We start from the raw sequence: 57671 nt of genomic DNA on the forward strand, positions 1-57671 counted from the left end.
CTACGGATCAAGAGGTTAGGGGTTCGACTCCTCTCGGGCGCGCTTTTATTAACGGGAAGTGGCTCAGCTTGGTAGAGCACCTGGTTTGGGACCAGGGGGTCGCAGGTTCAAATCCTGTCTTCCCGATTTTCCAAAAACACGGGGCCTTAGCTCAGCTGGGAGAGCGCCTGCCTTGCACGCAGGAGGTCAGCGGTTCGATCCCGCTAGGCTCCACTTATTTTAATATATTTTATGGCGGTGTAGCTCAGCTGGCTAGAGCGTACGGTTCATACCCGTGAGGTCGGGGGTTCGATCCCCTCCGCCGCTACCATAAAGGACCTTTAGCTCAGCTGGTTAGAGCAGACGGCTCATAACCGTCCGGTCGTAGGTTCGAGTCCTACAAGGTCCACCACTAAAGCTTTATATCTCGGAGGTATACCCAAGTTCGGCTGAAGGGATCGGTCTTGAAAACCGACAGGCGGCGAGAGTCGCGCGGGGGTTCGAATCCCTCTACCTCCTCCATTTTTTCTAAATTAAATATTTTATCATCGCGGGGTGGAGCAGCACGGTAGCTCGTCGGGCTCATAACCCGAAGGTCGCAGGTTCAAATCCTGTCCCCGCAACCAAATGGTCCCGTGGTGTAGTGGTTAACATGCCTGCCTGTCACGCAGGAGATCGCCGGTTCGACCCCGGTCGGGACCGCCATTTTTTTACATAAAGGCTCGGTAGCTCAGTCGGTAGAGCAGAGGACTGAAAATCCTCGTGTCGGCGGTTCGATTCCGTCCCGAGCCACCATTTTGAAGTCGCAAGCCGACTTAGCTCAACTGGTAGAGCAACTGACTTGTAATCAGTAGGTTGGGGGTTCAAGTCCTCTAGTCGGCACCACTTTCAAAATGAGCCATTAGCTCAGTTGGTAGAGCATCTGACTTTTAATCAGAGGGTCGAAGGTTCGAATCCTTCATGGCTCACCATTTACAATTTAATGCGGGTGTAGTTTAGTGGTAAAACAAGAGCCTTCCAAGCTCTGGTCGAGAGTTCGATTCTCTTCACCCGCTTTTCAATTATGGGCCTATAGCTCAGCTGGTTAGAGCGCACGCCTGATAAGCGTGAGGTCGATGGTTCGAGTCCATTTAGGCCCACCATAATTATTCCGCAGTAGCTCAGTGGTAGAGCTATCGGCTGTTAACCGATCGGTCGTAGGTTCGAGTCCTACCTGCGGAGCCATATTATAGAGAAGTACCCAAGTGGCTCAAGGGGCTCCCCTGCTAAGGGAGTAGATCGCGAACGCGGTGCGAGGGTTCGAATCCCTTCTTCTCTGCCAGATTTGGCCCGTTGGTCAAGTGGTTAAGACACCGCCCTTTCACGGCGGTAACACGGGTTCGAATCCCGTACGGGTCATACTAAAAGAGATAGCATAATCTGCTATCTCTTTTTTGTTGTGTAAAAGTGGACTTTAGATAGTCTGCTTTTTTTATGGGTTTTTTGTGTCTTTAATGCTTGATAGTAATTATTGCAATAAGTTGTAGGAGATTTATATATATGCATTTATTTTTGCAACCTTTTTATTCTCTCATTCGACTATATTAGTAAAGGGAGGAAGAAATAAAAATGGACATAGCCTATCTAGTAAACCAAGCAACAAGAGGAAATGATCAAGCATTTGAACAACTTATTACTTTTGTTCGCCCAAAGCTATATCGAACAGCCTATTCTTATGTAAGAAATGAACAAGATGCACTGGATATATACCAAGAAACAATTTATGAAGCATATCTTTCATTGAGAAAATTAAAAAAGCCGGAGAAATTTCAAAGTTGGATTACTAAAATTCTTGTTTTTAAATCCATTGATTTTGTAAGAAAGTCCTCTAGACAATTTGTTGCGAATGATGAAATGTTATCTAATTTATGTACAGAAGAGAGCATGAATAAATTAGAGCAATCGCTGGATTTAACCGAGGCATTTAATTTCTTAGATCCTACTTACAAAACCATTATTTTATTAAGGTATTATCACGATTTATCTATTAAGGAAATTGCTGAGGTTCTTAATTCTCCAGAAGGAACGGTAAAATCTCAATTACATCGAGCAAAGCAAGCCTTACGCCCCATTTTAAAGGAGGGATATAGTTATGAATAAAGAAGAAATTAATCACCATATCAATGATATTGCTATACCAGAAGATCGGTTAATTCAAAGAGAAAAAACAGCCATGCTTCAAGCTAAGAAAAATCAGTACCGTAGAAAAAAAACAATTAAGTATTCTAGTCTTATTGCTTGTGGAATATGTGTTTCTCTCTTAGGTTTTGGATTCATTTCTCCTACTATGGCAAAGACATTATCGGGTGTTCCAGTTATAGGCTCCATTTATGAACAATTTAATGATATTGCTTCTGATAAAATTGAAAAGGATGAGCTTGCCACATCAATTGAGAGACGAGATAGTCATAGTGGTTTAACGATGAATGTGAAAGAAGCTGTTTACGATGGTGGACGTTTAGTGGTCACGGTGGAATACAAAGGAGAGAATCCTATTTCCAAAAGTAATGAAGAGAAAGCTGGATTTAGTTATATAACCATTAATGGGAAAGAAGTCAGAGCTGCAATTGGTTCTACTTCACAGAAGTCAAAAGGACAAAACACCATTATTGAGCAGCATGAATTTACTCTGGCTAATTACGGTGAATTTGGTGATAAAATTGATATTTCCGTCCATGGGAAAGATTTATTTGAACAAACAGGAATATGGAACGTAGCATTTCCTCTTACAAAAGTTGAAGGTGAGATTCATAAATTCACTCCTAATATAAAAACATTAACGAAAGATAATTTATATGCATTAACAGTAAATCAAGTAACCTTTTCTTCACTTTCAACGAGGATTGATTTGACCTTTGATTATCCAAAAGAAATGGAAGCTAATGATAGCTGGCCAGCACTTGATTATACCGTAACTGATGATAAAGGAAAAATCTACGAAGGAGTCAGCTTGCAAGTTGGTAGCACGGGACTATACGGACACCATATTGTTTTAGCTCTTCCACCAATGGATAATCCTCCAAAATCCTTAACAATTGAACCTACGTATCTTAGTGGTCTAAATGATACATTAAAAAATGGAGGTGCTGAAGATTTAAAAACGACTGTGTTGCTACAATAATTAAAGAGCTTTGCTAGGTTCACATGTTTATTGACTGTTAATAAGTGACGGTATGTTAATTTGACGTGTATGGAAAAAACATCGCTGTCCAGCTAAGATAAATTTGTATCCATATAATCAAAAAACGCTATTCTTTTTGTAGAAATATACAGAAAGGATGGCGTTTGTTATGCTGTTATCATTGTCGGTTTTTGTCGGTAAGTCGATATATTGCAAAAATCGCTGATATATTTGGAGTTACGGTCCATATATTTAAAAAATCGCTGATATAATTTCACTTACCGACAAAAACATAAGAAAATCCCTTTCACAATCTAAAGAAAACGTCTCCATTGAGATGGATTCCACACCTATTCCATCAACTTTACACTCTATGTGAAAAAGTTCACAAATAGGTCATAATTTGTGAAGTAATTCACAATAATACGTGCTACAATATGAATGTAAAGAAGTTAAACAACATTAAATTAGTATTTTAATTAATTACTTAAACAATCATAAAAAAATATATGTGAACAATAGAGAGGGGAAATTACCATGAAAAAAGGTATCAATCGTGTAGTATTAGTAGGAACAGGAGCTGTAGGTTGTAGTTACGCTTACTCAATGATCAACCAAGGTGTAGCTGAAGAATTCGTATTAGTAGATGTTAATGAAGCAAAAGCAGAAGGGGAAGCAATGGACTTAAGCCATGCGGTACCATTCTCTCCATCACCAACAAAAGTTTGGAGCGGTAGCTATGCAGATTGTAAAGATGCAGATCTAGTTGTTATCACTGCTGGATTACCACAAAAGCCAGGTGAAACTCGTTTAGACTTAGTTGAGAAAAATACAAAGATCTTTAAACAAATCGTTCGCGGCATTATGGATAGCGGGTTCGATGGAATCTTCTTAATCGCAACTAACCCAGTTGATATTTTAACTTACGTAACTTGGAAAGAATCTGGTTTACCAAAAGAGCGCGTAATCGGTTCTGGTACTACTTTAGACTCTGCTCGTTTCCGTTACATGTTAGGTGACTACTTAGATGTAGATCCACGTAACGTTCATGCTTACATCGTTGGTGAGCACGGTGACACTGAACTTCCAGTATGGAGCCACGCTACTGTAGGTGTACAAAAGTTAGAAACAATCTTAGCTAACAACGAGCAGTACAAACAAGAAGACTTAGATAAAATCTTCGAAAATGTACGCGATGCAGCTTACCATATCATCGAGCGTAAAGGTGCAACTTACTACGGAATCGGTATGTCACTACTTCGTGTAACTAAAGCAATCTTAAGCAACGAGAACAGCGTATTAACTGTATCGGCATACCTTGAAGGTCAATATGGTGAGAAAGATGCTTTCGTAGGTGTTCCAGCTGTTATTAACCGCGAAGGTGTACGTGAAATCGTAGAACTTGAGCTAAATGAAGAAGAAAAAGCGAAATTCGCTCATTCTGTAAAAGTATTAAAAGAAACAATGGCACCAGTACTATAATAATTGCTAAATAATTCAGAGGCGGGAAACTGCTTCCTACCTCTGAGTTTTTATATAATTTAATATAAATTCCTTTTCCGGTTTCCCTTGTATATCCCCAATATACCCCTTTTGCTGGATAAGGGTCGTTTATAGAAAAGAGCACTCTACTTTATATAGAGTGCTCTTTATTATTATTTTTTAGGTGTTAATCCTAATTTCTTTAAAATATCTGCCAGTGTACCGCTTTTTGATTTTTCAACAGGTATTTGTGATTTAGATGCATCTGGTCCTTTTTTCAAGAAGTTCTTTTCAACGAAACGAATATCTTTTTCGTCGACAATGCCATCTTTGTTAAGGTCGCCGTCTTTCACAGATAGTCCTTTTTTACCATAGTTGCTAGCGATAATTTCAGCATCTTTCATATCAATTACTTTATCAGCATTTACATCGCCAGCAAGGTTTTCGTCAGGTCGTGCATAATAATATTGACCAAGTAGTTTACCATCTTTTTCAGTACCTAGTTTTGTAGTTAGTCGGCTTGTTAAATGTCCTGGAACCTCCACGTATAAGTTATAATCACGTTTATTAACAGGAAGTCCATTCAATTTGAAGTAACCGTATTTATCAAGTGAGCCTTCAAACTTATGACGGTAAGAATCTGTTGCATATACTTTTACACCAAGCTTTGTATAATCGAATTTCTCATCTAAATATCCACGTTCATTTAAGAATGCACCAGGTTTAATATTTCCTTCTACTTTTGAGTTTAAAGACATAACTGAGAATGTTTGATCTTGAAGCACACGCATTCTGTTTGGCTCTGATTCACTTTGTTTCCAGTAAACGAACACCGGTAAATCTAATTGAGCATTTGCTTCATAAAACTCATCATTTTCTACCTTGAAAGTTACATCAATGAACGGGAAGTCACCATCTAATCCGGCGAAGTTTTTATCATCGATAGCTCCGCCTACTGTAACAGAACCTTCTTCTAGTTTCGGCTCATTTACTTTTGCAGTTACCCCTTTTTCAGAAAGGAGTTTTTCAAAAGTAGGATTCAATTTCGCATTTGCAAATTTGAAGTTCTTCTCTAGGAATTTTACGTTAAATTCTCCAGATACAAATTGTTTCACATGTTTGGCGTTTAGTGTCACAGTGAATTCATCATCTTTATATAATTCTTTTTTATCATAACTAGCTTTTGCATATTGTGCACCTTGCGGAATAAACCAATAGTTATTTACACCGCTTGGATAGTCAGGACCTGCAGTTGCATAATCGAAAATATATACGCCTGTGTTCATTGGACCTTCAGTTTTAAAGGAATCAGGTGTAATACCAACTTTAAAGTCACCATTTTCAGTAATAGGTAAAAACTTGTGCAAGTAGGGAGAATAGTCATAGTACATAACGCCGTTCGCTTCTTGCGTAATGTTTAATCCTTTTCCTCTTAAGTAGTCAACGTTAGAATCATATACATTTCCTTTAATCCATAGTGCTTTTTTACCGTCTTCTACTGTATAGTTTTCTTCATTTAATTCATAAATACCAGGCTGTAATCCAGTTAATTTCACTTCTGGCGGTGTATTATCAATTACGACATAATCACCTTTCACACGTGCTTTCCCGGCTTTATCGTAGCCAACAAATTCAATTGTGTAATCTCCTTCTGGTAAGTCGATTTTTTCATCACCAATTGGTTTTGCAGGATCATTTGTAAAAGGATACACTCTGCCGTTAAAGAATGAATCTAAATAGTAATACACATCTGTTTTTAATCCACTCGTGTTTAATGTTCCGATGAAGCCAAGTGCTTTATTTGTTTTGGAATCTTTCACGATAAGATCTAACGTTTCAAGTTCGCTATTTAATTGGAACGCCCCGTGAACATATGATTCGCGGTATGGATTGAATGTAGATGTATCAGTTGAGATTGTTTTTCTTGATAATAGTGCATTTTCAATACCAGGCTCTGACACACGAATAGAGAACGGAATTTGATACGTTTCTTCTTTATTTTTTGTATTTGTAATATGAATATATCCTTCATATCGGCCTTGCTTTGCACCAGCTGGAATATTAATTTTTGCTTCAATTTCATCTGATTTACCAGCATCAATCGTAATTGTTTCAGAAGTAGAAATTTTTACACCGTTTGCGGTAGCGTCGTTAATGGCAGAAGAAGCTGGTGTATAAGAAATGTCTGTTTTAAATTCTTTCTTCTCTTGTTTATTGCGGTTTTCAATTTTAATTTTTCGTTTTTGTTCAATTGATTCCCCGTCTTTTTGATAGTATTTACCGAATGCAATGGATCCAGTTTCTTCTGGTACTTCAATCACTTCATCATTGACAATTGTTTTTGTCGTATCTAATACTTTAAAACTTGTTTCCGTGTGAACAGAGTTATAAGCATCTACTCGTCCAGCTCCAACTTCATATACGGAATACTTTTCTTTTAAATCATCAGCTGTGTTCATAAGAGATGCCTTTACATCGAATGGAGAGTATTCTGGGTGTTCTTGCAAAATAAGAGCAGCAACGCCAGCGATATGAGGAGATGCCATGGATGTTCCTTGCATACGTTCATAGGAAACATCGTAGTTTTCACCTTCTTGCGGGTCGTTAATATATTCAGGTACTGTTGAAAGTACCGCAACACCAGGCGCTGTAATATCAGGTTTAATATCATCATTTGATGTAACAGGGCCGCGTGAGCTAAAGTCTGCAAGATGATCGCCTTCTGTTTGAATGTAATTGATTTCATCGAAAGTTAAGGATGTTTTGCCTTGTTCAATTTGAGCTTTTAGTTTTTCGCCATCTTCTTTCGTTAGGCGGAATGCTGGAATGTATTTTGTACTTTCGCCAATGTAGTAAGAAATTTCTCCATCCACATTGTTATAAATAATAACTGCTTTTGCACCAGCTTGTTTCGCATTTGCGATTTTTTCATCAAACGAGATTGTACCACGTGCAACGAGAGCAATTTTTCCTTTTACATCCTTTTTACTAAACTCGTCAGGAGTACCGATCCCTACAGATTCAATAGGGAGAGATTGTCCTTTGAAATCTTCTATTTTATCAGTGAAGTTTTTGCCGAATAAAATTAGGTTAGGGAATTGTAATTGCCCAGCATGACCGGATAGTTTCGGTAATGAAATAGAGCTATCACTTGCTCCAACTGTAATAGCAAATGGAGAAGCGCCTGGTGACCCAAGTGTCGCTGGATTTGGGCCAGAGTTCCCGGCAGCAACGACTGTAACAACGCCCGAAAGCATTGCGTTATTGACAGCGATAGACGTTGGATCAAGCGGATTGTTGCTATCGTCACCTAACGATAAGTTAATGACGTTCATACCGTCAGAAATAGATTTATCGATTGCAGCAATAATACCAGAACTATCGCCGCTTCCGTAAGGACCTAGTACACGATAGTTATACAGTTCAATGTCAGGTGCAACACCTTTTACTGCGGAATCTGATTTATTTTTCTTTTGAGCAGAAACGATACCTGCTACGTGAGTACCATGCGCAGTATAGAAGGAAGAACCACGATCATCAAATTCAGGAGCTCCAGATTGTTGCCACTCTCTATAAGTTGTTTCCATCGGATCTGCATCGTTATTAATAAAGTCCCAACCTTTTGCGGAGTTTGGGTCTACCTTACTAGAATCCTCACCCGATTTTGCGCGATAGCCTTTATACACGTCTTTTAAGTCAGGGTGATTGTAATCAATACCTGTATCTAGTACACCAACTTTAATTCCTTTTCCGGTAATGCCCTCGCTATGTAACTTATCTACCCCAATTTTGGGAATGCTATCTGTTAGTTTTTGAGGTGCTTTCTGCTCTGCTTGTTTTGGTAAATTTAATTTCACTTCGTAATCTTTCCAAATACGTTTTACAACGCCAATGCGTAACAATTCTTCAACTGTATTTGCAGGTAACGTTAGCGCAACACCATTTATAGCGTGCTTATAAGAACGTTTAATTTGTACAGACTGGAAATTCCCTGATTTTACTGATGGGCTGAATTGATAAAGGCGTTTTAATCCTTTTTGGAATTCCTCATGTTCTTGATCAATACGTGCCTTTATATTTTCAGGAGCAGCTTGTAATCCTTTTTCTTTTTGTTTTAATTCATTAATCTTTACTGGAGCAGTTTGAAATTCTACAATGATATTTACTGGTTCAGAACTACTCGTATTAATATCTGGCGAAATAGTAAAACCAGGATTGGCATCTAACGTTTGTAATGCTTGGCGCTGTTCTTTAGAAAGTTTTGATAGTAAAGACTGGGCGTTTGAAGAGTCAATATGGTTAATAGGGTTTTCAGCAAGTACATTGAACGGAAGGGCAGTTGAAAATAGAACGCCAGCCGTCACAATTCCGGTAACAAAACGATTTTTCTTTTTCATATATAGGCCTCCGATAATTTATATTTTAAAAATTATTTCTCCACGCCTGGTGTTTGCTCTGCATGGAATGTCCAGTTTAGCTGCAGGGAATCACCCTGGAATTTATTTTGATCTTGGTCGTTATCTTCAAAGGAGAAGAGAACGTGTAAATAGTCTGTTTCACCAGACTTAATACCGTCTATTAAGTTATGACGTTCTAGAGAAGTAGCTACATCCTCAGGTTTCATAGTTTTTAATTCTGATAATTTTGTTTCCCACAAAATTTCATGATCATCGTTTGGATTAGATGGCTTTCCATCATTCACGAAAAATTTGACGGTGATGTGATCGCCTAAATCTTCACTATCATTATTTTTCTTTGCATCTGTAACTTCATAGGATGTTTCAAGTGCTACTTTTGCAATATTTAATGTTCCTTTATTTTCAAGCTTGAAGTTTCTTTCAATCAAATCACCTGGTTTTAAATCTTTCACATTAACAATTACACTTGGGTTAATAGAAAGATCTAGTGTACCAGCTTGAAATGAGTTACTAGATGTTTCAGAATCACTGAAATAGGCGAATACACCGCCGAATGTAAGGGATAAGCCAAGTGAAGCTGTGACAACTCCCATTCCAACCTTTTGTTTTAATGACATAAGAAAGCCTCCTAATTTAATTTTTTATCAAACTTTTTTCTGGAGCATGGACAGAGTAAACATAGTGTTTCAGTATGAATTATATTTGCGAGGGTTCGCAGTTCTTTATTGAGAACAAGTATATGCTTATGAATTTTCCATTTCAATAAAATTGTGACAAAAAATGTTGAGAAACATTTTTTTATGACAGATTATTTTGTTGTGATTTTAAGTGATAAATAGCAAGTTAAATAGAATCAATCTAATGAAATAAAGGTTGAGAAATAAATAATAGGATGAAAGACTAGTAGGAAATGAAGCGTTTGCAATGGATATTCGTCAAAATTCGATATTTTACACAGTAAATTTGAATATTTTAAGCGAAATTAAAGAAAAAAACGAATATTTTTTAAAAAATAACAAGGATATTTCAGTTTTTCGCAGAAATGATAAAGAGTAAAAAAATTCTGTCATCTTAGTGAGGTGAACATATTGGATGTAATAAATTGTGAAGAAGTGAAACGAGATGAGTTTCATACAGAAAAGTACTATGACAGTTATAACATCTTTGGGGCACATATTGTGACGGAAGATGGGATGCGAGGTGTACGATTCACAGTATGGGCTCCTCATGCGAAAGCAATGAGTGTTGTTGGAGATTTTAATGAATGGGATTATGAGCAACATAAGATGCTACAAGTGACAGAAGAGGGGATTTGGTCCTTGTTTGTACCGCATATTGAAGAGAATGATATATATAAGTATGCGATTGAAACGATGGATGGTGACGTTATTTTAAAAGCAGATCCTTACGCAGTATATGCAGAAGTAAGACCAAATACGGCATCTGTAGTTTTTGATATAGAGGGATATGAATGGAATGATAAAAACTGGATTCGTAAGAGAAAGAAAAAATCGATTTATAAAGAAGCGATGACAGTTTATGAATTACATTTCGGTTCTTGGAAAAAGAAAGAAGATGGCGCTCTGTATTCTTATAGAGAAATGGCCGAGGAGCTCATTCCGTATGTGGTGGAACATCAATTTACACATATTGAAATTATGCCGCTTGTTGAGCATCCATATGATCGTTCTTGGGGATATCAAGGGACGGGATATTATGCAGCGACAAGTAGATTCGGCACGCCACATGATTTGATGTATTTTGTCGATGAATGTCATAAATATGGAATCGGTGTCATTTTAGATTGGGTGCCGGGGCATTTTTGTAAAGATGCTCACGGTTTATATTTGTTTGATGGGACACCGACTTATGAATATAAAGATATAGATGTACAAGAAAACCTAGTATGGGGAACTGTTAATTTTGATTTAGGGAAGAGGGAAGTACGTAATTTCTTAATTTCAAATGCGTTATTTTGGATGAAGTATTTCCACATTGACGGTTTCAGGGTGGATGCAGTTGCGAATATGCTGTACTGGAATAAAGAAGGACAAGAGCAAAGTAATGAGCACGCTGTTTCATTTTTACGAGAGTTAAATGAAGCGGTGTTTGCAGAAGATGAAGATTTTCTTATGACAGCAGAAGATTCAACAGCTTGGCCACTTGTAACAGCTCCAACGTATGAAGGTGGGCTTGGGTTCAATTACAAATGGAATATGGGCTGGATGAATGATGTGCTGAAATATATGGAGTGTGCGCCTGAGTACAGGAAGTATATTCATGAGAAAATGACGTTCTCTTTAATATATGCTTACTCTGAAAATTTCATATTACCGCTTTCTCATGATGAAGTCGTTCATGGGAAAAAGTCGTTATTAAATAAAATGCCAGGAGATTACTGGGATAAGTTTGCTCAACTTCGTTTATTATATGGATATTTCTTTACTCATCCAGGTAAGAAATTGCTCTTTATGGGTGGAGAATTCGGGCAGTTTGATGAGTGGAAAGACCTTGAAGATTTAGATTGGAATTTACATGATTTTGAAATGCATCGTTATATGCATGATTACTTTAAAGAGCTCATAGCATTGTATAAGCGCTCCAAACCACTTTGGCAGCTTGATCATTCACCTGAAGGATTTCAGTGGATAGATGCTAATAATCATGAGCAAAGTATTTTCTCGTTTATCCGCCAAGGGGATAAACAAGAAGATGCGTTAGTTGTCGTATGTAATTTTACGAAAGCTACATATGAAAACTATAAAGTAGGTTTGCCAGATTTCGAGTATTATAACGAGATTTTAAACAGTGACGCTGAGCAATATGGCGGATCGGGGCAAGTGAATAAGAAACGTCTCAAGACGATTCAAGAACCGTATCATAATCAAGCGGCACATGTAGAAATTACAATTCCACCATTCGGCGTATCCATATTACGACCAGTGAAGACGAGAAAGGGGAGCAAAAAACAAGATGGCTCAAAAGCAAAAGTGCGTAGCAATGTTACTAGCAGGGGGAAAAGGTAGTCGATTAAGTGCATTAACAAAAAATTTAGCCAAGCCAGCTGTTCCATTTGGTGGTAAATATCGCATTATTGACTTTACGCTAAGTAACTGTGCGAATTCTGGTATTGAAACGGTTGGGATTTTGACGCAATATCAACCACTCGAACTTCATAATTATATCGGAATCGGCAATGCTTGGGATTTAGACCGAGTAAGCGGTGGAGTCACAGTGTTACCTCCTTATGCGGAGTCTTCAGGTGTGAAGTGGTACACAGGTACAGCAAGTGCCATTTATCAAAACTTAAACTATTTAAGTCAGTATGAACCAGAGTATGTTCTGATTTTATCAGGCGATCATATTTATAAAATGGATTACAGTAAAATGCTAGATTACCATATTGAGAAAGAAGCGGACGTTTCGATTTCTGTTATTGAAGTGCCGTGGGATGAAGCGAGTCGTTTCGGTATTATGAATACGAACGAAGAGATGGAGATTGTTGAATTTGAAGAGAAACCGCAATTTCCAAGAAGTAATCTTGCATCAATGGGAATTTATATTTTTAACTGGGCAATTTTGAAAGAGTATTTAGAGATGGATGCAAGAAATCCTGAATCTAGTAATGATTTCGGAAAAGATGTACTTCCGCTTTTATTAGATGAAGGGAAAAAGCTGATGGCGTATCCGTTTGAAGGATATTGGAAAGATGTTGGAACGGTGAAAAGCTTATGGGAAGCGAATATGGATTTACTTCGCGATGAAACATCGCTGAATTTAAACGATCGTAATTGGCGTATTTATTCTGTAAATCCAAATGAGCCACCTCAATATATTGCAGAAAAGGCAAAAGTAGAAGAATCACTTATTAACGAAGGATGCGTCATTGAAGGGGACGTGAAGCATTCTGTATTATTCCAAGGAGTGACGGTGGAAGAAGGTAGTATGGTTATTGATTCCGTCGTTATGCCAGGAGCGAAGATTGGTAAAAATGTTGTGATTGAAAGAGCGATTGTTGGATCGGAAATGGTTATTGAAGATGGAACAATTATTCGTCCAGAAAAAAATGTCGACGATGTAGTACTCATTGCTGAAGGGAAATAGAAAAGGGGGATGAAATGAATGGGAGAAAAAATGTTAGGAATTATTAATGCAACGGGAAGTTTTCCTTCCTTAAAGAAAGTAACAGGGCATCGTTCATTAGCGGCGTTACCATTTGGGGGCCGTTATCGACTCATTGATTTCATGCTTTCAAATATGGTGAATTCTAATATTCATAGTGTAGCGGTTTTTACAAGTCATAAAAACCGTTCACTAATGGACCATGTTGGTTCAGGAAAACAGTGGGATTTAGATAGAAAAAGAGACGGACTGTTTTTATTCCCGCCAAATTGCCAATGTGACCAAGATGAATTTGGGTCTTTTGCACATTTTAGAAGACATATTGATTATTTTTTAAGAGCTAGAGAAGAATACGTTGTTATTACGAATAGCCATCTCGTAACAGCATTAAATTTTCAAGCGGTGTTAGAGCGACATATACATACGGCAGCTGATATTACTGAAGTTTGCCATGAAGGGGTTTCGCTTCAAACATACGTGTTAAAGAAACAATTATTGTTAGATTTATTTGAGACATATAAAGATGTGGAGCAATACAGTTTATTTGATGTAGTGAGAGAAAAGCGCGGAAAATCACTGCATATTGCTACTTATGAGCATACAGGATATGTAGCTATTATTGATTCAATTGAAAGTTACTATAAACATAGCTTAGAAATTTTGCAACCTGCTATTTGGAAGCAATTATTTAAGAAAGAAGCACCGATCTTTACGAAAGTAAAAGATGAACCACCAACTCGTTACCTGAAGGGTGCAGCCGTGAAAAATACAATGATTGCAAACGGCAGTATTATTGAAGGAGAAGTAGAAAATAGTGTTATCTCCCGTTCTGTTAAAATTGGAAAAGGCTCAATTGTTCGTAATAGCATTATTATGCAAAAGAGCAAAATTGGAGATAATTGTATAATAGACGGTGTTATTATTGATAAAGACGTGAAAATTGGTGACGGTGTTGTACTAAAAGGAAACGCCGATGAGCCATATGTTGTAGAAAAAGGAAGCATTCAAAACAGTACGATTAATAGTTATTCTTAAAAGAATCAGTGGGGGTTTTTCCTCCACTGATTAAAGCATTCATTCAAATGAAAACTCGAAGGGAGGAAGCTGCAAGGGAAGTCGTATAAGCTTTTCGTGCAGTGGGACAACAAGTGAATATTTTATTTGCAGTATCAGAATGTGTACCATTTGTTAAATCGGGAGGATTAGCTGATGTAGCAGGTGCGCTCCCAAAAGAGCTAAAAAAATTAGGCGTGGACGTTCGCATTATACTTCCAAATTATAGTCTTATTCCGCAAAAATTAAGGGATGGATGTACGTTACATAAAGTAATTAACGTCCCGCTTGGGTGGAGAAATCAATATTGCGGAATTTTAAAAGGTGAGCAAGACGGGATTACGTATTACTTAATAGATAATGAATATTATTTTAAGAGAGATTCTCTATATGGTCATTATGATGACGGAGAGCGTTTTTCTTATTTTTCGAAAGCAGTTTTAGAGTGTATTCCGCATCTTGATTTTGAAGTGGATGTTCTTCATAGCCACGATTGGCATACAGCTATGGTGAATTTCTTACTGCGTGAAAAGTATCAAGATAATCCATTATATGAGCATATTAAAACGGTGTATACGATTCATAATTTGCAGTTCCAAGGTGTATTTCCTCCTGAAGTGATGTACGACTTGTTAGAACTTGGTGATGAATATTTTCATAGTGAGCAGCTAGAGTTTTATGGAAATGTGAACTTTATGAAGGGCGGAATTATTGCTTCAGATCAAATTACAGCGGTTAGCCCGACATACAAAGAGGAAATTCAATATGAGTTTTTCGGTGAGAAGTTAGATGGGTTGTTACGAAAAAATAATGGTAAGCTTAGCGGCATCGTAAATGGAATTGATACGAGCGTATATAATCCAGAAACAGATTCGTATATTACTGCTCAGTATGATGCAGAATCATTAGAGGAAAAGAATGAAAATAAACGCGCCTTGCAGCGTTATTTTGGTTTGCCAGAAAAAGAAGATACACCAATTATTTCGATGGTAACGAGATTAACGAAGCAAAAAGGTCTTGATTTAGTACGTACTGTATTCCGCGAAATAATGGAGGAAGATGTGCAATGTATTATTTTAGGATCAGGTGATTCTGAATATGAACAATTCTTTGAGTGGATGGCATACGAGTATCCTGAGAAGGTAAAAGTGTATATCGGATTTAATGAAGAACTAGCCCACCAAGTGTATGCGGGAAGTGATTTATTCTTAATGCCATCACTATTTGAACCGTGTGGACTTGGACAACTTATCGCATTAGCGTACGGTACAATTCCGATTGTAAGAGAGACAGGCGGATTAAATGATACTGTACAATCTTATGACGAAGAAACTGGAGAAGGAAATGGTTTCAGTTTCACGAACTTTAATGCGCATGACATGTTGCACACGGTTCTTCGTGCGATTGAATTTTATCATGATAAACCGGTATGGGAGCAGCTTGTAAAACAAGCGATGACTGAAGATTATAGCTGGGAGAAATCAGCTCTTGCCTATAAGAAATTGTATAAAAGTCTCATGGAATAACATGTAGGTGGTGAAGAAATGTTTACTCATGTTGAAAGTTTCAAATCAGCTTTTCTAGAAAAGTTAGAGACGATGTATGGTAAAAGTTTTAAAGACTCTACAACTCGTGATCAATACAATACGCTTGGGTACATGGTACGTGAGTATATGAATAGTCAATGGATTGCAACGAATGAAAGTTATCGGTCTGGAGAGCAAAAGCAAATGTATTACTTATCCATTGAGTTTTTACTTGGGCGTTTGCTTGGAAGTAACATATTAAATTTAGGCATCAGGGATGTATGTGAGCAAGGACTTTCTGAGCTTGGGATTTCTTTGCAACAGTTAGAAGAGGTGGAAGCAGATGCAGGTCTTGGAAATGGTGGACTTGGACGATTAGCAGCCTGTTTCCTTGATTCACTTGCATCTTTAAACTTACCAGGTCATGGCTGTGGAATTCGTTACAAGCACGGCTTATTTGATCAAAAAATTGTTGATGGTTATCAAGTTGAATTTCCAGAACAGTGGCTTCTGCATGAAAACGTATGGGAAGTAAGAAGGCATGATCAAGCTGTAGAAGTAAGTTATTTCGGCAATGTTGAACCGCTATACATTGACGGGCGTTTAGAGTTCAGGCATACGAATGCAGAAGTGATTATGGCAGTACCATATGACGTTCCAGTAGTAGGTTATGAGACGAGTACTGTAAATACACTCAGACTTTGGAATGCTGAACCAGTTCCTTTCCCGCAAAATTGCAAAGATATTTTGAAATATAAGCGTGAAACAGAGGCGGTATCGGAGTTTTTATATCCAGATGATACGCATGATGAGGGGAAAATACTTCGTTTGAAGCAACAGTATTTCCTCGTATCAGCAAGTTTGCAAAATATCGTTCGTATGCATAGAGAAAGATATGGTGACCTTCGTCAATTACATGAGAAAATTGCGATTCATATTAATGATACACATCCAGTTTTGGCGATTCCAGAACTAATGCGTATTTTATTAGATGAAGAAAAACTAGCATGGGAAGAAGCTTGGCACATAACAACACAAACGATTTCTTATACGAATCATACGACGTTATCAGAAGCGCTTGAGAAGTGGCCAATTCACATTTTTAAACCGTTATTACCGAGAATTTATATGATTATTGAAGAGATTAATGAACGTTTCTGTCATGAACTTTGGGAACGTTATCCATATGAATGGCATCGTATTGAAGAGATGGCGATTATTGCGCATGATCTTGTAAAAATGGCTCATTTAGCAATTGTCGGTAGCCATAGCGTAAATGGTGTAGCAAAAATTCATACGGAAATTTTAAAGCAACGTGAAATGCGATTGTTTTATGAGTTTTATCCAGATAAGTTTAATAATAAAACGAATGGAATCGCTCATAGACGTTGGTTAATGAAGGCGAATCCGCAGCTGACAAACCTTATTTCGGAGGCGATTGGAACAGAGTGGAAGAAAGAACCGATTAAGCTTCAAGAGCTACAATTAGTTCAATATGATGCGAGTTTTCAAGAGAAATTTGCAGAGGTAAAACAAGAGCGTAAAGAGATTTTAGCGGAGCGTATTCATAATAAAATGGGGATTACAATTGATCCTAATTCTATTTTTGATGTGCAAGTAAAAAGACTACATGCTTACAAACGACAACTATTAAACGTTCTTCATATTTTATATTTGTATAACCGTTTGAAAGAGGATGCTAGTTTTACATTTTATCCGCGTACTTTTATCTTTGGAGCGAAAGCATCACCTGGCTATTACTATGCGAAAAAAATTATTAAATTAATCAATGAACTCGCAAGGAAAGTGAATAATGATCCGTACGTAAGCCAATATATGAAAGTTATCTTTCTAGAAAACTATCGAGTGTCTGTAGCGGAAGATATATTCCCAGCTGCGGATGTGAGTGAGCAAATTTCAACTGCGAGTAAAGAAGCATCAGGAACAGGGAATATGAAATTTATGATGAATGGTGCGATTACACTCGGAACGTTAGACGGAGCTAATGTTGAAATAAAAGACCGGGTCGGTGATGATAACTGTTTCATTTTTGGCTTAACAGCGGAAGAGGTTCTTCATTACTATCAAAATGGTGGATATCGTGCAAGTGATTATTATCACCACAATATGCATATTAAAAAAGTAGTAGATCAGTTAACGAATGGTTTCTTTGCACATTCGGGAGCTGAATTTGAAGCGATTTATGATTCTCTCGTAATTCAAAATGATGAATACTTCGTTCTGCGAGATTTTGGTCCATATGCGGAAAGGCAAGAAGCTGTCGGTAGAGCGTATGAAAACCGAACGAAGTGGCTAGAGATGTCGATTTTAAATATTGCACAGTCTGGTCATTTTGCGAGTGATCGAACGATTTTACAGTATAGTAATGAGATTTGGAGTATTGGTAATGCCGTTACACAGTATTAAGTGAAAGTCCCTTTTGAAGGGACTTTTATTCATGGAGACAAAGTGTATTCACTTTTAAAAGAGGAATATAATTGCTAAAAACCGAGCTTAATCTCATTAAGCTCGGTTTTCTTTTTTTGCTTAAGAAAGAAATGGGATAGCGGTATATATGATACCTGTTCCACCATATTCTCCCGTCGCAAAGTATGAAAATGTAAAGAAACCTGTAAACGTAAAAATTACAATGAGAAAAAGTGCAAAGATAAATTTTAGCATGTAAGGTCCCCTCATCCAAAAATAACTTCATATATTATTATAGTATAAGGATATAGGGTTTCCAATCATTACCTGGTTAAAAATGAGAAGTCAGACATGTTTTGTATGTTGTCATGGCATGATTATTTGTAATAGATTTTGTGTTTTTTGTAAATGTCATGTTGTGATGAACGTGTGCATATTCCCAGTCTTGGTCATTAAAATGGACATTGCGCGGAGGGAGAAGAGGAACGACATCAAATAGATTAACGAAGCGAAAGCTACTAGCTACTTGTAGTTTATAATAATTACGAAATGCAATATCGCCCACTTTGGGAGAGGCAAATGTATAAAGACCGTACTGTGCGAAGGCGGTGTTGATACGCGCATCGAGTATATGTAGTGTGGCGAGCGCGCCGCCTAAGCTATGACCTGTTGCAAGGAGTTTTTTATGGGCTGGTAGTGATACGAGCATATCCATAATAGAATCTCGGCAAGATTCATAAATGGAAAGAAAGCCGTTATGGACATTTCCGCTGTTTAAAGCATATGGGTATGGTTTTTGGTTAACGAGTGAATCGATAATCCAGTCTGTATCTGTTTGTGTTCCGCGAAAAGCTACAATAATCGTATCCTCAGATTCTAGTATGAATCCGAACCATTCTGTCGTTTGAATGGTTTTTCCTTGAAAGCCTTGTACATATTGAAAACCATCCGGTATTTCGAAAATCCCATTTTGTTTATATTGTTCATACGTTAACTCACAACAAGAAGCTAACAATATGGCGGTATCTTTATCGAAGGATAAAGGAGTACGCATTAAGGAAGCCCTCCTTAAGAAAAGGTATAGTTCAATATATGCAGTGAGGGACTTGATTCATTCTTTTGGAGGGGGCAAATAGTTTGTATCGCGTATTTAAATTAGTGGATGAAATTATAGCGACTTATGGACGAATCATGCCAAAATAAAACAGCACCCCATAAGGGCACTGTTTACTCTTTTCCATCTAATAAACGTCCAAGTCCGCCTAAAACGCTGCCTTCACCGCTGTTTTGAGCTGCTGGGCTTGTAAGACGTGCTGCTAAACGGCTAAGTGTTAAGGACTGAATCCAAACCGTTCCAGGACCTTCTAACGTTGCGAAGAATAAGCCTTCGCCGCCAAATAGAGCTGTTTTTACTTTTCCAACGAACTCGATATCGTAGTTAACGTCTTTTGTCATGGCAACGAGACAACCTGTATCGATGCGAAGTCTTTCGCCAGGTTTTAATTCACGCTTATATACAGTTCCTCCTGCATGCATGAAAGCGAGTCCATCACCTTCAAGTTTCTGCATGATGAAACCTTCACCACCGAAGAAACCAGTTCCAATTTTTTTCGTAAACTCAATTCCGATAGAAACACCCTTTGCTGCACAAAGAAACGCGTCTTTTTGACAAACGACTTTCCCTTGATATTGTGTTAAATCAACAGGGATGATTTTTCCTGGATAAGGAGCGGCGAATGATACGTGGCGCTTGCCATGACCTGTATTTGTAAAGACAGTCATAAACATACTTTCACCTGTAACAAGACGCTTACCAGCGCCCATTAATTTACCGAATAGACCACTAGATGGACCAGAACCATCACCGAAAATGGTTTCCATTTCGATATGATCTTCCATCATCATCATTGCGCCAGCCTCTGCGATAACGCTTTCTTCTGGATCTAATTCAATTTCAACAAACTGCATATCATCGCCATATAATTTATACTCGATTTCATGTGCTTGCATTTTTTCACCTCATCATATGTAGTAATTATATTGTACAGAAATCAAAGGAATTAGAATACTGTAGATTTGTTAATTTTTGAATAAAAATAGAATGAAAATTTAAGGTTATACTAGGATTATAAAAAACGATGGATTGAAAGTGTTCTCATTTGACGTTTTTGACATAGCATGATATAGTGAAAGAACTATTGAGCTACATAATGTGGTACGGAAATAAAGCACGTTGTATTAAAGGCTGTAAGCTTGTTATACATTCATGTCCTTTATATCCACCTTTTCATGTGGATTCATAGTTTCATTTTTATTTAGGAGGTACATGACATGCAAACAGGTAAAGTTAAATGGTTTAACGGCGAAAAAGGTTTTGGCTTCATCGAAGTTGAAGGCGGAGAAGACGTATTCGTACATTTCTCAGCTATCCAAGGCGACGGCTTCAAAACTTTAGAAGAAGGTCAAGAAGTTTCTTTCGAAATCGTTGAAGGAAACCGCGGACCACAAGCAGCTAACGTTACAAAAAACTAATTAGCTAGCGATAAAAAGCATTCCGATTTTCGGAATGCTTTTTTTTATTCTTTGGAACTAGATTCATTTGAAGATAATTCGCCCTTAAAGGTACGCTCTTCAAAGTCATCAAGCATTTGTTCATATTCTTCATGCTCTTCCGTAGCGAAAACTTGCGGATTTTTTCCATACATATCTGTACCGATAAAGTTTTCGAAGTCCTCTACGTAGCCTACATTTTCCTCGCTATTTACGTACATGCCATTATAGTTTTTTGAATCCTGTCTTTCTAAATCGGACGGTGTTTCTGATGTCCCGTAATTTGCGACATCTTGCCATGCATCTTCAGCATCGTATTCTACAGAATGATCTTCGTCGTGCTTGTGAAAAGAAGGAGCCAACACCTCTTCTTCAACTGGTCGCGTGTTCATATTTAATTTATTTGTAGTGTGCTGAATACATGTTGTAGCGGTTGGCATTGCCTCTAATCTTTCAAACGGAATTTCTTCGCCAGATACTTCGCAAATTCCATACGTACCTGCTTCAATTTTTTGCAGGGCATGTTTTGTATCTTCTAGCTGCTTATGCCAAAATTCGATGAGCCCGAAATCTTTCTCACGTTCGTACAATTCTGTAGCCATATCACCTGGATGATTGTCATAGCTAGATAATTCTCCAACAGAATCGCGTTCAGAAGCACGATCTGTATTCTCATGAGTTTGTATTGTTTGTTCAACTTCTTGCTGTTGTTTTTCTAAAATAGATTTAAATTGATTTATTTGTTGTGGAGTTAACATAGTCGTCCACCTTCCTACAATTCAGTTTCTTTACATAGTATGAGCGTCGAGAGGAGGAATTATGAGCTAAAATTGGTATATGAAAAAAGAGCTGCATAAGCAGCTCCTTTTAGAGGAAATATCCAAGCAATAATCCGATTCCCATGAGGAGACCGAAGATTGTATTTGTTTTCGCTGTTGCAATCATCGCAGGTACCATTTCCATTGGAATGCTTTTACCAACAAAGCCTTTCGTCGCTTTAAATGCTTTCGGTGCACTTAAAAATACGATAAGCATCCACGGTGATACGATGTTCACGATAATTAGAGCGATTGTCCAAATATAAGAAACGATGAACATAGAAGCGAGTACACCAACGGCTCTTTCACGTCCAACGAGAATTGCTAACGTTTTACGACCGTTTTCTTTATCGCCATCTAAGTCACGAATGTTATTAGCTAGTAAAATGGCACCAATTAAAATGGAGCTTGGAATAGATAATAAAATGACTTCTGATGTTACAGTTCCAGTTTGAATAAAGAATGAAATCCCAATAATAATAACACCCATAAATAATCCGGCTGTTAACTCTCCAAATGGTGTATAGGCAATTGGAAGTGGGCCGCCTGTATAAAGGTAGGCAACGGCCATACAAACAAGACCGATTGCAGCAAGCCACCAGCTAGAATTCATACAAATATAAACACCTAATAGTATTGCGATCCCAAAAAATCCAAATGCTAAGTTAAGCACCGTTTTCGGCTGAATGCCATCGCGAACGATAGCGCCGCCGATACCAACTGATCCTTCGTGATCGAGTCCTCTTTTATAATCAAAGTATTCATTAAACATGTTTGTTGCTGCTTGAATGAGAAGACAAGCGAGAAGCATCATAAGAAAAAGAGGGAGATGTATTTGATTTATACCTCCGACCTGCATCGCATAGGCTGTTCCGATGAAAACAGGAACGAAAGCTGCTGTTAATGTATGGGGACGTAGTAAACTCCACCAAATGCGCCAGCCTGTTTGCTTACTTGGCTTTGGCGCCGTAGGAGAGGAATTCGTTTCGACGTTCATTTCCATGTTGAATCCTCCTTTGGTCACATATTGTACACAACTAAGTGTAGAAAAAGCATCATTTAGTGTCAACGTTTATTTTCTAGGAAGAGAAGGTGAATTTCTCAGAAATGCTAAACGTTGACAGGCCTTTCGTTTGAGGTGTATCTTAAAATCAAGCGTAATTATGACTATTTTTCGCCCATAGGGGGGAGACAATTGTGATTCAAACGAAACAAATAGGCTTGCAAGAAGTTCTTAGTGCAGCCATTAAGCGTGCAACTGATGAAAAAATATTGGTTAGCTTCGTAAAACAAATAGACTGGATAGATCCGCTTCTGTTTTATGCAGCAGGAAAAAGGATCTCATTCGAAAATAGATGTTATTTTGCAGACCCAGCTCAGCATGTAATATTTGCTGGAATTGGCTCTGTTTTCACTATAGCAACTTCTTCTCACAAACGCTTTCAAACGGCTCGTGACGAGTGGGATAAAGTAAAAGAGAAAGCATTTGTACAAAGAGAAAGATACGAATTTGGAACAGGTCCTCTTTTATTTGGTGGATTTTCATTTGACCAAGAAAAAGAGAAAACCGACTTATGGAAAGAATTTGATGATACGACATTTTCACTACCAGCATTTTTATTAACTGTAAAAAATGAAAAAGCATGGTTAACAATGAATACATTCGTTTCAGCAACTGATTGTGCAGAAACTCTTTATAACGAAATTGTTTCTTTAGAAGAGAAAATTTTTGGGGAGAGTAAATGTGCACTCGAAGGATCGAAATTAACAGTTACTTCTAAAGTAGAAGTAGATCCGAAAGGCTGGATGAAGGCCATTGAGAAAGTGCAAGATGAGATGAAGCAGGGGAACGTGCAGAAGGTTGTATTAGCGAGGGAGCTAAAAGTAGAAATGGATCATCATATTGATTCTGCTCTTGTTTTAGAAGCACTTCGCATTGGGCAACCAGATTGTTACGTATTTTCTTTTGATTATAAAGGAGCATGCTTCTTAGGAGCGACGCCAGAGAGATTAATTCGCAAAGAAGATGAGAAGTTTACGTCGATGTGTCTTGCTGGTTCAACTGGTCATGGTCAATCTATAGAAGAAAGTAAACGAAATAGTAATGCGCTTCTTCATGATGAAAAGAATTTAGCTGAACACGGTTATGTTGTGAACATGATTCGAGGAGTACTAAATGAGCACTGCGAATCCGTTAATATTCCGGAAAGTCCGGGCTTATTAACAACGAAAAACTTAATTCATTTATATACGCCTGTAGAGGCAAAAGGCGATGCGAGTCTTTTAACAATGGTAGAAGAATTACACCCAACACCAGCTCTTGGCGGGACACCTCGTTTGGAAGCGATGAAACTGATTCGTGATGTTGAATTGTTAGACAGAGGGTTATATGGTGCACCGATTGGCTGGATAGATGATGAAGGAAATGGTGAATTTGCGGTTGCACTTCGCTGCGGATTATTAAATGGCGCAAAAGCATCCTTATTTGCCGGGTGCGGGATTGTAATTGATTCAGTACCGCAACTTGAATATGAAGAAACAAGCTTGAAGTTTAGACCGATGCTTGGTGCTTTGGAGGAATTAATGAAATGAACAATCATATAGAAGCATTATCATATTATTTAGGCGCGTTCGTGGATGAACTGACGCGTCTAAATGTATGTGATGTTGTCATTAGTCCAGGCTCACGGTCAACACCGATTGCTCTACTAATGGAACAACATGAAGGAATGAACACATATTTACATGTAGATGAAAGATCAGCGGGATTTTTTGCACTCGGTATCGCAAAAGCAAAAAAACGCCCTGTTGCATTATTATGTACGTCAGGAACGGCAGCAGCGAACTACTATCCAGCTGTATGTGAAGCTTTTCATTCACGAGTGCCGCTTATCGTCTTAACGGCAGATAGACCGCATGAATTAAGAGATGTTGGTGCACCACAAGCGATGAATCAATTCAATTTATACGGTACATTTGTGAAGCAATTTACAGAGATGGCACTTCCAGAAGCGAGTGAAGCGATGTATCATTATGCTCGCATGACGACGCAGCGCACGATAGCAAGCGCACTTCTAGCGCCGCAAGGACCTGTTCATCTTAATTTTCCAGTTCGCGAGCCGCTTATCCCAGATTTCTCATTAGAAAGTTTATGGGATAAAGGACGCGGAGAATATACAGGAGTAGTTCAGCAAGGGAACGTGATGATGCCGAGTGAATATGTAGATTCTCTTGTAGGGCGCCTTTCACATATGGAAAAGGGGCTTATTATTTGTGGAGATGATAGTCATTCAGAAATCGCAGCGTTTGCGGCAGAACTAGCTGAGAAAACGGGATATCCAATATTAGCGGATCCACTTTCTAACATTCGTAGCGGACATCACGATAAAACGATGGTAATCGACTGTTACGATACATTTTTACGAAATGAGCTGTTAAAAGAAACGTGGAAGCCAGAAGTTATGATTCGCTTTGGTGGTATGCCTGTTTCGAAAGCATTAACGCAGTTCATTAAAAAACAGACGAAAGCCGTTCATATCGTTGTTGACGAATCTGGACAATGGAGAGATCCAGCTCTCGTTGCGACAGAAGTTGTACAGGCAAGTGATATTACATTTTGCAGGGCACTAATAGAAAAAATGCCAGTTATGAAAAAGAATGATTGGTTCGGAATGTGGCAACATATAAACGAAAAAACGAAGGAAATGCTTCGTGAAATGGAAACATATGAAACTGCATTTGAAGGGAAAGTTATTACGGATATCGTCCGCGTACTACCAGAAGGGGCAACATTATTTGCGAGTAATAGTATGCCAATTCGTGATACAGATTCATTCTTCTTCACATCGGATAAAAATATTCAAGTGATGGCAAACCGTGGTGTAAACGGGATTGATGGAATCATTTCGACAGCTTTAGGAGCGAGTATTATTTGCGATCCGCTCGTATTAGTTATTGGTGATTTATCATTTTATCACGATTTAAACGGATTATTAGCCGCAAAATTACATGAATTAAATATAACAATTGTCGTTGTAAATAATGACGGTGGTGGTATTTTCTCATTCTTACCACAGTATGAGAAAAAGGAACATTTCGAATCATTATTTGGAACGCCAATTGGACTTGATTACGAGCATGTTGTTAAAATGTACGGCGGTTCATTTAACCGTGTAAATGGTTGGGAGCAATTCCGAGAAGAGGTACAAAAAGGAACGACGACGGAAGGTTTACACGTTGTAGAAATTTGTACGAACCGTGATGAAAACTTAACATTGCACCGTAAATTGTGGGCAAAAACGCAGGACGTAATTACTACATCGTTGCAAGGTGAATCAAAATGAACGTAACGCTGCAAGGTGTATCGTATGAATATGAAGTGGTCGGAAGCGGGGAACCACTTCTACTTCTTCATGGTTTTACGGGAAGCATGGAAACGTGGCGATCCTTCGTTCCTTCTTGGAGTGAGCAGTTTCAAGTCATTTTAGTAGACATTGTGGGGCACGGAAAAACGGAAAGTCCTGAAGATGTGACTCATTATGATATTCGAAATGTAGCATTGCAAATGAAAGAACTACTAGATTACCTTCATATTGAAAAAGCGCACATACTCGGCTATTCAATGGGCGGTAGACTGGCGATTACGATGGCATGTCTATATCCAGAGTATGTACATTCTCTTTTATTAGAAAATTGTACAGCTGGGCTTGAAAGTGAAGAGGCTAGAAAAGAACGCTGTGAAAAAGATGAGCGACTTGCCGATAAAATTGAGCGAGAAGGCATCAATAGTTTTGTAATGATGTGGGAAAATATTCCTCTGTTTGAAACGCAAAAACGTTTAGCACAAAATGTACAAGAAGCAGTGCGAAAAGAAAGAGTTGCTAACAATCCAAAAGGAATTGCAAATAGCTTGCGCGGCATGGGAACAGGGGCTCAGCCTTCATGGTGGAACGAGCTGCAAAACTTAAAAATACCTGTTCTTTTAATGAATGGGGAGCATGATGAAAAGTTCTTTCGCATATTAAAAAACATCGAAAAATACGTCTCTGACGCGAAATTTGTCAAAATTGATGGTGCTGGCCATGCAATTCATGTGGAACAACCGGAAAAGTTTGATACAATAGTAAAGGGATTTCTAAAAACTATGCAGTGATGCTTTTTCATCTAAGAAGGAAGCTACACTTATAGAGGAGATCAGAAATATACAAGGAGGTAGTTGTAATGGCTATTGAATGGGTAAAAGAAGGCAATTACGAAGATATTATTTATTCAACATACAATGGTATCGCAAAGATTTCGATTAACCGTCCTGAAGTACATAACGCATTCCGTCCTAAAACGGTAATGGAGTTAATCAACGCTTTTGCACACGCTCGTGATGATGCAAATGTTGGCGTTATCATTTTAACAGGTGAAGGTGGACGTGCATTCTGTTCTGGCGGCGACCAAAAAGTTCGCGGTCATGGTGGATATGTAGGTGACGACCAAATCCCTCGTTTAAATGTATTAGACCTACAACGTCTAATTCGCGCAATTCCTAAACCAGTTATCGCAATGGTAGCAGGTTATGCAATCGGTGGTGGACACGTACTTCATATCGTATGTGACTTAACAATCGCTGCAGACAACGCTGTATTCGGACAAACAGGTCCTAAAGTAGGAAGCTTTGACGGTGGATACGGAGCTGGTTACTTAGCTCGTATGGTAGGCCACAAGAAAGCTCGCGAAATTTGGTACCTATGCCGTCAATACAGCGCACAGGAAGCGCTTGATATGGGCTTAGTAAACACAGTAGTACCATTAGAAGAGCTTGAAGCAGAAACAGTACAATGGGCACAAGAAATCTTAGCAAACAGCCCAATGGCACTTCGTTTCCTAAAAGCTGCATTCAACGCAGACACAGACGGTCTAGCTGGTATTCAACAATTAGCTGGAGATGCAACGTTATTGTACTACACAACTGACGAAGCAAAAGAAGGTCGTGACGCGTTCAAAGAAAAACGCAGTCCGGACTTCGGTCAATTCCCTCGTTTCCCGTGATCAAACCAAAAGCGGAGCCGACTGTTTAGCCTCGTAGGCTAAGGTTCTTTCGCACAGAAAGTGTTTTTTACTTTCTCGTGCGGAAGGTTCTTAGACGGAAGGGGCTAGGAGGCGCAGCTAGATGAAACCAAAAGCGGAAGCGGCTCGCTTAGAATGTGAGGGGGATGGAGCTTCTGACGAAGAGGCGCTTTTAGCCTCGTAGGAAGAAGTGAAGCCACTGAATATTCTAGCCGCTGTAGCTGGATGAAACCAAAAGCGGAAGCGGCTTGCTTAGAACAAGAGGGCGTTGGAACTCCTGACGTAGAGGCGCTTTTTGCCTCGTAGGAAGGCGTGAAACGACCGACTGTTCTAGCTGCTGTAGCTAGATGAGATCAACCGGAAACAAAACAACTAAGAGACTTGATGTCATATCAAGTCTCTTTCTTTCATGAAAGGAGAATGTATGATGGAGACGATGCCAAATTGGTTAAAGCAACGTGCATTTTTAACACCAGATCGCACTGCAATTGAAATAGAGGAAGAGAAAGTTACTTTTATGCAGCTGCATGAAAAAGTAGTATCTGTTTGTGAACACCTCACGCATGTAGGAGTGAAGCGTGGGCAAAAGGTGGCTGTTCTGATGAAAAATGGTATGGAGATGATTACAGTTATTCACGCCCTATCTTACGTAGGTGCAGTAGCTGTGCTTTTAAATACGCGTCTTTCAAGAGAAGAGCTACTTTGGCAAATGGATGATGCTGAAGTTATATGCTTAGTGACGGATCAAGATTTCGAGGCTAAAGATGTTCTTGTATATTCGTTCGCCGAAGTGATGAATGGATCGAAGGCGGAAGCCTCTATACAAGAAGAATTCTCTTTAGAAGAAGCGATGACAATCATTTATACGTCAGGGACGACAGGAAAACCGAAAGGCGTTATTTTAACGTACGGCAATCACTGGGCAAGCGCAGTCGGTTCTTCGCTTAATTTAGGGCTTCGTGATGATGATTGCTGGTTAGCTTGTATGCCAATGTTCCACGTTGGCGGGCTATCTCTTTTAATGAAAAATGTTATGTACGGAATGCGTATTTTACTCGTTCCGAAATATGATGCTGATTTTATTCATAAAGCACTTCAAACGAGAGGTGTTACGATCATTTCTGTCGTTTCTAAAATGTTAACTGATTTATTAGAGAGACTTGGAGAAGAGACATATCCATCTTCTTTACGATGTATGTTACTTGGCGGAGGACCAGCGCCGAAACCGTTATTAGAAACTTGTGTAGATAAAGGAATTCCTGTGTATCAAACGTACGGTATGACAGAAACGTCGTCGCAAATTTGTACGTTATCCGCAGATTATATGTTAACGAAAGTAGGATCAACTGGGAAACCACTATTTCAGTGCCAACTTCGTATTGAAAAAGATGGCGTAGTAGTACCGCCGTTTGTGGAAGGCGAGATCGTAGTAAAAGGACCGAATGTAACAGGTGGTTATTTTAACCGTGAAGATGCGACGCGCGAAACTATTCAAAACGGGTGGCTTCATACTGGTGACCTCGGTTATTTAGACGAAGAAGGATTTTTATACGTATTAGATCGCCGCAGTGATTTAATTATTTCTGGCGGAGAGAATATATATCCGGCTCAAATTGAAGAAGTGTTACTTTCTCATCCGATGGTAGCGGAAGCTGGTGTTGTCGGCATGAATGACGATAAATGGGGACAAGTACCCGCTGCTTTTGTTGTAAAAAGCGGAGAAGTAACAGAAGAAGAAATTCTTCATTTTTGCGAGGAGAAATTAGCGAAATATAAAGTGCCGAAAAAAGCGTGTTTCTTAGAGGAATTGCCACGAAATGCTTCGAAAAAATTGTTAAGACGAGAGTTAAGACAATTAGTGGAGGGGATGTAGGTGGAAATAAAAAAAGCGACGCTTCATATAACGGAAATGCCACTCGTAATCCCGTTTGCTGCAAGCTACGGAACGTATGAAAAGCGTGAGAGTATCGTCATTGAATTAGAAGATACAGATGGCTATATTGGATTTGGCGAAGTCGTTGCATTCTCTGAACCGTGGTATACGGAAGAAACAGTGAAGACAGCATTGCATGTACTTCAGGATTTTTTATTACCTGATTTATTAAAGGCGGAGATTTCTCATCCGAATGAAGTGCCAGGTTTGTTCCAACATATAAAAAGAAACCGAATGGCAAAGGCCGGAATTGAAGGTGCTGTTTGGGATTTATATGCGAAGCGTCAAAAGCAGTCGTTAGCGACATTGCTTGGCGGAAATAGGTCTGAAATTGAAGTCGGTGTTGTGATTGGTATCAATACAATACCGGTTATGTTAAAACAAATCGAGAAGTATGCAGAAGAAGGATACGAGCGTTTTAAAGTGAAAATAAAGCCAGAGCATGATTACGAGTTATTGAAAGAGATTCGTAAAGAGTTTCCGCACATCCCGTTAATGGCTGATGCAAATTCAGCGTACACGTTAGCGGATACGGAGAAATTGAAACGATTAGATGAATTTCAATTGATGATGATTGAACAACCGTTAGCGGATTATGATTTTCTCGACCATGCACAGCTGCAAAAGAAAATGGAAACGCCGATTTGTTTAGACGAAAGCATCCACAGTATAGAAGACGCACGCGTTGCGATTACGCTTGGCAGCTGCCGCATCGTTAATATTAAACCAGGGCGAGTGGGCGGATTAACGGAGTCGATTCAAATCCATAATTATTGCATGGAGCATAACATCCCAGTTTGGTGCGGTGGTATGGTAGAGATGGGGATTTCACGAGCGCAAAATGTTGCGCTTGCTTCACTGCCGAACTTTACGATTCCAGGTGATATATCTGCCTCTAGTAGGCACTGGGAGAGGGATATTATTTCACCGGAAGTGATGCTTGAGGGCGGAAAAGTGATTGTACCACAAAGCGTTGATACTGAGTATGAAGTAGACCGCGGAAGGTTGGCGGAAATTACGAAACAGCGGATTGTTTTGGAGCGGTAGGTTGAGTCTTTAAAATAATAACGGGCGAATTTCGTCGGTAATTGTCGGTAAGTCGATATTCCTTGTCGAAACGTCGATATAATTTCATTTACTAAGGTTACTCTCGTGAGTAGCCTTTTCGTATTGTACAAATTGGATAGACTAGTTTACAATCGAGCGTATAAAGGGGGAGTAAAATGAAGCGCATTTCAATTTTAATAGCGGATGATGAGGCAGAAATTGCTGATTTAATTGAGATACATTTAGAGAAAGAAGGGTACCACGTCGTGAAGGCAGCTGATGGAGAAGAGGCAATTCATGTTATTGAAACGCAGCCAATCGACTTAGTGGTTTTAGATATTATGATGCCGAAAATGGATGGGTATGAAGTGACGCGCCAAATTCGTGCGAAGCACCATATGCCAATCATTTTCTTAAGTGCGAAAACGTCTGATTTTGATAAGGTGACAGGTTTAGTATTAGGTGCAGATGATTATATGACGAAACCTTTTACACCGATTGAATTAGTTGCGCGTGTAAATGCACAATTACGCCGATTTCTTACGTTAAATCAGCCGAAAGTAGTGGACAATAAATCTGCTTTAGAGGTAGGCGGAGTCGTTATTGATCCTGAGCGAAGAACGGTAAATGTGTATGGAGAACAAGTTGAATTAACACCGAAAGAGTTTGATATTTTATATTTATTAGCGAGTCATCCGAAGAAAGTGTACAATGTGGAAAATATTTTTCAACAAGTATGGGCGGATGATTATTATGAAGGCGGAAATACAGTTATGGTACATATTCGTACGTTGCGGAAAAAACTTGGAGAAGATAAAAGAAAGGACAAGTTAATAAAAACAGTGTGGGGAGTAGGTTATACTTTCAATGGCTAAAAAGATGAGAAGCTTTCGCTCGAAGATGATTATGCTATTTGTATTAAGTATGATATTTGCTGGCGGTGTAACGTATATCATTTATGAAGGGTTACGTATCTATTACAAATTAGTCGTTCGTTTTGAAGATCCATTAGCCCAATTCCGTTCAATGGTAAGACAAATTGGAGATGTTAATTTCTTTTTGATTATTTTCATTCCTCTATCTATTATGTTTTTCTTCTTCCTTACTAGACCGTATTTAAAATATTTTGATGAGATTTCAAACGGAATTCATCATTTGGCGAACGGTGATTTTACAAATGAAGTGCGCGTTTCATCTAATGATGAGTTTGGATATATCGCACGTGAAATAAATGTAGCGAGTGAAAAATTAAAGGAAGCGGTTGAACGAGGAGACTTTGCGGAAAGTAGTAAAGATCAGCTCATTGTTAATTTAGCTCACGATTTAAGAACGCCGTTAACATCTGTTTTAGGTTATTTAGATTTAATTCTTAAAGATGAGAATTTGACGAAAGAACAAATTAAACATTTTTCCACGATTGCATATACGAAATCGCAAAGGCTTGAAAGTTTAATCGATGAGTTATTTGAAATTACACGTATGAATTATGGCATGCTAAAGCTGGATAAAAAACCGATTGATATAAGTGAACTACTTATACAGTTAGATGAGGAATTGTATCCTTTATTAGAGAAACATCATTTAGAAGCTAGGTTGAATATTGGACCTCATTTGCGGATTAACGGTGATGGGAAATTGTTAGCTAGAGTATTTGAAAACTTGTTAACAAATGCCGTTCGATACGGATATGATGGGCAATTTGTTGATTTGAATGGGTATATCGATAATGAAGAAGTTGTCGTACAAATTATTAATTACGGAGATAGCGTTCCAGAAGAAGATTTACCGTATCTTTTTGATATGTTTTATACAGGTGATAAATCGAGAACTGAGAACCGTGGCGGGACAGGCCTTGGGCTGTTTATTGCGAAGAATATTGTTGAGCAGCATAACGGTAAGATTTCTGCTGAAAGTAATGTCGTTAGAACAATGTTTGAAGTGCGATTGCCAAAAGAAGAGAACTTAACAATTTAATAAAAATTTAAACTTTACCCCACTTTTTATTTTAATAGTTTTTTCTATTCTATACGTAAGTTACGTTAAGGAGGAACTAGAAATGAAAAAGTGGGTATTTATTTCTTTTTTTATAGCATGCACAATCTGTGTAGGCGTATATATATCACCATTATTCCAAAAGGAGCTCGATGTTAAAATTGCCGACAAAGATAATACGGTAAGGGCTGCGAATACGGAAAATATAGAGATTACAAAAGAAGAAATTTATAAAGGGGATCTGTTATTAGTGAATAAAGATTACCCAGTTAAAAAAGATAGTATTAGGTCTGACATTATAAATGTAAATCACAATAGTGAATTAGTAAGAGGTTACGTCATATTTGATAGAAATCTGCGCTTATCAAAGGGTGTTGTGAAAAGTTTTTTGAACGTTGTCGATGCAGCTGGAAAAGATGGCGTACAGCATTTCTTAATGAGTAGCGGGTATCGAGATTTTAAAGAGCAAAGTAAGTTATATAAAGAAATGGGATCTGACTATGCACTCCCAGCAGGATATAGTGAACATAATTTAGGATTATCACTGGACGTTGGGTCTACGCAAAAGAAAATGGAGAAAGCGCCTGAAGGAAAATGGATTGCGAATAATGTATGGAAGCACGGGTTTGTTTTACGTTATCCGAAAAATAAAAGTCATATTACAGGCATTCAATATGAGCCGTGGCATATACGTTATGTCGGATTACCGCATAGTGCCATTATGCAAAAGGAGAAAATTACATTAGAGGAATATTTGGACTTCTTAAAAGAGAAAAAAGAAATCACAACGGATGTGGAAGGTAAGAAATATACGGTTTCTTATTATAAAGTATCCGGGAACAGGAAAGTGAATGTTCCAGCGAATAAGCAGTATGAAATTTCGGGGAATAATATGGATGGGGTTATTGTGACGGTTCAGGAATAGATAATCTTGACTCTCCCATAATAGTGCTCTATTGCGGGAGAATCAAATAGGGGAACAGATACAAATTTTTATCCCGCTTTAATGGGCAGTAAGACCCCCACCTCAAAATTCAGCGAAAGCAAAGAAGTTAGGCGGGGGGCGGGCTGCACATAAAAGTCCGATTGGTGAGGGCTGATTAAAGTTTCACTTTATATGACGAGGATTGTAATGAACACATTTTCAATGACGTTCATTCCGATTAAAAAAGGTCGGAGCCTCATCAACATTCTTCAGCCATATATACTCCTGACTATGTAAGCTATCCTTTACCCAGACATCACCTTTATATACATTTGTTTTCTTGCGAAGCCAAGTAAGATAAGGTCCAATAACTTCAGGGTCTTCATCACGTTCATTCTGTTTTGGGAACGAGATTTGTCGCTGTTCTTCTGTTTTTATATTGATCATATAAAGTGTTGTAAACATCGTCGGAACAGGACCTTCTTTCCATGCCTTATTTTCTGTTGCACGAGCTACAACCACCTTATTTGGTGAAAACCATTCTAAATCAAGGTCTACATAACCGACTGGTGTGTAGACCTTTTGTTGTTTTGCTGTTACCATGTCTGCAACTGTGAATTTTTTATTTTCTACAAAAAACCTTCCTTCCCCTGAAATATAGGCCAGTTGATTAGTTGATGGAGCCCACTTCATCCAATCTTTGAACCATAGCATGTTACCAATCGTTCGAAAGTGTGTCCCTTTTGATGAGATAACACATAATGTATTGCTATCCATTGCCAAAGAGGCAGTAGGACTAGCCAAAAAGCTAATCCACTTTCCATCAGAACTCCACTTGAAATAGTTAGCGTTAATCGCAAATAAATCAGTTTCATTTGTTTGAATCGTATAAAAAGGCTTTATTTTATCTTTAGCAAGATTTGCATCGACTGGTATTTTATAAAGTGGAACCTTGCCCCATCCGGTCGGACGCAAGCAGGATTGTGAGGAGACGATAAATTCCTTTCCGTTCGGGAACCATTCAAAATCACTAACCCCAAGTGATACATTTTCAAAACCTTGTGGGCGACCATTCTTTATTTTTGTAATGTTTAATAAACCTTGATCAGTGTAAGCCAATTGATTTTTATTTGGTGACCACTTAAAGTCAGATGTTACGACTCTTACATAAGGCTGATAGTTTATTTTCTCCTTTGTATCATAAATGAATAAGTTAGATTCTTTACCCGCTTCATCACTATCAATATAGCCAATAAACCTACCGTCATAAGACCATTTTGGAGAATACACATATCGATTTTTTGTGATTTGTATTTCTTGATTTCCTGTCTTTATCCATAGCTGATGATCCCGGATAAATGCAGCCGTGAGTGATGGAGGGGCTGCACTAACCGTTGTTGGTACATACAAAGTGATTAAAATTATAAATAATAAAATTCGAAATCCCAAGAATATCCCTCCTGCTTATAGGTTGTCCGAATATGTAATGGAAACTCACATTTTAATATAAAACTAAACATTATAACGTTATATTTACTTCTCCCTTTTTTTGTGTTACGCTAAACGTGTGAAAGAGATATAAAAAATGAAACTTTAATGTAAGCGTATTCTTATGGCTTCTTATAGAAAAGGGTGGAAGTACAATGACAGAACGATTCGTACTACGTAATGTGAAACGTGTGAACGGGGAAGAGATTGACATTGTAATTGAAAATAATAAAATCGCACAGGTGACGAAAGCTGGTGCTGGCGAGGGTGGAAAGGTTCTTGATTACTCAGGTACTTACGTATCGAGTGGCTGGATTGATTTACACGTTCATGCTTTTCCAGAGTTTGATCCGTATGGCGATGAGGTGGATGAAATTGGCGTTAAGCAAGGGGTAACGACAATTGTTGATGCGGGTAGCTGCGGAGCTGATCGTATTGCAGATTTAGTAAAAAGTAGAGAGCAGGCGAAAACGAATTTATTTGCCTTTTTAAATATTTCTCGCATCGGTTTGAAACGAATTGATGAATTATCCAATATGGAATGGATCGATAAAGAGAAAGTAATAGAAGCAGTAGAAAAGTATAAAGATGTAATCGTTGGGTTAAAGGCGAGAATGAGTAAAAGTGTCGTTTGTGATAGCGGAATTGAACCGCTTCATGTAGCGCGCTCGTTATCTCGTGAAACATCATTGCCGATTATGGTACATATCGGTTCAGCACCTCCTCGCATAGAGGAAGTTGTACCTCTTTTAGAAAAAGATGATGTCATTACACATTACTTAAACGGGAAAGAAAATAATTTATTTGATGAAAAAGGAAAACCGCTACCTGTATTACTAGATGCAGTGAAGCGCGGTGTTCATTTAGATGTTGGTCACGGCAATGCTAGTTTTTCTTTTAAAGTAGCAGAAGCGGCGAAGCGTCACGATATTGCTTTTAATACAATTAGTACAGATATTTATCGAAAGAATCGTATACACGGTCCAGTGTATAGTATGGCTCACGTTCTTTCGAAATTCCTTTACTTAGGTTATCCACTAGAAGAAGTAATTGATGCGGTGACGAAACATGCGGCAGAGTGGCTGAAAAAACCAGAGCTTGGCCGTATTCAAGAAGGCGATATTGCAAACTTAACTTTATTTACGGTGAAAGATGAACCGATTACGTTAATTGATTCAGAAGGGGATCAGCGCGTTGCTGAAAGAAGAATTGATACGAAAGGGGTTGTAATTAATGGGTCATTCATTGAATGCTAAGTACGGATTAAAAAGAGTAATTAATGCGAGCGGTAGAATGAGTATTTTAGGTGTATCCGCTCCTACAGATACAGTGATGGATGCGATGAAACATGGTGGACAAAATTATGTGGAAATTGCTGATTTAGTAGATAAAGCGGGAGACCATATTGCGAGAATTCTAGATTCAGAGGCAGCGGTTGTTGTGAATTCAGCATCGAGCGGAATTGCACTTTCTATCGCTGGTATCGTGACAGAAGGAAATCGCCGTAAAAGTGAAAGACTTCATCAAGAGGTCATCGCGAAAAACGAAGTGATTATGTTAAAAGGGCATAACGTTCAATACGGTGCTCCAGTCGAAACGATGATTTATTTAGGCGGCGGTAAACTTGTAGAAGTTGGCTACGCAAATGAAGGGAAAGCAGAGCATATTGAAGATGCAATTAGTGAGAATACAGCAGCGATTCTTTATGTGAAATCCCATCACGCCGTGCAAAAAAATATGATTTCTGTTGAAGAAGCATGGGAAGTTGCGCAGCGAAATAACATCCCACTTATCGTCGATGCGGCAGCTGAAGAAGATATTCAAAAATATGTGAAGTATGCAGACCTTGCCATTTATAGCGGTTCAAAGGCAATTGAAGGACCTACTTCTGGTATTGTTGGCGGTAAACGAAAATATATTGAGTGGCTGAAAGTGCAATTACATTGCATCGGAAGAAGTATGAAAGTCGGGAAAGAAACAACTTTCGGTTTACTTCAAGCGCTTGATGAGTACGGCGTAAAAGAAGATAAAAGTGAACAAGAAAAAGAGTTATTACAAGTACTTATGCCACTAAAAGAATTAAACGGTGTAAATGTAACAATCGTTCAAGATGAAGCAGGAAGAGCAATCTTTCGAGCACGTATTCACATTAACGAGAACGAGTTAAATAAATCAGCAAAAGACGTCGTAACAGCATTACGCGAAGGGGAAATTGCCATTTACACACGTGATTACGGCGTAAGACAAGGATTCTTTGATATTGATCCACGTCCACTTCAAGGTGATGACGTACATGTAATTGAAGAAAAATTGAGAGAAATTGTAGGGGGAAACTAAAATGACAAACATTCAAAAACGTTTTTATAAAGGCCGTGTAGCATTAAATGTATTAGCGAACAATATCGAAAATGCGAAAGACATTTTTGAAGCAGCAGAAGGTTATGTAGTAGTGGGAGTGTTATCAAAAGACTATCCAACAGTAGAAGAAGCAGTTACAGTGATGAAAGCATACGGAAAAGAAATTGATGACGCTGTATCGATCGGATTAGGCGCAGGAGATAATCGCCAAGCAGCAGTTGTAGCTGAAATTGCGAAGCATTATCCTGGTAGCCATATTAACCAAGTGTTCCCTTCAGTTGGAGCGACACGTGCAAATCTTGGCGGAAAAGATAGCTGGATTAATAGTTTAGTATCACCAACAGGAAAAGTAGGTTACGTAAACATTTCTACTGGTCCAATTAGTGCAGCTGGGGAAGAAAAAGCAATCGTTCCAATTAAAACAGCAATTGCACTTGTACGTGATATGGGCGGAAATTCATTGAAATACTTCCCAATGAAAGGTTTAGCTCATGAAGAAGAATATCGCGCAGTTGCGAAAGCTTGTGCGGAAGAGGGATTTGCATTAGAGCCAACAGGTGGAATTGATAAAGAAAACTTCGAAACAATTGTACGTATTGCGCTTGAAGCAAACGTAGAACAAGTTATCCCGCACGTGTACTCTTCTATTATTGATAAAGAAACTGGTAACACGAAAGTAGAAGATGTGCGTGAGTTATTAGCGGTAGTGAAGAAACTAGTTGATCAATATGCGTAAGAAAATTGCAGCATTTGGCGAAGTAATGATGCGCCTGCAAGTACCAGGATATGAGTTATTGTCGCAAGCTAACGCATTACATTACTCCTTTTCTGGTACAGGTGTGAACGTTGCAGCAGCACTTTCTCATCTCGGGCATGAAGGCTTTCTTATTTCAACTTTACCGGAAAATTCTGTAGGGGATGCTGCGATATCACATATTCAAAAGTTAGGCATTCAGTCACCGTTTATTTCAAGAGGCGGTAAATATGTCGGCATGTACTTTTTAGAAAATGGATTTGGAGCACGTGCAAGCCGCGTTACATATTCAAATCGATTAGAAAGCAGCTTCAATACGGCATGTGAAGACATGTATCAATTTGAAGAAATCGCAAAGGAAATTGATATCGTTCATTTTTGCGGGATTACACTTGCGATGAATGATACGGTGCGCCATCATATGAAATCTTTAGCGAAAGCAGTGAAAGAAAACGGAGGAACTGTCGTCTTTGATTGCAACTATCGTCCATCTCTTTGGGGAGAAGACGGATATGAGCAGGCGAAACTACATTACGAAGAAATGCTGGCTCTTGCTGATATCGTTATGATGAACGAAAAAGATGCAATGTTCGTTCTTGGAATGAAAACAGAGGAGACGGAGCGAGAGGCGCAACTTGTTGATCTTATTCCAAAGGTTGCTGAAACATATCATATCGCTACAATTGCTGGTACACATCGCTCTATTAATAGCGATAATACACATTCGCTTCGCGGGTTTATATGTAAAGATGGTGCGTTCACTTTTGCAAAAACACTTACGTTTTCTGTATATGATAGAATAGGTGCTGGAGATGCTTATACGAGCGGGATTATTCATGGCGAGATAGAAGAGTTTGCACCAGAGAAAGCTGTTTCATTTGCGTCAGCAGCTGGAATGCTTGCACATACAATCGTCGGTGATACGCCAATGTCATCAGAGAAGGATATACTTCGGGCAATGACGGCATCAGTAGGTGATGTAGAAAGGTAGTGGGTGTAACGGTGAACGTAACGAGGAAAAAAGGACCATTATATTTACAAATAAAAAATATTATTCGTGATCGAATATTGCATGGTGTATATGCGATTCATACGAATATTCCTTCTGAACCCCAGTTAGAAGAAGAGTTCAAAGTGAGCAAAATTACAGTGCGTAATGCGATTAAAGAACTTGCTCAAGAAGGATATTTGGAAAAGAAAAGCGGTAAAGGAACGAAAGTGATCCGTAATACTTCTGCGACAAAGTTGTCAAAGGGTAAGAAATTTACAGAAGTGTTAGTGGAAGAGGGATATAAAGTACAGAAGAAATTGCTCAAAGCAGAAATCGTTCATAATGAAGAAGGAACAGTGCCATTTCGATTATTCGGTAAGGAGAGTTTTCGCATTGAACGTTTATATACGTTAAATGATGCACCGTACATTCATTATACGCACTATTTCTCAGCACACATGGCAAGTACAGATTTATCGGACTTTGACTTGCAATCGCTTTACGATTTAGTTGAAGACCGAGGTATACATTTAGAAAACTTCAGAGATGAATTCGCTGTTGGACTTGCGCCTAGTTTCGTTGCAGAAGCGTTAGGTGAAAAAGAGGGGACAGCGTTATTAAAACGTATGCGCTATTCTTACGATGAAGTTGGCGAAGTAATTGAATATAGCGAAGGCTACTACAACACAGAAATGCAGCATTATGTAGTGAATTATGACGTATAAAAGGAGGGTATTCGCCCTCTTTTTTTATAAAGTGTTTCATTAGATTCATCCCGCACCAATTAGGTGTTTATTGCCTGCAAATACGGGATAAAAGTAAGGGGAATGAGAGATGGATATATACTTATTAATCGTCACGTTATTTGCAATCACGATTGTTATTTTAGGGGTATCATGGTGGAAATGGCATGCATTTATTAGTTTAACAGTTGCGAGTTTATTTTTAGCTATCATGTCTGGATTGAATTTGACGAAAATAGTGACTGCCTATGAAACTGGTGTTGGTAGTGTACTAGGGCATCTAGTTGGTATTTTAGCTCTCGGAACAATTTTAGGAAAAATGATGTCCGATTCAGGGGCCGGCATGCAAGTGGCAGACTTCTTTATTCGATTTTTCGGTGTAAAGAAACTACCTTGGGCTATGTTATTTGCAGGATTTGTTATAGGGATTCCGGTATTTTTTGAAGTGGGGATCGTCATTTTATTACCACTTGTTATTTCCATTCGAAAAACGACGAAGCAAAATATATTATTAATTGCATTACCTGTTATTGCTGGATTATCGATTGTGCATGGGCTCGTGCCACCACATCCAGGGGCGATGACAGCAATCGGTATTTATAACGCGAACTTAGGAAAGGTACTTTTATATTCATTAATTATCGCGTTACCAACAGCCATTATCGCAGGACCGATATTTGCAAAGTGGGTACATAAAAGGGTTATACCTGAAAATGAACCAGAGCTAGTTCGAGTTACAACTGTATCAACTGATTTACCAAGTCGTAAAGTTTCATTTTTTATTATTTTATTACCGGTTGTATTAATGATTTTATCAGTGGTTGCACCATATATTTCATTACCGAAAAAGATAACTGAATTTTTTGTATTTATAGGAAGTCCAGTAATTGCTTTACTTATTTCATGTTTCGCAGCATTTTATTTGCTTGGAATAAGACAAGGAATTAATAAAAAGGTTATTAAAAAATTAACGGACGAAAGTTTACTACCGGTCGGTTCCATTATTTTAATAATCGGTGCAGGCGGTGGATTTAAACAAATATTAATTGAAAGCGGCGTTGGAACGGCGATTGCGCAAATGGCAGAACATATATCGTTATCACCAATTGTATTAGCTTTCATGGTAGCTGGACTAATTCGAATCGCAACAGGTTCAGCGACAGTAGCATTAACGACCGCCGCAGGGATTGTTTCACCAGTTATTCAGCACATGTCAGGTGTAAATTTAGAATTGCTCGTTATTGTAACGGGTGCAGGATCATTAATGTTTTCTCACGTAAATGATGCGGGCTTCTGGCTTGTAAAAGAGTATTTAGGATTAACGGTGAAGGAAACGTTTAAAACGTGGACGGTACTTGAGACATTGTTATCATTTATTGCATTTGGTTTTGCACTTTTATTAAATACTTTTATTTAGAAGATACCTTAATTGGTATCTTTTTTTTGATGAAGCCCATTTCCGAAAACAAGCCCGTTTTTAGGTGAGCCAAGCTTCCTATTCGCCCTGAAAACATACTATAAATGGAATCCCCTCATTTAGAGCAAGGTGAACTTGTTATGAATGATACTAAAGGAGGAATAGAGTAATGAGCGAAAAGTGTGAACACAGACATGATGATTGTAACCGCAGAAACCATGGTTGCGGAGGCGGTTTTGCGCTTCTAATCGTATTGTTTATTTTATTAATTATCATCGGTGCTAGCTGCTTCGGCGGAGGCGGAGGCGGTTGCGGTTATGGTGGTTACGGCGGTTATGGCGGCGGCTATGGTGGATATTGCTGCTAATTAAAAACTATTGAAAATAGCCTTGTGCATTATGCACAAGGCTATTTTATTCATATTTTTATATGCTGTGATAATTTATTAATGTACAGAGAACGGATTAAGAAGAAGAAAATAATCTCGATAATCCCGAAAAAGGTGAGTACAATTAATAACTCTTTTAGTAATGAGAAAGAAAACATGCTTTGTAAAAACTTAACCGCAAATAATGTGTGAACACCAGCAACGATATAAGGAACGAAAAATAAAATTCCTAACTGAATCGTTGCAGAGCGAAACATTTCTGATTCAGTTAAGCCTAGTTTTGTAATCGTAATGTATTTTTGTTTTTCATTCGTTAAGTCGTTATACATACGGAAGTATAAAACGCTAGCCGCACCGATAAAGAAGATAAAGCCAAGAAATGCCCAAATAAAGAATTGAGCAACTGCATTTTCTTTATTATGGAGTAACTCATCAGTAGCTGTATAAATATTAAAAGGAATGGGAGATGCATGCTTATCGTCTTTATGTGCCTCATAATATTTTTCGGTGTCATTACTAATACTTTTTAATATATTTTTCGTTGGAACAATTGCATTTTCCCAATTATCCACGAAGTAGTTATAAACTGTAATGGTTTCAATATGAGGAATCATAGTATCGATTGCATAATCTTGCATAATAACTAAATTTGCTAATGCAAATGGTGGTGCTATCCCTTTATTAATAAATCCCTTTATATAAAACTCCTTTTTATTGGATTCAAGCGTAATTGTATTTTGTTTTACAAATGGATTTGATACAAGGTTTAATAGCTCTGGTGAATAGCCAGAAATAATGTAAACTTCTTTTGAATCAAGGGTGATTGTAGGTCTCTTTAACTGTTTAGCAATTTCGTTATAATCACTCATTTTCATAATTGCAATCTCTTCTTTTGAAGCAGTATCTTTTAAAAGCGTAAAATTATATTTTTTATATTGAAAATGAGCATTGGAAAGTTCGGATTCAATAGTATTAACGTGCTTTCGTTCAAGGGAATGATCCCCTTCTAATTTGTATGTGAAGGGAATAGGATATCGCTCTAGTATCGATGCTTTCGTATTATTATTCGCAGCAAATAGTCCGATAATAATCGTAAATGCAAGCGCAGATAGCATAGAAACGATAAAGAGTACATTAATATTACTACGGGTACGAGCAACTAAATCTGAAATCCATAACATGTTTATTTGTTTCAAATAAAACTTTCTACGCTTCTTTAAAATATAGATAAAAAGAAGAAATGTTTGTGAAAAGAAAAAATATGTTCCGATTACTACGAGTGGCAAAATAGATAATATAATAAAGAAGACAGATCCGTTTTGCACATTTTTTTCGGTTACGTAGCCTTGTGGATAACCAGCAATATAATAACATAACCCTAAACAAGTTAAAGCAAATATCGAAATGAGTATAGACGGCCTTTTTTCGGCTGTCACTTTCTTGTTCCCTTTAATAAGATGGACTGTTTTACGCGTACGAATAAACATCGGTGTAAACGTAGAAACGATTAAAAATAAAATGATAAACGTTACGGTTGTCACGATTATCGCTTCTGTCGGCCAATATAAATAGAGACCTTTCGCACTTGTTAATTTCGAAGTGACTAATAAGAAAAAGTTAGAAAATACAAGGCCACCTTGAATGCCGATAAAGATAGACAATATTCCGATGATCATGTTTTCAGTAAATAAAAGTCTTTTTAATTGTCTCTGTGAGATACCGAGAATCGTGAGTATCCCGAATTGCTGCTTCCGTACATTTAAAAATGTTCCAATTGAATATAAGAGAAAGAAGAACGAGAACATAACGATTACAAGCTGTGCTGTACTTGCTAAGTTCATTAGAGGATCACGTTCTTGAAAGCTTTGTACATTTTGTAAGCGCGGGTGATACGCGTATACAGTAAATGAAAAGAAAACCATGATAGAAAAAGCACTACTTACAAAATAAGCGAAATATGCTTTAGAATTACGCGAGACATTTTTAAATGCAAATTGCCAAAATGTCATCCACGTCTTCCTCCTAATAATGCTAAAACATCTAATATTTCTTGATAAAACTTCTCGCGATATAGCCCGCGGTGTAGTTCGTTGTAAAGCTCGCCATCTTTAATGAAAATGACACGGTTACAATAACTTGCTGCAAATGGATCGTGCGTAACCATTAAAATTGTTGCATCTTCTTCTTTATTTAACTTCGTAAATAACTCCATTACATCGATTGCAGCTTTTGAATCTAAGTTTCCTGTTGGTTCATCGGCGAGTAGAAGGGAAGGATGATGAATAACAGCACGTGCTACTGCCGTACGCTGTGCTTGTCCGCCAGAAACTTCAAAAATACGTTTGTCTAAAATATGATCAATGCCAAGCTTTTTTGAAATGTTATCAAGCTTTTCGTCCATTTCTTTTAATGGAACATTATCTAATGTTAAAGGTAGTACGATATTTTCGCCGATCGTTAGTGTATCTAGTAGGTTAAAGTTTTGGAAAACAAATCCTAACTCTTGGCGGCGGAAAATAGCTAACTTTTCTCTACGAAATGTGTGCGGTTTTTTTCCGTTAATCACGACATCACCAGAAGTAGGGGAATCAATTGTAGAGATAACGTTTAAAAATGTAGATTTACCACTACCAGATGGTCCCATGATAGCGACAAATTCACCTTTATCTACATGTAAATTTATATTTTTTAAAGCAGTATGAGGGACTTTTCCTTCATACACTTTTGAGACGTTTTTTATGTGTAAAACTTCTTCCATAGTAATCACCTTTCTATCCGTTAAAACTTAATGTGTTGTGATAATTTTTGCATATAGAAGGAACGAATTAAAAGGAAAAATAAAATTTCAACCGTTCCAAAAATCATAAGTACGACTGTAATCTCAGCGAAGAACGAGAGATGTAATACTTCTTGTAGCATCTTTGTCGCAAACATCGTATGAATCGATGCCATAATGTATGGGACAAAGAAAAGAATTGCAAGTTGAATTGTAGCAGATCGTTTCATCTCAGCTTCTGTTAAACCGATTTTTGTAATCGTTACATACTTTTCTTGCTCATTTGTTAAATCTGTATACATTCTGAAGTAAAGAACACTGCCAGCACCAATAAAGAAAATAACACCTAAGAAAGTACCAATTAAGAAGAAGGAAGCGACATTGAGTTTAGTTGTGTATAGAGAATCACTTGCTTCACTTGCATGGAAAGGTGGGTGCTCTGCTTGAATTTTTATCTCGTCGTTATCAATCTTTTCTACAAATGCCGAACCGATGTTATTAGCTTTTTCCCAATCGTTAACTTTAAAGCTATATACACTCATCTGTTTTGAAGCTGATGATAATGCTTCTACATTTTCATCAGATAATACGAGTAATTGTGATATTAACCTATTTGGGAATGGGTTATAACTTTTATATTCTTTTATGTGTAACTGCAAAGAATTTTGATTTAAAGTAAGAGCATTTCTCGTTTTTTGATCATGAAGTGTTTCAAAAACTTGATTATCTAAATCTTTAATAAGGACATAAGACTCATTATTCTTCACGTGGAGATTTTCCCAGTTTAATGCTTTAGCAAGTATATTATAGTCACTTTGTTTAATTGCATAATAGAGCTGCGGTGTTTCTTCCGCCGAAGATACTTCATATATATCCGTTTTAAATTGTTTATAAGTAAATTGTTCTTCATTGAACTTTTGTTTTAACCAATTCAAATGTTCATCCGCTAACGTATTTTCAGTATGTGATAAATATGTAAAAGGAAAAGGATTTTCCCTTACTGCATCAAACTTTGTAAATTTCCCAAAACCGTATAAGAACGTAATCATAGTGAAAGCGAGTGTTGATAGCATCGCTACAATAAAGAGCATGTTAATATTTGTCCGAATGCGAGCTGCTAAATCAGAAATCCAAAGCATATTAATACGTTTCATATAAAATTTTCTTCTCGTTTTTAATATACGAATGAGTAAAAAACTAATTTGTGAAAAGAAAAAATATGTTCCAGCCGCAACGAGTGAAGGAATGACAAATATACTGGTGACGGCGTACAAAATTCCAATTACGTCGCCAAGCGATATGAAATATAGCGGATTTGCTGCTAGTACGTATCCAGATATTAAACATGTCGCACCAAATAGAGAGATGAGCACGGATGCTTTTCTTTCTTTTTGCTTTGTTCCTTCTTTTAAAAGACGTACAGCCTTTCTCGTCCGAATGAGCATCGGCGTAAAAGATGAAACGAGAATGAAGAGTCCAAGAAAGATGATCATAGTTAAAATAATAGCACTCGTTGGCCAATATAAATATAAACCAGGTACATGTGTAATTTTGGCGGTAACTAGTAGAAAGAACTGTGAAAAGACAAGTCCAAGTTGAATGCCGAAAAATATGGAAAGAACACCAATTAACATGTTTTCTAGAAATACAAGTCTTTTTAATTGTTTTTGAGATATACCAAGTACTGTTAAAATCCCAAATTGTTTTTTTCGTACTTTTAAGAAAGTACCGATTGAATATAGTAAGAAGAAAAAAGAAAAGAATACAATGACAACTTCTGAAATTGTCATTAATATGTTCAGAGCAGCATTCACGCCTGTCATATGCAATTTAGGATGAAATAAATAAACCGCAAACGAGAAAAAAATTGCAATGGAAAACGCACTACTTACAAAATAGGCGAAATAAGCTCTGGCGTTCCGGGTTACGTTTTTGAATGCAAACTGCCAAAATGTCATTCACCTGAACCTCCTAATAGAGTGAAGAAGAAAAGGATATAAGAGATACCCTTTTCCTGTACTAATATATTTATAAAACTTAACCATTCGTATACTCTGATAACTTTTGCATGTAAAAGGAACGAATAAATAAGAAAAAGATGACTTCAACGACTCCAAAAATAATAAGAACAGCTGAAATTTCTTTGAATAGTGATAAATCAATTACGTCTTGGAGCATTTTTGTTGCGAACATTGTATGAATGGACGCCATAACGTACGGAACGAAAAATAAAATGCTAAGTTGAATGGTTGCAGATATTTTCATCTCTACATCTGTTACACCAATTTTTGAAATTGCTACATATTTTTCTTGTTCATTCGTTAAATCAGTATACAGTCTAAAGTAAAGAACGCTACCTGCTCCAATAAAGAAAATGACACCTAAGAATGTCCCGATTAGGAAGTATGCGGCACTTCCTGATGTAATTCTATATAATGAGCCTGCTGATTCATAGGAGCGTATAAGGGGTCCTTCGTATTGGAATTCCTGTCGATCTCTTTGTATTTTTTTCATAAAATCATCAGCAATTTCATACGTCTTTTCCCAGTTTTGTACGTTATAATTGTACGCTGCTACATGCTTTGTTGTATTTGGTAAGTTGTTTACAACAGCGTCAGGTAAAATTAAAGTTTGATATGAAAAGTCAGAGGGAATGGCCCCTACTTGTTCATATCCTTTTACTTGTAATGTCGTATTTGTGCTAGAAAGTGTAATGGATTTTCTATTGTAGCTTGGCTCAAATTGGCTGAATAAGGTGAAATAAGCGCTACCTGTTAAGACATATGCTTCGTTATCGCTCATGAATAGTTGTTTCATTCGCAGGGAAGCTGCAAGTTTGTTATAGTCACTTTGTTTCATTGCATAGATGTCATTGTAAGTCGTTATACCTTCATCTTCTTTCAGTGGTGTTTCATATAAATCAGCTTTTAGTTTTTTATAAGAGAAATCTTCCTTTTGTAACTGCTTTTCAAGCCAAGTTAAATGTTCGTTAACAAAAGGATTTGCGTCATATGAAAAATAAGAAAATGGAAAAGGTGAAGTTCTCGCAACATCTAGCTTTGTAAACTTTCCGAATCCATATAGGAACGTAATCATTGTGAAAGCAATTGTAGAAAGCATCGCTACAATAAAAAGCATATTGATATTCGTTCGAATACGACTTGCTAAATCCGAAATCCAAAGCATGTTAATTCGTTTCATATAAAAATTTCTTCTTTTCTTTAAAATATAAATAAGTAAGAAACTAATTTGAGAAAAGAAAAAATATGTCCCAATTGTAACAAGTGCTGGAATCACAAAAACACTTGAAACCATATAGATAACGCCTACTTGCGTGTTTATTGAGAAGAAATATTTAGGGTTTGCAGCTAAAATATAACCACCTAATAAACAGATAGCACCAAATAGAGAAATGAATATGGATGGTTTTCTTTCCTTTTGTTTCCCACCATTAGTTTTTAAAAGGTTTACCGTCTTTTTCGTACGAATTAGCATGGGTGTAAATGAAGATACAGCGATAAAGAGACCAAGAAATACAATCGTTGTTAAAATGAAAGCATTCGTAGGTGGATATAAATATATCCCTGGTAGATGTGTAATTTTCGCTGTCACTAATAAGAAAAATTGTGAAAATACAAATCCAAACTGCATACCGAAAAAGATAGATAAAATACCAATTAACATATTTTCAGTGAAAACGAGTCGATGTAATTGTTTTTTTGATATACCTAAAATAGTTAAAATACCAAATTGCTTTTTACGAACTTTTAAAAACGATCCAATTGAATAGAGTAGAAAAAAGAACGAGAACAAGACAATAACAACTTCTGAAAAAATCATTAATCCTGAAATTTCAGAGATCATAGTGGGATTTTGTAATTTCGGATGAAACAAATAAACAGCAAACGAAAAGAAAACAGCAATTGAAAAGGAGCTGCTTAAGAAATAAGCAAAATAAGCTCTGGAATTACGCGTTACATTTTTAAAGGCAAACTGCCAAAATGTCATAATATGTACCTCCCGTTAGAAGGTAAATATGTAGTTTTATTGCAAAAAATGTATGAGAGTAAGTTCTCATACATTTTGCTAGCATATGTTCCGATCATGCTTCGGTCACCTTCTCTGTATGTTCTGCTTGATTATTTGCAGCGTTGTGGAAGATGATTTTAATCGTCGTTCCTTTACCAACTTCAGAATCTAGTTTGACAGAGTGACCTAAATAATCACAAATTTTACTTACAATATAAAGTCCCATACCAGTAGATTCTCCGAATGCGCGACCGTTTTTCCCAGTGTAAAACGGTTCAAATACTCTTCGAATATCTTCTTGCGGAATACCAACACCTTCATCGCGAACTTCTAAAATAATATCTTTTCCGTTTCGATAAGCAGATAAGAAAACTTTCTTCCCACGCTCACCAGAGTAACGAACTGCATTTGTCATTAACTGATAAATGATGAACTTTAGCCATTTCGCATCAGAAGCAACTTTTAAATCGGAATGAACTTCTAAAACAGGGAAGACCCCATTTCGAATGAATAGTTCTTTTAATCCGTTAATATTTTTTGTTACCGCATCTTTTAATGAAATCGTCTCAACGTGGAAATCTTCATGGAAGTTATTTAACCTTGCCATATATAAAGCCATATCGAGTCCTTGATTTAATCGTTCTAATTCTTTTTTGAATTTCGGAATCAAATGTTCATCTTCCATTTCGAGTACCATAAGTTGCATAACAGACACAGGTGTCTTCATTTGATGCACCCAGTGGTTAATGAATAATTGATGTTCTTGTTGTTTTACTTCATACGACTGTAGTTCCTTTTGGAATAGACGGTACTGTGTGCGCACGAGTTCATTTACACCGTGAGGCATCGGAGCAGTTGCTCTTTCAATAAACGCATCTTCCATTTTCTCTGGTTGCTCACTTAATCTATGGTACATTCTACGATTGCGGACGTAACGATAAGCGAGGAAACAAATGAATAAATATAAACTTAAAACGACGAAGTAAAATTTATTATTTTGAAATCCATCTACTGCATCATACAGAACGAAAATGATGCCGAAGTTTAATACATATAGTAGAAAAAATGCAAAATGATCACGTAAAAATAGCTTCATGCTTATTCACTCCAAGTTGCGTTAAAACGATACCCAAGTCCACGTACTGTTTCAATAGCATTTTCAATACCAAGCTCATTGAACTTTTTACGAAGACGCGTAATGTTTACGTTTAATGTATTTTCCTCAACGAAGCTTTCGTCATCCCATAGGGCAGCTAATAAATCTTCACGGCTCGCTGTACGAGGGAATTTAGATAATAACATTTCTGCTAAAATTGCCTCTTTCTTCGTTAAAAGAACTTGCTCAGCACCGAAATGGATTTCTGGGCGTTCTGGGAATAGTTTTAAACCTTCTACTTCAACGATACGTTCAGAAATATTTGGCGCATAATCACCGTAAATACGGCGTAATTGACCTTTAATTTTCGCCATTACAACGTCATAGTGGAACGGTTTTGTAATATAATCATCCGCACCGCTTTCAATCGCCATAATTTGTTCCATCTCGCCAGCACGCGCTGAAATGAAAATAATTGGACAAGTAGATTCATGACGAATTTGACGGCACCAGTAGAATCCATCGAATTTCGGTAAGTTTACATCAAGTAAAACAAGATGTGGTTTCACTGCATTAAACGATTCCATAATATCATCGAAATTCTCTGCAACAACAGCTTCATAGCCATATTTTTGAATGTGAGATTGTAGTAATGATGAAATATTTGGATCGTCTTCAACGATTAAAATTTTATACATATGTATACTCCTCCTAAAAAAACAATTGTAGCTATAGTGTATCATGTGTTTCAAGTCTTTTCATTATGTTGAAATGTAGGCTAATAAACAGTATAGGTCAAAAGTGTGAAAAGTAAAAAGGTTATGGGTACAATTTATAATTATTGGTACAGCGAGACTAATGATGGGATATTCCTACGTCGCTTATAAAAAGAACTAAAAATATAAATAAAAGCTGCTTTTCCTTTTAAGGAAAAGCAGCTTTATTTTTTATTTCTTCAAAACCGGTATCCAAATTTCACTTTTAAAGTTTGGAGAGGATGTATCTTTCTGTTCATTCCACAATATTTCTGGTCCTTCCGCTAGTTCATAGTTTGAGGAAGGAAACCATTCGGAATAAATGCGTCCCCATACATTTTGTAATGTTTCAGGAAATGGACCGACAGATTCAAATACGGCCCACGTTGAAGCTGTGACTTCAAGTTGTGCGAATTGCGCTGGACAATCTTTCGTTGAGGCTACTCCAATGTAGTGATCGAGTTCTCCCTTTTCCTCCATTCTTCCTTCAGAAAAGTTAGTAGAAGCACTAATGATTCCATTCGGTTCCATGTTTGAAAGTGACTTTAACATTTGAATGGACTCTGGATTTAAACTTTTCCACATAGAAGCAATTTCTTCATTTACACCGTTAAATACAATTGGTACGCGTTTTTGTATACCAATAATTCGAAATGGTTCTTTTTCTTTAATTCGATAATTCATTTCATTTCCTCCTTGAATCGATAACTGGAAGGTCATTGGTGAATAAGCTTTCAAAGAACGAATTGTACTTCGAGCTTCTGAAGGCGTTATACCGTGCAAGTTTTGAAAGGCACGTGTAAAGGAATCGGGTGAGTTGTATCCATATTTGATAGCGACATCAATGACTTTTGCATTGCTATCTTTTAGTTCAAAAGCAGCAAGAGTAAGACGCCTACAACGAATATATTCTGATAGTGATACGCCAGCTAGGAAAGAAAACATTCTTTTGAAATGGTATTCGGAGCAGAAAGCTATTTTTGCGACTTCTTTAAAATCAATTTCATCTGTTAAGTTGTTTTCAATATATTGCATTGCCGCATTCATGTTTTTAAGTGAATCCATACGATGACCTCCTTGTTAAATAGAATAGCAGGAACAAACGAAGTCCATCCGACATTTCATGCACAACTTTGTAGGGCACATTTTTAACCTTACAAAATTGTAATGTTCCTGTAAGGAGAATGAATGGATGGTATGATATCCCAATGTTATAGTAACAAAGTACTTTTGTTCAGTAGGTTAAATTTTTATATCTTTACTTATGCGTCTTACATAACTGTCATGTTTGTGTAAGAAACATCGATAGTGGCAAGAGTAGAGAGTGTATATAGTTGAAAATAGAGAATAGAAGAAATGAGGGATGTCGAGATGAAAACAGTGTTAGAAGCAAAAAATATTGAAAAAGTGTATGACACGGGTGGTAATAAATTTGCAGCGTTAAAAGGTATTAACTTACAAGTAAAAGAAGGTGAGTTCGTTGGAATTATGGGACCTTCTGGTTCGGGTAAGACGACTTTACTAAACGTTCTTTCTACAATTGATAATGCGACGAACGGTGAAATTTTAATTGATGGAAAAGATATCGTGAAGATGAACGATGATAAGTTAGCGTTATTCCGCCGCGATCATTTAGGGTTCATTTTCCAAGATTATAATTTATTAGATACGTTAACGGTAAAAGAGAACATTGCGTTACCTCTTGCGTTATCAAAGGTGAAAGCAAGTGAGATTGATCGCCGCGTTCTTGAAATCTCAAAGAAATTCGGTATTGATCATATTTTAAGTCAGTTCCCATATCAAGTGTCGGGCGGACAGAAGCAGCGCTGCGCAGCATCGCGTGCGATCGTTACAAGTCCTAGTATGATTTTCGGGGACGAGCCGACTGGAGCGCTTGATTCTAAATCAGCGACAGATTTACTTGAAAGTATGAAGTCGTTAAATGAATATGATAATTCTACAATTTTAATGGTAACGCACGATGCGTTTGCGGCGAGTTACTGTAAACGAGTTATTTTTATTAAAGATGGTGAGTTATATAAAGAATTGCACCGCGGTGAATCAACACGTAAACAGTTCTTCCAAAAAGTCGTTGACGTAATGTCTTCCATTTCCGGAGGTATGGCTGATGACCTTATCTAGCATTGCCCTCCGCAACATACAGCGGAATTTTAAAGACTACTTTGTATATTTTGCATCTATGATCTTTAGTATCGTCATTTATTTTACATTTAAGGCGTTACAGTATAATTCACAAATGGAAAAAGCTGCGGAAGCTTCTAAAAAAATTAGCGGTGCATTTCAAGTTTCAAGTGTCATGCTAATTATTTTCGTAGCGGTGTTCATTATATATTCGAACGGTTTCTTTACACGAAAACGTAAAAAAGAAGTTGGGCTATATTCCTTATTAGGCATTCGTAAAAGACAAATTGGTAAAATGCTCTTTTATGAAAATATGTTAATGGGATTAATGTCTTTAATTATCGGAATTGCGATCGGTAGCGTTCTTTCAAAACTATTCCTTGAACTACTAATAAGTATGATGGGAATAAACTTAAACGTTCATTTTGAAATACCGATGGCCGCAGTTATTGATACAGCACTTATTTTCTTTGTGATTATTTTGTATACATCACTTCAAGGATATCGTTTAATTTATCGCTTTAAGCTAATTGAACTTTTCCGAGCGGAACGCGAAGGAGAAGCAATGCCAAAAGGATCCGTAGTGATGGCGTTAATTTCAGTTTTCTTAATCGGTTCAGGTTATTTCTTAGCGTTAATGTACATGAAAGCAGTTATGTATGCAGACTTTATGGTCGTTGCATTATACATTTTACTAGCGACAGTAGCAGGAACTTATTTATTGTTTATGTTCTTCACAGTATTTGTATTGAAGCGAGCAAGAAATAATAAGTCAGCATTTTATAACGGTATGAATATGGTAACGACATCGCAACTACTATATCGCATTAAAGGAAACTCGAAATCACTAGCAACAATTGCTATTTTAAGTGCAGTGACATTAACAGCGGTTGGTACGTCAGTTACGATGTATTACAACACATTTACGCAATCAAAAGTTGCAGCACCGTATAGTTATTCTTATGAGAAAAAAGATGAAGCACTAGATAAAAAGGTAAAAGAAATACTTGCTGGAGAGAAGAGCAATCATCCAGTGACATATGAGTCAGAAGTTGAAATGATTCCTGTGAAGGGAACATTTAAAGGTGAAAGAGCAGATCAAGTGCTGAACACACACTATAATGTTACGAAGCAGTACCAGCTTATTTCTCAATCAAGCTTTAATACAATTGCGAAACGTTTAGATGTAGAACCTGTAAATTTAAGTGCGAATGAAGCTTTTGTATATGATAGCCTCTATATTGAAAAACTCGATTTTGGTCCTCTTTATACAGGAAATAAAGCTGTATTTCCTGTTGGGAATGAATCGAAAGAGCTAAACATTAAAGGTGTAAATAGTAGAAGTCTTACAAACTTAAATGAACTATTTGTAATCGTTCCAGATCAAACATATGAGCAGGCGAAACAAGTACATGAAACACGCGCTGTAAAAAATATTGATGTAAAAGGTGAGCGAAATAGTAAAGAGTTAACAGCGAAATTAGCAAGTATTATGCCAGCAGGTGAATCGGAAGTTTTAAAACCATTTAACGATTTCTATACAGGATTCCAAATGGGAATTGAAACGACAGGTTTAATGATGTTCATTGGGCTATTCTTAGGATTAGTTTTCCTATTAGCGACAGGCTCAATCATTTACTTTAAGCAACTTACAGAAGCAAGTGCTGACCGTGATCGTTACGTTGTTCTTCATAAAATTGGTGTAACGAAGCAAGAGATGAAGAGAGCTATTGCGAAACAAGTGAGCTTTATCTTTGCTATTCCGTTAATTATCGGTATTTTACACAGTTTGTTCGCACTAAAAGGTTTGTCAAATATATTACCATTCGAAATTATGATTCCGCTCCTAATTAGTATTGGAGTATATGGCGTCATTTATATCGGATATTACTTCCTAACAGTTCGTTCTTATTATAAGATTGTGAGTGCGAAATAATAAATGAGCAGCTATCGCTATATGCGATAGCTGTTTTTTCATTCTTCATAAAATCTTAAGAAATCTCCTCAATTTTTGTTAAGAAACGATAGTTATACTTAGAAATAAGTTAAAAACTATCGAACGAATGGGGAGAGGGTTACATGCAACTCATAACATTCTTACATGAATTTATAAAACATCCGAAACATACTGGTGCAATTGCGCCAAGTTCAAAAATATTAGCAAAGAAAATGGTAGATGTCATTGATTTTAATAGAGCGAAATGTATCGTAGAGCTAGGGCCTGGTACAGGGGTTTTCACGAGAGAAATTATGAAGAGAAAGAAGAAGGAAACGATATTTCTTCTTATTGAAATTAATGAAGTGTTTTGCAAAGAGTTACAGAGAAAGTTTAAAAATGAGCAGAACGTCATTGTTGTACACGGCTCAGCTGAAAATATAAAGAAGTATATGGAAGAGTTCAATATAGAATGCATTGACTACGTTTTATCAGGATTACCGTTTACTTCTTTACCAGAAGAAGTTTCAAAGCGTATTTTAAACAATATAATGGAAGCGATACGAGAGAACGGTGAATTTATTACATTTCAATATTCACTTGTGAAAAAAGGATTTATACAACATTTCTTCCCTGAAATTACGCTCGAAAAAGTGTGGCTCAATTTCCCGCCAGCGTACATCTTTAGCTGTAAAAAAGAGTTAAGAAGAGCTTATGCCTAATGGAATTACATGAATTATTATCTTATATTGAACAGTATGGCTATTGGGCACTATTTTTCTGTTTATGGTTAGGTATTATCGGTATGCCAATTCCAGACGAAATGATCGTAATGAGTGGTGGGTTTGTCTCTTCATTAGGGATATTAAGTGTCATTCCAGCATTTTTATTAACCTATTTAGGCGTTGTATCTGGGCTGTCGTTAGGTTATATAGTAGGAAAAATATTTGGTACAAAAGTACTTGATAAGCTAATGAAAAAGAAAAAGGCAAAGTATCTTTTGAAGTCTCAACAAATGGTAGAGAAGTATGGCCATTATGCGTTAGTCACAAGCTACTTCATACCAGTCGTCAGACATATCGTACCGTATTTAGTTGGAATGAATAACATGTCATTTAAGACGTATGCTTTGTATTCCTATACGACAGGATTTATTTGGACACTCGTTTACTTTGTGCTCGGTTCTTTATTCGGACAACATATTGAAAGTATTGTAGCGATCGCGATAGAATATGGCGTGTACTTTGGCGGGATTGTTTTTGGTGTCGCGAGTGGTGCTTATTTGTACAGGCAAAGAAGAAGTACGGTGATGAGTAAGTAAATAGAATGAAGGCTTACGCTTATTGAGAGTAGTATAAAAGAGAGAGTTATTTTGTAGAATAACTCTCTCTTTTAATGTAATAGCTTCTCATTACTTACATTAGGTGTTGTTTGAAATACAGTTATATAAATTGTTAATATGATTGTATTGATTAGATTAGCTAGTATAGTCATAAAATCACTTGATGGAGTGATAAGAACAAAGATTGAAAGTATGGCAGAAGCAAGTGGAATAAACTTTTGTAGTGTAGTTAACTTTCCATCTTTATGAAGCTTTGCAGATTGAAAGAAGCAAAGTAAGAAAATTAAGGATGTAAATAATAATCCTAAATAGCCCCAGCCATCTTCAATATACCAAGGTAAAAAGCTCATTCTTGATGTGAAAATAAATAAATTGAATACTAACGTGCTAATGATTAGCGTATTTAAAATCGTGATATTTGTCTGTTTTTCCATTTGAATTATACTCCGAAATTTATTTTATCCCGTATTAAAGGGCAGTAAAATCCCCACTGATTAAAGTTTTACTTTATTGAGATGTTTTTGCCATTTCCATAAATCGCTGTTCAATTTCATCGAAATCGAATGAATGGCATATTCTGCGGTCTTCTTTATCTAAAATTCGATAATGTTGAGATAAAATATTTTGTTGTATTTGATAACCGTTTAATTCTTTTATTTGTCGCCACCACACTTTTCCGCCTAACGTCTTCGGGAAGTTCGTATTGTAATGTGTAAAGGCGATTGTTTTTATAATTTCATTCACATCATCTCCAAATGTCATCTGGACTGTATCGCTCTGTTCGAAGAGTGTTACGACACAAACTGCGCCTGCCCATGTTAGCGTGCGTCTTCCTTTTTCGATTTCTACTAATGTTTTCTTCGATAAGCCAATAATTTCTGACATTTTATCTTGTGATAGATTATTTTCAACACGGATGAGTTTTAATTTTGAATTAACGAGTTCAATAAATTCTTGTTTATTCATCATGCAGCTCCTTTTTTAATGTAGTGTAAAATTACACTAAAAGTGTAATTTTGTCAATCAGAGTGTAAAAAGTTATTTTTTGTCTATTTCAATCTTTTTAATTAAAATTTCACTTTTAGTTTAAGAAAATGTTAAGAAATCGAACGAGTTTTTATTAAGAAATAAGCTCTATACTTAGAAAAACCTTAAAGAAAACATAATGAAAGGTGGAATATAGATGAAAAGATTTATTTTTGGATCACTACTTGTTATCGTCGCAGGAGCGGCATATTTATTAAATGGGAGCGCGGGGTTTGATAGAATGAATCCATTTCTTGATATAGAGGATCATTATGCAATAATTGATAACGATGGAAAAGAGTTAGGTGGAAATAAAGGTCGTGAATATAAAGTGAAAGCTTATGATAAAAATGGTAAGAAAAAAGAAGTTACAATTGACGAAGTAGATGAATTACCAAAAGACTCATACTGGCATGTGCTTACGAGAGGTAAGTTCTTACATAATAAAGTACAAGTAACAACAGATAAAATTCCTGATGGAGCGAAGGCGAAATTAGGATTATAAGTATAAAACCGATTCTCAATGAGAGAATCGGTTTTGTTGTTTTATGGTAATGTTTAGTGTAAGGGGGCGAGGGTGATGCTACTCATTGTTAGTCTTATTTTAATCGGGGTTATGTGTAGTATGAGAATAGTATTTTTACATATGATAGAATGAGAAAAGATAGAAGAGCGATATGTATATTGTCCAAAATGTAATGCGAAAATTAGGAGAGGCAATTCTGCTCCCTTTTGTTCGAAATGTAATTTAACATTTTAATTATAGGAAATTTGAAATCATTTTGTATGGTTTCGGATTTTTTATGTTGAAAATAGAAGAAATAAAGAGCGGAAAAAAGTTTGAACAAGGGATTGAGTATACGAATATTATTGATGGATATTCTATTATTATGAAGTCTTTCGTAGAGATGGATCGAGACGTTTTGAGGGTTTTATTACCT

48 protein-coding genes, 15 tRNA genes and 1 pseudogene (1 of these 64 running past the window's edge) are annotated in these 57671 nt (G+C 37.2%); 47 read left to right on the forward strand and 17 right to left on the reverse strand.

What is annotated here, in order from left to right:
- Nucleotides 1–52: 52 nt before the first annotated feature.
- From ACSG5Z_RS08085 to ACSG5Z_RS08170, 18 genes are all read left to right on the forward strand, one after another.
- Nucleotides 53–126: transfer RNA gene (locus ACSG5Z_RS08085), tRNA-Pro, on the forward strand.
- A 14-nt stretch (nt 127–140) separates the two neighbouring features.
- Nucleotides 141–213, forward strand: a tRNA-Ala gene (locus ACSG5Z_RS08090).
- A gap of 20 nt (nt 214–233) precedes the next feature.
- Nucleotides 234–310, forward strand: a tRNA-Met gene (locus ACSG5Z_RS08095).
- Between the two features lie 4 nt (nt 311–314).
- Nucleotides 315–391: transfer RNA gene (locus ACSG5Z_RS08100), tRNA-Ile, on the forward strand.
- Nucleotides 392–408: 17 nt separating this feature from the next.
- Nucleotides 409–501 (forward strand) — tRNA-Ser (locus ACSG5Z_RS08105).
- A gap of 27 nt (nt 502–528) precedes the next feature.
- Nucleotides 529–605, forward strand: a tRNA-Met gene (locus ACSG5Z_RS08110).
- Between the two features lie 3 nt (nt 606–608).
- Nucleotides 609–684, forward strand: a tRNA-Asp gene (locus ACSG5Z_RS08115).
- A 14-nt stretch (nt 685–698) separates the two neighbouring features.
- Nucleotides 699–774: transfer RNA gene (locus ACSG5Z_RS08120), tRNA-Phe, on the forward strand.
- Nucleotides 775–788: 14 nt separating this feature from the next.
- A tRNA-Thr gene (locus ACSG5Z_RS08125) sits at nt 789–864 on the forward strand.
- Nucleotides 865–874: 10 nt separating this feature from the next.
- Nucleotides 875–950, forward strand: a tRNA-Lys gene (locus tag ACSG5Z_RS08130).
- 13 nt (nt 951–963) lie between these two features.
- Nucleotides 964–1034, forward strand: a tRNA-Gly gene (locus tag ACSG5Z_RS08135).
- Nucleotides 1035–1044: 10 nt separating this feature from the next.
- Nucleotides 1045–1121: transfer RNA gene (locus ACSG5Z_RS08140), tRNA-Ile, on the forward strand.
- A 7-nt stretch (nt 1122–1128) separates the two neighbouring features.
- A tRNA-Asn gene (locus ACSG5Z_RS08145) sits at nt 1129–1203 on the forward strand.
- A gap of 6 nt (nt 1204–1209) precedes the next feature.
- Nucleotides 1210–1300: transfer RNA gene (locus tag ACSG5Z_RS08150), tRNA-Ser, on the forward strand.
- Between the two features lie 5 nt (nt 1301–1305).
- Nucleotides 1306–1377: transfer RNA gene (locus ACSG5Z_RS08155), tRNA-Glu, on the forward strand.
- Between the two features lie 210 nt (nt 1378–1587).
- Entirely contained in the window at nt 1588–2118 is a 531-nt protein-coding gene (locus ACSG5Z_RS08160; protein ID WP_087984940.1) for a sigma-70 family RNA polymerase sigma factor, read from the forward strand.
- The gene (locus ACSG5Z_RS08165; protein WP_435711266.1) at nt 2111–3139 is read left to right on the forward strand and encodes a DUF4179 domain-containing protein; all 1029 of its coding nucleotides are present in this window, start codon (nt 2111–2113) and stop codon (nt 3137–3139) included. Before ACSG5Z_RS08160 ends, ACSG5Z_RS08165 begins: the two co-directional genes overlap by 8 nt.
- A gap of 537 nt (nt 3140–3676) precedes the next feature.
- Nucleotides 3677–4621, forward strand: a complete 945-nt coding sequence (locus ACSG5Z_RS08170) for an L-lactate dehydrogenase (RefSeq protein WP_048541166.1) — start codon at nt 3677–3679, stop codon at nt 4619–4621.
- 173 nt (nt 4622–4794) lie between these two features.
- On the opposite strand, the gene ACSG5Z_RS08175 is transcribed toward ACSG5Z_RS08170, so the two are convergent.
- Together ACSG5Z_RS08175 and ACSG5Z_RS08180 are read right to left on the reverse strand one after the other, a co-directional pair.
- Complete coding sequence (locus ACSG5Z_RS08175; RefSeq protein WP_435711267.1) at nt 4795–9018, reverse strand: S8 family serine peptidase; 4224 nt, start codon at nt 9016–9018, stop codon at nt 4795–4797.
- Between the two features lie 32 nt (nt 9019–9050).
- Nucleotides 9051–9656, reverse strand: a complete 606-nt coding sequence (locus tag ACSG5Z_RS08180; protein WP_435711268.1) for a TasA family protein — start codon at nt 9654–9656, stop codon at nt 9051–9053.
- Between the two features lie 471 nt (nt 9657–10127).
- On the opposite strand from ACSG5Z_RS08180, the gene glgB reads away from it, so the two are divergent.
- The 5 genes from glgB to glgP all read left to right on the forward strand — a co-directional run bounded on the left by glgB (nt 10128) and on the right by glgP (nt 18167).
- Nucleotides 10128–12065 (forward strand): 1,4-alpha-glucan branching protein GlgB, encoded by a 1938-nt coding sequence (gene glgB, locus ACSG5Z_RS08185; RefSeq protein ID WP_435711269.1) that lies wholly within the window; start codon nt 10128–10130, stop codon nt 12063–12065.
- Nucleotides 12013–13143 (forward strand): glucose-1-phosphate adenylyltransferase, encoded by a 1131-nt coding sequence (gene glgC, locus ACSG5Z_RS08190; RefSeq protein ID WP_000057613.1) that lies wholly within the window; start codon nt 12013–12015, stop codon nt 13141–13143. The genes glgB and glgC overlap by 53 nt, the downstream gene beginning before the upstream one ends.
- An 18-nt stretch (nt 13144–13161) precedes the next feature.
- Nucleotides 13162–14196, forward strand: a complete 1035-nt coding sequence (gene glgD / locus ACSG5Z_RS08195) for a glucose-1-phosphate adenylyltransferase subunit GlgD (RefSeq protein ID WP_000504142.1) — start codon at nt 13162–13164, stop codon at nt 14194–14196.
- A gap of 113 nt (nt 14197–14309) precedes the next feature.
- On the forward strand, nt 14310–15740 hold the full coding sequence (glgA, locus tag ACSG5Z_RS08200; RefSeq protein WP_002203738.1) for a glycogen synthase GlgA: 1431 nt from the start codon (nt 14310–14312) through the stop codon (nt 15738–15740).
- Nucleotides 15741–15758: 18 nt separating this feature from the next.
- On the forward strand, nt 15759–18167 hold the full coding sequence (gene glgP, locus ACSG5Z_RS08205; protein ID WP_137012154.1) for a glycogen phosphorylase: 2409 nt from the start codon (nt 15759–15761) through the stop codon (nt 18165–18167).
- A 120-nt stretch (nt 18168–18287) separates the two neighbouring features.
- On the opposite strand, the gene ACSG5Z_RS08210 is transcribed toward glgP, so the two are convergent.
- The 3 genes from ACSG5Z_RS08210 to ACSG5Z_RS08220 form a co-directional block, all read right to left on the reverse strand.
- Entirely contained in the window at nt 18288–18422 is a 135-nt protein-coding gene (locus tag ACSG5Z_RS08210) for a hypothetical protein (RefSeq protein ID WP_000911073.1), read from the reverse strand.
- A 76-nt stretch (nt 18423–18498) separates the two neighbouring features.
- Nucleotides 18499–19221 carry a lipase family protein gene (locus tag ACSG5Z_RS08215; protein WP_001260119.1) on the reverse strand — a complete coding sequence of 241 codons (723 nt, stop codon included), beginning with the start codon at nt 19219–19221 and terminating at the stop codon, nt 18499–18501.
- A 173-nt stretch (nt 19222–19394) separates the two neighbouring features.
- Nucleotides 19395–20177, reverse strand: a complete 783-nt coding sequence (locus tag ACSG5Z_RS08220) for a TIGR00266 family protein (RefSeq protein WP_001147830.1) — start codon at nt 20175–20177, stop codon at nt 19395–19397.
- 321 nt (nt 20178–20498) lie between these two features.
- Here ACSG5Z_RS08220 and cspD point away from each other — a divergent pair, with 321 nt between their 5' ends.
- Nucleotides 20499–20699, forward strand: a complete 201-nt coding sequence (gene cspD, locus ACSG5Z_RS08225; protein WP_001193052.1) for a cold-shock protein CspD — start codon at nt 20499–20501, stop codon at nt 20697–20699.
- A gap of 44 nt (nt 20700–20743) precedes the next feature.
- On the opposite strand, the gene ACSG5Z_RS08230 is transcribed toward cspD, so the two are convergent.
- Together ACSG5Z_RS08230 and ACSG5Z_RS08235 are read right to left on the reverse strand one after the other, a co-directional pair.
- Complete coding sequence (locus ACSG5Z_RS08230; RefSeq protein WP_000957360.1) at nt 20744–21475, reverse strand: yteA family sporulation protein; 732 nt, start codon at nt 21473–21475, stop codon at nt 20744–20746.
- Between the two features lie 109 nt (nt 21476–21584).
- Complete coding sequence (locus ACSG5Z_RS08235; RefSeq protein WP_088082644.1) at nt 21585–22538, reverse strand: 1,4-dihydroxy-2-naphthoate polyprenyltransferase; 954 nt, start codon at nt 22536–22538, stop codon at nt 21585–21587.
- A 194-nt stretch (nt 22539–22732) separates the two neighbouring features.
- Here ACSG5Z_RS08235 and ACSG5Z_RS08240 point away from each other — a divergent pair, with 194 nt between their 5' ends.
- From ACSG5Z_RS08240 to ACSG5Z_RS08280, 9 genes are all read left to right on the forward strand, one after another.
- Nucleotides 22733–24127 (forward strand): isochorismate synthase, encoded by a 1395-nt coding sequence (locus ACSG5Z_RS08240; RefSeq protein WP_060486614.1) that lies wholly within the window; start codon nt 22733–22735, stop codon nt 24125–24127.
- Nucleotides 24124–25878 (forward strand): 2-succinyl-5-enolpyruvyl-6-hydroxy-3-cyclohexene-1-carboxylic-acid synthase, encoded by a 1755-nt coding sequence (gene menD / locus ACSG5Z_RS08245; RefSeq protein WP_435711270.1) that lies wholly within the window; start codon nt 24124–24126, stop codon nt 25876–25878. The genes ACSG5Z_RS08240 and menD overlap by 4 nt, the downstream gene beginning before the upstream one ends.
- Entirely contained in the window at nt 25875–26687 is an 813-nt protein-coding gene (gene menH / locus ACSG5Z_RS08250; protein WP_262744981.1) for a 2-succinyl-6-hydroxy-2,4-cyclohexadiene-1-carboxylate synthase, read from the forward strand. The genes menD and menH overlap by 4 nt, the downstream gene beginning before the upstream one ends.
- 68 nt (nt 26688–26755) lie before the next feature.
- On the forward strand, nt 26756–27574 hold the full coding sequence (gene menB / locus ACSG5Z_RS08255) for a 1,4-dihydroxy-2-naphthoyl-CoA synthase (RefSeq protein WP_000963888.1): 819 nt from the start codon (nt 26756–26758) through the stop codon (nt 27572–27574).
- Nucleotides 27575–28019: 445 nt separating this feature from the next.
- Nucleotides 28020–29465, forward strand: a complete 1446-nt coding sequence (locus ACSG5Z_RS08260; RefSeq protein ID WP_435711271.1) for an o-succinylbenzoate--CoA ligase — start codon at nt 28020–28022, stop codon at nt 29463–29465.
- Nucleotides 29466–30572 carry an o-succinylbenzoate synthase gene (menC, locus tag ACSG5Z_RS08265; protein ID WP_435711272.1) on the forward strand — a complete coding sequence of 369 codons (1107 nt, stop codon included), beginning with the start codon at nt 29466–29468 and terminating at the stop codon, nt 30570–30572.
- Nucleotides 30573–30748: 176 nt separating this feature from the next.
- A complete protein-coding gene (locus ACSG5Z_RS08270) occupies nt 30749–31447 on the forward strand; it encodes a response regulator transcription factor (RefSeq protein WP_435711273.1) in 699 nt (232 codons plus the stop codon).
- Nucleotides 31440–32546 (forward strand): sensor histidine kinase, encoded by a 1107-nt coding sequence (locus ACSG5Z_RS08275; protein WP_435711274.1) that lies wholly within the window; start codon nt 31440–31442, stop codon nt 32544–32546. The genes ACSG5Z_RS08270 and ACSG5Z_RS08275 overlap by 8 nt, the downstream gene beginning before the upstream one ends.
- Before the next feature lie 82 nt (nt 32547–32628).
- On the forward strand, nt 32629–33489 hold the full coding sequence (locus ACSG5Z_RS08280) for a M15 family metallopeptidase (RefSeq protein ID WP_435711275.1): 861 nt from the start codon (nt 32629–32631) through the stop codon (nt 33487–33489).
- Nucleotides 33490–33708: 219 nt separating this feature from the next.
- Here the strand turns inward: ACSG5Z_RS08280 and ACSG5Z_RS08285 are convergent, their stop codons facing one another.
- A complete protein-coding gene (locus ACSG5Z_RS08285) occupies nt 33709–34938 on the reverse strand; it encodes a translocation protein TolB (RefSeq protein ID WP_435711276.1) in 1230 nt (409 codons plus the stop codon).
- Nucleotides 34939–35132: 194 nt separating this feature from the next.
- Here ACSG5Z_RS08285 and ACSG5Z_RS08290 point away from each other — a divergent pair, with 194 nt between their 5' ends.
- The 7 genes from ACSG5Z_RS08290 (at nt 35133) to ACSG5Z_RS08320 (ending at nt 41607) form a co-directional block, all read left to right on the forward strand.
- Nucleotides 35133–36233, forward strand: a complete 1101-nt coding sequence (locus ACSG5Z_RS08290) for an amidohydrolase/deacetylase family metallohydrolase (RefSeq protein ID WP_435711277.1) — start codon at nt 35133–35135, stop codon at nt 36231–36233.
- On the forward strand, nt 36211–37314 hold the full coding sequence (locus ACSG5Z_RS08295; RefSeq protein WP_435711278.1) for a DgaE family pyridoxal phosphate-dependent ammonia lyase: 1104 nt from the start codon (nt 36211–36213) through the stop codon (nt 37312–37314). Before ACSG5Z_RS08290 ends, ACSG5Z_RS08295 begins: the two co-directional genes overlap by 23 nt.
- A 1-nt stretch (nt 37315) precedes the next feature.
- Nucleotides 37316–38071, forward strand: coding sequence for a 2-dehydro-3-deoxy-phosphogluconate aldolase (dagF, locus tag ACSG5Z_RS08300; protein ID WP_435711279.1), 756 nt, complete (start codon nt 37316–37318; stop codon nt 38069–38071).
- A complete protein-coding gene (locus tag ACSG5Z_RS08305) occupies nt 38064–39080 on the forward strand; it encodes a sugar kinase (RefSeq protein ID WP_137012136.1) in 1017 nt (338 codons plus the stop codon). The genes dagF and ACSG5Z_RS08305 overlap by 8 nt, the downstream gene beginning before the upstream one ends.
- Entirely contained in the window at nt 39080–39805 is a 726-nt protein-coding gene (locus ACSG5Z_RS08310; RefSeq protein WP_000539264.1) for a GntR family transcriptional regulator, read from the forward strand. Before ACSG5Z_RS08305 ends, ACSG5Z_RS08310 begins: the two co-directional genes overlap by 1 nt.
- Before the next feature lie 109 nt (nt 39806–39914).
- Nucleotides 39915–41240, forward strand: coding sequence for a gluconate permease GntP (gntP, locus tag ACSG5Z_RS08315; RefSeq protein ID WP_060486625.1), 1326 nt, complete (start codon nt 39915–39917; stop codon nt 41238–41240).
- Nucleotides 41241–41409: 169 nt separating this feature from the next.
- Nucleotides 41410–41607, forward strand: coding sequence for a YjcZ family sporulation protein (locus tag ACSG5Z_RS08320; RefSeq protein ID WP_001290407.1), 198 nt, complete (start codon nt 41410–41412; stop codon nt 41605–41607).
- A gap of 50 nt (nt 41608–41657) precedes the next feature.
- Here ACSG5Z_RS08320 and ACSG5Z_RS08325 read toward each other — a convergent pair whose 3' ends face one another.
- From ACSG5Z_RS08325 to ACSG5Z_RS08355, 7 genes are all read right to left on the reverse strand, one after another.
- Nucleotides 41658–43637: an FtsX-like permease family protein gene (locus ACSG5Z_RS08325; RefSeq protein WP_435711280.1), complete on the reverse strand. Its 1980-nt coding sequence runs from the start codon at nt 43635–43637 to the stop codon at nt 41658–41660.
- Entirely contained in the window at nt 43634–44386 is a 753-nt protein-coding gene (locus ACSG5Z_RS08330) for an ABC transporter ATP-binding protein (RefSeq protein WP_000393250.1), read from the reverse strand. Before ACSG5Z_RS08330 ends, ACSG5Z_RS08325 begins: the two co-directional genes overlap by 4 nt.
- Before the next feature lie 20 nt (nt 44387–44406).
- Nucleotides 44407–46362 (reverse strand): FtsX-like permease family protein, encoded by a 1956-nt coding sequence (locus tag ACSG5Z_RS08335; RefSeq protein ID WP_262744990.1) that lies wholly within the window; start codon nt 46360–46362, stop codon nt 44407–44409.
- A 79-nt stretch (nt 46363–46441) separates the two neighbouring features.
- Nucleotides 46442–48412, reverse strand: a complete 1971-nt coding sequence (locus ACSG5Z_RS08340; protein WP_088609432.1) for an FtsX-like permease family protein — start codon at nt 48410–48412, stop codon at nt 46442–46444.
- Between the two features lie 94 nt (nt 48413–48506).
- On the reverse strand, nt 48507–49529 hold the full coding sequence (locus tag ACSG5Z_RS08345) for a sensor histidine kinase (RefSeq protein ID WP_000765337.1): 1023 nt from the start codon (nt 49527–49529) through the stop codon (nt 48507–48509).
- Nucleotides 49530–49531: 2 nt separating this feature from the next.
- A complete protein-coding gene (locus ACSG5Z_RS08350; RefSeq protein ID WP_000276736.1) occupies nt 49532–50227 on the reverse strand; it encodes a response regulator transcription factor in 696 nt (231 codons plus the stop codon).
- Nucleotides 50228–50476: 249 nt separating this feature from the next.
- Nucleotides 50477–51349, reverse strand: a complete 873-nt coding sequence (locus ACSG5Z_RS08355; protein ID WP_435711281.1) for an AraC family transcriptional regulator — start codon at nt 51347–51349, stop codon at nt 50477–50479.
- A gap of 306 nt (nt 51350–51655) precedes the next feature.
- On the opposite strand from ACSG5Z_RS08355, the gene ACSG5Z_RS08360 reads away from it, so the two are divergent.
- From ACSG5Z_RS08360 to ACSG5Z_RS08375, 4 genes are all read left to right on the forward strand, one after another.
- Nucleotides 51656–52426, forward strand: a complete 771-nt coding sequence (locus ACSG5Z_RS08360; RefSeq protein ID WP_000859659.1) for an ABC transporter ATP-binding protein — start codon at nt 51656–51658, stop codon at nt 52424–52426.
- Nucleotides 52413–54362 carry an ABC transporter permease gene (locus ACSG5Z_RS08365; RefSeq protein ID WP_087984916.1) on the forward strand — a complete coding sequence of 650 codons (1950 nt, stop codon included), beginning with the start codon at nt 52413–52415 and terminating at the stop codon, nt 54360–54362. Before ACSG5Z_RS08360 ends, ACSG5Z_RS08365 begins: the two co-directional genes overlap by 14 nt.
- 143 nt (nt 54363–54505) lie before the next feature.
- Nucleotides 54506–55084 (forward strand): class I SAM-dependent methyltransferase, encoded by a 579-nt coding sequence (locus tag ACSG5Z_RS08370; protein ID WP_087984915.1) that lies wholly within the window; start codon nt 54506–54508, stop codon nt 55082–55084.
- A complete protein-coding gene (locus tag ACSG5Z_RS08375) occupies nt 55084–55683 on the forward strand; it encodes a DedA family protein (protein WP_435711282.1) in 600 nt (199 codons plus the stop codon). Before ACSG5Z_RS08370 ends, ACSG5Z_RS08375 begins: the two co-directional genes overlap by 1 nt.
- 71 nt (nt 55684–55754) lie before the next feature.
- On the opposite strand, the gene ACSG5Z_RS08380 is transcribed toward ACSG5Z_RS08375, so the two are convergent.
- Both ACSG5Z_RS08380 and ACSG5Z_RS08385 read right to left on the reverse strand, forming a co-directional pair.
- A complete protein-coding gene (locus tag ACSG5Z_RS08380; protein WP_137014228.1) occupies nt 55755–56138 on the reverse strand; it encodes a hypothetical protein in 384 nt (127 codons plus the stop codon).
- A gap of 73 nt (nt 56139–56211) precedes the next feature.
- Nucleotides 56212–56670: a helix-turn-helix transcriptional regulator gene (locus ACSG5Z_RS08385; protein WP_097907448.1), complete on the reverse strand. Its 459-nt coding sequence runs from the start codon at nt 56668–56670 to the stop codon at nt 56212–56214.
- Between the two features lie 217 nt (nt 56671–56887).
- Here ACSG5Z_RS08385 and ACSG5Z_RS08390 point away from each other — a divergent pair, with 217 nt between their 5' ends.
- From ACSG5Z_RS08390 to ACSG5Z_RS08400, 3 genes and pseudogenes are all read left to right on the forward strand, one after another.
- Complete coding sequence (locus ACSG5Z_RS08390; protein WP_435711283.1) at nt 56888–57235, forward strand: YxeA family protein; 348 nt, start codon at nt 56888–56890, stop codon at nt 57233–57235.
- A 75-nt stretch (nt 57236–57310) separates the two neighbouring features.
- A pseudogene (locus ACSG5Z_RS08395) lies at nt 57311–57490 on the forward strand (hypothetical protein).
- A 43-nt stretch (nt 57491–57533) separates the two neighbouring features.
- Nucleotides 57534–57671, forward strand: partial view of a hypothetical protein gene (locus ACSG5Z_RS08400; RefSeq protein WP_435711284.1) — the 5' portion only. The gene runs 81 nt beyond the window's last position; 138 of the gene's 219 nt are visible here — the first part of the coding sequence; its start codon is at nt 57534–57536; its stop codon lies beyond the right edge, outside the window.

The organism is Bacillus pretiosus (assembly GCF_051294775.1).
Classification (GTDB): domain Bacteria; phylum Bacillota; class Bacilli; order Bacillales; family Bacillaceae_G; genus Bacillus_A; species Bacillus_A wiedmannii.

Bases quoted from the DNA above. Each gene is read 5' to 3' on its own strand.
- ACSG5Z_RS08365 (WP_087984916.1), top strand. From the start codon at position 52,413: ATGACCTTATCTAGCATTGCCCTCCGCAACATACAGCGGAATTTTAAA.
- ACSG5Z_RS08215 (WP_001260119.1), bottom strand. From the start codon at position 19,221: ATGCGTACTCCTTTATCCTTCGATAAAGATACCGCCATATTGTTAGCT.
- ACSG5Z_RS08325 (WP_435711280.1), bottom strand. From the start codon at position 43,637: ATGACATTTTGGCAATTTGCATTTAAAAATGTCTCGCGTAATTCTAAA.
- ACSG5Z_RS08180 (WP_435711268.1), bottom strand. From the start codon at position 9,656: ATGTCATTAAAACAAAAGGTTGGAATGGGAGTTGTCACAGCTTCACTT.
- ACSG5Z_RS08390 (WP_435711283.1), top strand. From the start codon at position 56,888: ATGAAAAGATTTATTTTTGGATCACTACTTGTTATCGTCGCAGGAGCG.
- ACSG5Z_RS08260 (WP_435711271.1), top strand. From the start codon at position 28,020: ATGGAGACGATGCCAAATTGGTTAAAGCAACGTGCATTTTTAACACCA.
- menH (WP_262744981.1), top strand. From the start codon at position 25,875: ATGAACGTAACGCTGCAAGGTGTATCGTATGAATATGAAGTGGTCGGA.
- ACSG5Z_RS08220 (WP_001147830.1), bottom strand. From the start codon at position 20,177: ATGCAAGCACATGAAATCGAGTATAAATTATATGGCGATGATATGCAG.
- glgP (WP_137012154.1), top strand. From the start codon at position 15,759: ATGTTTACTCATGTTGAAAGTTTCAAATCAGCTTTTCTAGAAAAGTTA.
- ACSG5Z_RS08385 (WP_097907448.1), bottom strand. From the start codon at position 56,670: ATGAATAAACAAGAATTTATTGAACTCGTTAATTCAAAATTAAAACTC.
- ACSG5Z_RS08160 (WP_087984940.1), top strand. From the start codon at position 1,588: ATGGACATAGCCTATCTAGTAAACCAAGCAACAAGAGGAAATGATCAA.
- ACSG5Z_RS08305 (WP_137012136.1), top strand. From the start codon at position 38,064: ATGCGTAAGAAAATTGCAGCATTTGGCGAAGTAATGATGCGCCTGCAA.
- ACSG5Z_RS08235 (WP_088082644.1), bottom strand. From the start codon at position 22,538: ATGGAAATGAACGTCGAAACGAATTCCTCTCCTACGGCGCCAAAGCCA.
- glgC (WP_000057613.1), top strand. From the start codon at position 12,013: ATGGCTCAAAAGCAAAAGTGCGTAGCAATGTTACTAGCAGGGGGAAAA.
- ACSG5Z_RS08330 (WP_000393250.1), bottom strand. From the start codon at position 44,386: ATGGAAGAAGTTTTACACATAAAAAACGTCTCAAAAGTGTATGAAGGA.
- ACSG5Z_RS08295 (WP_435711278.1), top strand. From the start codon at position 36,211: ATGGGTCATTCATTGAATGCTAAGTACGGATTAAAAAGAGTAATTAAT.
- ACSG5Z_RS08170 (WP_048541166.1), top strand. From the start codon at position 3,677: ATGAAAAAAGGTATCAATCGTGTAGTATTAGTAGGAACAGGAGCTGTA.
- dagF (WP_435711279.1), top strand. From the start codon at position 37,316: ATGACAAACATTCAAAAACGTTTTTATAAAGGCCGTGTAGCATTAAAT.
- ACSG5Z_RS08210 (WP_000911073.1), bottom strand. From the start codon at position 18,422: ATGCTAAAATTTATCTTTGCACTTTTTCTCATTGTAATTTTTACGTTT.
- glgD (WP_000504142.1), top strand. From the start codon at position 13,162: ATGGGAGAAAAAATGTTAGGAATTATTAATGCAACGGGAAGTTTTCCT.
- ACSG5Z_RS08350 (WP_000276736.1), bottom strand. From the start codon at position 50,227: ATGTATAAAATTTTAATCGTTGAAGACGATCCAAATATTTCATCATTA.
- ACSG5Z_RS08275 (WP_435711274.1), top strand. From the start codon at position 31,440: ATGGCTAAAAAGATGAGAAGCTTTCGCTCGAAGATGATTATGCTATTT.
- ACSG5Z_RS08335 (WP_262744990.1), bottom strand. From the start codon at position 46,362: ATGACATTTTGGCAGTTTGCATTCAAAAACGTAACCCGGAACGCCAGA.
- ACSG5Z_RS08320 (WP_001290407.1), top strand. From the start codon at position 41,410: ATGAGCGAAAAGTGTGAACACAGACATGATGATTGTAACCGCAGAAAC.
- ACSG5Z_RS08270 (WP_435711273.1), top strand. From the start codon at position 30,749: ATGAAGCGCATTTCAATTTTAATAGCGGATGATGAGGCAGAAATTGCT.
- ACSG5Z_RS08360 (WP_000859659.1), top strand. From the start codon at position 51,656: ATGAAAACAGTGTTAGAAGCAAAAAATATTGAAAAAGTGTATGACACG.
- cspD (WP_001193052.1), top strand. From the start codon at position 20,499: ATGCAAACAGGTAAAGTTAAATGGTTTAACGGCGAAAAAGGTTTTGGC.
- menB (WP_000963888.1), top strand. From the start codon at position 26,756: ATGGCTATTGAATGGGTAAAAGAAGGCAATTACGAAGATATTATTTAT.
- ACSG5Z_RS08380 (WP_137014228.1), bottom strand. From the start codon at position 56,138: ATGGAAAAACAGACAAATATCACGATTTTAAATACGCTAATCATTAGC.
- ACSG5Z_RS08280 (WP_435711275.1), top strand. From the start codon at position 32,629: ATGAAAAAGTGGGTATTTATTTCTTTTTTTATAGCATGCACAATCTGT.
- menD (WP_435711270.1), top strand. From the start codon at position 24,124: ATGAACAATCATATAGAAGCATTATCATATTATTTAGGCGCGTTCGTG.
- ACSG5Z_RS08345 (WP_000765337.1), bottom strand. From the start codon at position 49,529: ATGAAGCTATTTTTACGTGATCATTTTGCATTTTTTCTACTATATGTA.
- ACSG5Z_RS08165 (WP_435711266.1), top strand. From the start codon at position 2,111: ATGAATAAAGAAGAAATTAATCACCATATCAATGATATTGCTATACCA.
- ACSG5Z_RS08355 (WP_435711281.1), bottom strand. From the start codon at position 51,349: ATGGATTCACTTAAAAACATGAATGCGGCAATGCAATATATTGAAAAC.
- ACSG5Z_RS08340 (WP_088609432.1), bottom strand. From the start codon at position 48,412: ATGACATTTTGGCAGTTTGCCTTTAAAAATGTAACGCGTAATTCCAGA.
- ACSG5Z_RS08375 (WP_435711282.1), top strand. From the start codon at position 55,084: ATGGAATTACATGAATTATTATCTTATATTGAACAGTATGGCTATTGG.
- ACSG5Z_RS08370 (WP_087984915.1), top strand. From the start codon at position 54,506: ATGCAACTCATAACATTCTTACATGAATTTATAAAACATCCGAAACAT.
- ACSG5Z_RS08290 (WP_435711277.1), top strand. From the start codon at position 35,133: ATGACAGAACGATTCGTACTACGTAATGTGAAACGTGTGAACGGGGAA.
- ACSG5Z_RS08230 (WP_000957360.1), bottom strand. From the start codon at position 21,475: ATGTTAACTCCACAACAAATAAATCAATTTAAATCTATTTTAGAAAAA.
- gntP (WP_060486625.1), top strand. From the start codon at position 39,915: ATGGATATATACTTATTAATCGTCACGTTATTTGCAATCACGATTGTT.
- ACSG5Z_RS08175 (WP_435711267.1), bottom strand. From the start codon at position 9,018: ATGAAAAAGAAAAATCGTTTTGTTACCGGAATTGTGACGGCTGGCGTT.